This is a genomic window from Rhizobium favelukesii, from assembly GCF_000577275.2.
Lineage (GTDB): Bacteria > Pseudomonadota > Alphaproteobacteria > Rhizobiales > Rhizobiaceae > Rhizobium > Rhizobium favelukesii.
Map to the genome: position 1 here is coordinate 399,999 of NZ_HG916852.1, position 55,329 is coordinate 455,327.

54 protein-coding genes and 4 pseudogenes (2 of these 58 running past the window's edge) are annotated in these 55,329 nt (G+C 61.6%); 17 read left to right on the plus strand and 41 right to left on the minus strand.

Features of this window, described 5'->3' with window-relative positions; translation table 11 throughout:
• The 3 genes and pseudogenes from LPU83_RS40280 to LPU83_RS40290 all read right to left on the minus strand — a co-directional run.
• Positions 1–97 carry the beginning of a CynX/NimT family MFS transporter gene (locus tag LPU83_RS40280; RefSeq protein WP_024314468.1) on the minus strand. The gene continues 1,196 nt to the left of window position 1, outside the view, so 97 of the gene's 1,293 nt are visible here — the first part of the coding sequence; its start codon is at positions 95–97; its stop codon lies beyond the left edge, outside the window.
• Positions 94–772 (minus strand): annotated as a pseudogene (locus LPU83_RS40285) (FadR/GntR family transcriptional regulator). The gene LPU83_RS40280 and the pseudogene LPU83_RS40285 overlap by 4 nt, the downstream one beginning before the upstream one ends.
• A gap of 448 nt (positions 773–1,220) precedes the next feature.
• A complete protein-coding gene (locus LPU83_RS40290; protein WP_024314469.1) occupies positions 1,221–2,132 on the minus strand; it encodes a pirin family protein in 912 nt (303 codons plus the stop codon).
• 263 nt (positions 2,133–2,395) lie between these two features.
• Here LPU83_RS40290 and LPU83_RS40295 point away from each other — a divergent pair, with 263 nt between their 5' ends.
• Entirely contained in the window at positions 2,396–3,205 is an 810-nt protein-coding gene (locus LPU83_RS40295) for a class II glutamine amidotransferase (protein WP_024314470.1), read from the plus strand.
• Here the strand turns inward: LPU83_RS40295 and coaBC are convergent.
• Positions 3,195–4,403: a bifunctional phosphopantothenoylcysteine decarboxylase/phosphopantothenate--cysteine ligase CoaBC gene (gene coaBC, locus LPU83_RS40300; RefSeq protein WP_024314471.1), complete on the minus strand. Its 1,209-nt coding sequence runs from the start codon at positions 4,401–4,403 to the stop codon at positions 3,195–3,197. The two genes, LPU83_RS40295 and coaBC, sit on opposite strands and share 11 nt — an antisense overlap.
• A gap of 124 nt (positions 4,404–4,527) precedes the next feature.
• On the opposite strand from coaBC, the gene LPU83_RS40305 reads away from it, so the two are divergent.
• Together LPU83_RS40305 and LPU83_RS40310 are read left to right on the plus strand one after the other, a co-directional pair.
• Entirely contained in the window at positions 4,528–4,935 is a 408-nt protein-coding gene (locus LPU83_RS40305) for a DUF2946 family protein (protein ID WP_024314472.1), read from the plus strand.
• 63 nt (positions 4,936–4,998) lie between these two features.
• Positions 4,999–6,372: a PepSY-associated TM helix domain-containing protein gene (locus LPU83_RS40310; protein WP_024314473.1), complete on the plus strand. Its 1,374-nt coding sequence runs from the start codon at positions 4,999–5,001 to the stop codon at positions 6,370–6,372.
• 33 nt (positions 6,373–6,405) lie between these two features.
• Here LPU83_RS40310 and LPU83_RS40315 read toward each other — a convergent pair whose 3' ends face one another.
• The gene (locus LPU83_RS40315; RefSeq protein ID WP_024314474.1) at positions 6,406–7,302 is read right to left on the minus strand and encodes a LysR family transcriptional regulator; all 897 of its coding nucleotides are present in this window, start codon (positions 7,300–7,302) and stop codon (positions 6,406–6,408) included.
• A gap of 130 nt (positions 7,303–7,432) precedes the next feature.
• Here LPU83_RS40315 and LPU83_RS40320 point away from each other — a divergent pair, with 130 nt between their 5' ends.
• Positions 7,433–8,290, plus strand: a complete 858-nt coding sequence (locus tag LPU83_RS40320; RefSeq protein WP_024314475.1) for an NmrA family NAD(P)-binding protein — start codon at positions 7,433–7,435, stop codon at positions 8,288–8,290.
• A 68-nt stretch (positions 8,291–8,358) separates the two neighbouring features.
• Here the strand turns inward: LPU83_RS40320 and LPU83_RS40325 are convergent, their stop codons facing one another.
• Together LPU83_RS40325 and LPU83_RS40330 are read right to left on the minus strand one after the other, a co-directional pair.
• On the minus strand, positions 8,359–9,108 hold the full coding sequence (locus LPU83_RS40325; RefSeq protein ID WP_024314476.1) for an SDR family oxidoreductase: 750 nt from the start codon (positions 9,106–9,108) through the stop codon (positions 8,359–8,361).
• A 133-nt stretch (positions 9,109–9,241) separates the two neighbouring features.
• Positions 9,242–10,006 carry an SDR family oxidoreductase gene (locus LPU83_RS40330; protein ID WP_024314477.1) on the minus strand — a complete coding sequence of 255 codons (765 nt, stop codon included), beginning with the start codon at positions 10,004–10,006 and terminating at the stop codon, positions 9,242–9,244.
• A gap of 124 nt (positions 10,007–10,130) precedes the next feature.
• Here LPU83_RS40330 and LPU83_RS40335 point away from each other — a divergent pair, with 124 nt between their 5' ends.
• On the plus strand, positions 10,131–11,036 hold the full coding sequence (locus LPU83_RS40335) for a LysR family transcriptional regulator (protein WP_024314478.1): 906 nt from the start codon (positions 10,131–10,133) through the stop codon (positions 11,034–11,036).
• On the opposite strand, the pseudogene LPU83_RS40340 reads toward LPU83_RS40335, so the two are convergent.
• Positions 11,037–11,687: pseudogene (locus tag LPU83_RS40340) on the minus strand (LysR substrate-binding domain-containing protein); the annotation flags it as partial.
• On the opposite strand from LPU83_RS40340, the gene LPU83_RS40345 reads away from it, so the two are divergent.
• Positions 11,654–12,898: an MFS transporter gene (locus LPU83_RS40345; RefSeq protein ID WP_037068957.1), complete on the plus strand. Its 1,245-nt coding sequence runs from the start codon at positions 11,654–11,656 to the stop codon at positions 12,896–12,898. The pseudogene LPU83_RS40340 and the gene LPU83_RS40345 sit on opposite strands and share 34 nt — an antisense overlap.
• A gap of 8 nt (positions 12,899–12,906) precedes the next feature.
• A complete protein-coding gene (locus LPU83_RS40350; RefSeq protein ID WP_037068959.1) occupies positions 12,907–13,299 on the plus strand; it encodes a VOC family protein in 393 nt (130 codons plus the stop codon).
• Positions 13,300–13,312: 13 nt separating this feature from the next.
• On the opposite strand, the gene LPU83_RS74000 is transcribed toward LPU83_RS40350, so the two are convergent.
• The 10 genes and pseudogenes from LPU83_RS74000 to ubiE all read right to left on the minus strand — a co-directional run bounded on the left by LPU83_RS74000 (position 13,313) and on the right by ubiE (position 24,232).
• Positions 13,313–13,612, minus strand: coding sequence for an EamA family transporter (locus LPU83_RS74000; protein ID WP_445081732.1), 300 nt, complete (start codon positions 13,610–13,612; stop codon positions 13,313–13,315).
• A gap of 229 nt (positions 13,613–13,841) precedes the next feature.
• A pseudogene (locus tag LPU83_RS74005) lies at positions 13,842–14,189 on the minus strand (EamA family transporter); the annotation flags it as partial.
• A gap of 137 nt (positions 14,190–14,326) precedes the next feature.
• Entirely contained in the window at positions 14,327–15,988 is a 1,662-nt protein-coding gene (locus LPU83_RS40360; protein ID WP_024314482.1) for a thiourocanate hydratase, read from the minus strand.
• A gap of 55 nt (positions 15,989–16,043) precedes the next feature.
• Positions 16,044–16,373 (minus strand): TfoX/Sxy family protein, encoded by a 330-nt coding sequence (locus LPU83_RS40365; protein ID WP_024314483.1) that lies wholly within the window; start codon positions 16,371–16,373, stop codon positions 16,044–16,046.
• Positions 16,374–16,377: 4 nt separating this feature from the next.
• Positions 16,378–17,475 carry a thiohydantoin desulfurase gene (locus LPU83_RS40370; protein ID WP_024314484.1) on the minus strand — a complete coding sequence of 366 codons (1,098 nt, stop codon included), beginning with the start codon at positions 17,473–17,475 and terminating at the stop codon, positions 16,378–16,380.
• The gene (locus LPU83_RS40375; protein WP_024314485.1) at positions 17,475–18,737 is read right to left on the minus strand and encodes a Zn-dependent hydrolase; all 1,263 of its coding nucleotides are present in this window, start codon (positions 18,735–18,737) and stop codon (positions 17,475–17,477) included. The genes LPU83_RS40370 and LPU83_RS40375 overlap by 1 nt, the downstream gene beginning before the upstream one ends.
• A complete protein-coding gene (locus LPU83_RS40380) occupies positions 18,734–20,116 on the minus strand; it encodes a dihydroorotase (protein ID WP_024314486.1) in 1,383 nt (460 codons plus the stop codon). The genes LPU83_RS40375 and LPU83_RS40380 overlap by 4 nt, the downstream gene beginning before the upstream one ends.
• 31 nt (positions 20,117–20,147) lie before the next feature.
• On the minus strand, positions 20,148–21,731 hold the full coding sequence (locus tag LPU83_RS40385) for an aromatic amino acid lyase (protein ID WP_024314487.1): 1,584 nt from the start codon (positions 21,729–21,731) through the stop codon (positions 20,148–20,150).
• Positions 21,732–21,824: 93 nt separating this feature from the next.
• Positions 21,825–23,399 carry a 2-polyprenylphenol 6-hydroxylase gene (ubiB, locus tag LPU83_RS40390; protein ID WP_024314488.1) on the minus strand — a complete coding sequence of 525 codons (1,575 nt, stop codon included), beginning with the start codon at positions 23,397–23,399 and terminating at the stop codon, positions 21,825–21,827.
• A gap of 56 nt (positions 23,400–23,455) precedes the next feature.
• Complete coding sequence (ubiE, locus tag LPU83_RS40395) at positions 23,456–24,232, minus strand: bifunctional demethylmenaquinone methyltransferase/2-methoxy-6-polyprenyl-1,4-benzoquinol methylase UbiE (protein WP_024314489.1); 777 nt, start codon at positions 24,230–24,232, stop codon at positions 23,456–23,458.
• A gap of 152 nt (positions 24,233–24,384) precedes the next feature.
• Here ubiE and mutM point away from each other — a divergent pair, with 152 nt between their 5' ends.
• The 5 genes from mutM to LPU83_RS40420 all read left to right on the plus strand — a co-directional run bounded on the left by mutM (position 24,385) and on the right by LPU83_RS40420 (position 30,098).
• A complete protein-coding gene (gene mutM, locus LPU83_RS40400; protein ID WP_024314490.1) occupies positions 24,385–25,275 on the plus strand; it encodes a bifunctional DNA-formamidopyrimidine glycosylase/DNA-(apurinic or apyrimidinic site) lyase in 891 nt (296 codons plus the stop codon).
• Positions 25,276–25,289: 14 nt separating this feature from the next.
• Complete coding sequence (locus LPU83_RS40405; protein WP_024314491.1) at positions 25,290–26,063, plus strand: enoyl-CoA hydratase; 774 nt, start codon at positions 25,290–25,292, stop codon at positions 26,061–26,063.
• A gap of 185 nt (positions 26,064–26,248) precedes the next feature.
• The gene (gene rpsT, locus LPU83_RS40410) at positions 26,249–26,527 is read left to right on the plus strand and encodes a 30S ribosomal protein S20 (protein ID WP_024314492.1); all 279 of its coding nucleotides are present in this window, start codon (positions 26,249–26,251) and stop codon (positions 26,525–26,527) included.
• A gap of 835 nt (positions 26,528–27,362) precedes the next feature.
• Complete coding sequence (dnaA, locus tag LPU83_RS40415) at positions 27,363–28,910, plus strand: chromosomal replication initiator protein DnaA (protein ID WP_024314493.1); 1,548 nt, start codon at positions 27,363–27,365, stop codon at positions 28,908–28,910.
• A gap of 108 nt (positions 28,911–29,018) precedes the next feature.
• Entirely contained in the window at positions 29,019–30,098 is a 1,080-nt protein-coding gene (locus LPU83_RS40420) for a saccharopine dehydrogenase family protein (protein WP_024314494.1), read from the plus strand.
• Here the strand turns inward: LPU83_RS40420 and LPU83_RS40425 are convergent.
• From LPU83_RS40425 to gcvA, 4 genes and pseudogenes are all read right to left on the minus strand, one after another.
• Positions 30,095–31,222 carry an ABC transporter substrate-binding protein gene (locus LPU83_RS40425; protein ID WP_024314495.1) on the minus strand — a complete coding sequence of 376 codons (1,128 nt, stop codon included), beginning with the start codon at positions 31,220–31,222 and terminating at the stop codon, positions 30,095–30,097. The genes LPU83_RS40420 and LPU83_RS40425 overlap by 4 nt on opposite strands.
• The gene (fhuF, locus tag LPU83_RS40430) at positions 31,219–31,968 is read right to left on the minus strand and encodes a siderophore-iron reductase FhuF (RefSeq protein WP_024314496.1); all 750 of its coding nucleotides are present in this window, start codon (positions 31,966–31,968) and stop codon (positions 31,219–31,221) included. Before fhuF ends, LPU83_RS40425 begins: the two co-directional genes overlap by 4 nt.
• 4 nt (positions 31,969–31,972) lie before the next feature.
• Positions 31,973–34,153 carry a TonB-dependent siderophore receptor gene (locus LPU83_RS40435; RefSeq protein ID WP_024314497.1) on the minus strand — a complete coding sequence of 727 codons (2,181 nt, stop codon included), beginning with the start codon at positions 34,151–34,153 and terminating at the stop codon, positions 31,973–31,975.
• A gap of 136 nt (positions 34,154–34,289) precedes the next feature.
• Positions 34,290–35,173, minus strand: a pseudogene (gene gcvA, locus LPU83_RS40440) (transcriptional regulator GcvA).
• A gap of 215 nt (positions 35,174–35,388) precedes the next feature.
• Between gcvA and LPU83_RS40445 the strand changes: the two are divergent.
• Positions 35,389–36,306 (plus strand): DMT family transporter, encoded by a 918-nt coding sequence (locus LPU83_RS40445; protein ID WP_024314498.1) that lies wholly within the window; start codon positions 35,389–35,391, stop codon positions 36,304–36,306.
• Here the strand turns inward: LPU83_RS40445 and hemW are convergent.
• Genes hemW through rph form a run of 4 tightly spaced genes read right to left on the minus strand, consistent with a single transcriptional unit; the run spans position 36,303 to position 39,298 of the window.
• Complete coding sequence (gene hemW, locus LPU83_RS40450; protein ID WP_112334064.1) at positions 36,303–37,478, minus strand: radical SAM family heme chaperone HemW; 1,176 nt, start codon at positions 37,476–37,478, stop codon at positions 36,303–36,305. The two genes, LPU83_RS40445 and hemW, sit on opposite strands and share 4 nt — an antisense overlap.
• Positions 37,479–37,513: 35 nt before the next feature.
• A complete protein-coding gene (gene rdgB, locus LPU83_RS40455; RefSeq protein ID WP_024314500.1) occupies positions 37,514–38,158 on the minus strand; it encodes an RdgB/HAM1 family non-canonical purine NTP pyrophosphatase in 645 nt (214 codons plus the stop codon).
• Between the two features lie 7 nt (positions 38,159–38,165).
• Complete coding sequence (locus LPU83_RS40460; RefSeq protein WP_024314501.1) at positions 38,166–38,582, minus strand: VOC family protein; 417 nt, start codon at positions 38,580–38,582, stop codon at positions 38,166–38,168.
• On the minus strand, positions 38,579–39,298 hold the full coding sequence (gene rph, locus LPU83_RS40465) for a ribonuclease PH (protein WP_024314502.1): 720 nt from the start codon (positions 39,296–39,298) through the stop codon (positions 38,579–38,581). The genes LPU83_RS40460 and rph overlap by 4 nt, the downstream gene beginning before the upstream one ends.
• Positions 39,299–39,475: 177 nt before the next feature.
• Here rph and hrcA point away from each other — a divergent pair, with 177 nt between their 5' ends.
• Positions 39,476–40,564, plus strand: a complete 1,089-nt coding sequence (gene hrcA / locus LPU83_RS40470) for a heat-inducible transcriptional repressor HrcA (RefSeq protein WP_024314503.1) — start codon at positions 39,476–39,478, stop codon at positions 40,562–40,564.
• Positions 40,565–40,569: 5 nt separating this feature from the next.
• Here hrcA and LPU83_RS40475 read toward each other — a convergent pair whose 3' ends face one another.
• Positions 40,570–41,004 carry a GFA family protein gene (locus tag LPU83_RS40475; RefSeq protein ID WP_024314504.1) on the minus strand — a complete coding sequence of 145 codons (435 nt, stop codon included), beginning with the start codon at positions 41,002–41,004 and terminating at the stop codon, positions 40,570–40,572.
• A 217-nt stretch (positions 41,005–41,221) separates the two neighbouring features.
• Between LPU83_RS40475 and grpE the strand changes: the two genes are divergently transcribed.
• Entirely contained in the window at positions 41,222–41,854 is a 633-nt protein-coding gene (gene grpE, locus LPU83_RS40480) for a nucleotide exchange factor GrpE (RefSeq protein WP_024314505.1), read from the plus strand.
• A 31-nt stretch (positions 41,855–41,885) separates the two neighbouring features.
• Here the strand turns inward: grpE and LPU83_RS40485 are convergent, their stop codons facing one another.
• Positions 41,886–42,830 carry a nucleoside hydrolase gene (locus LPU83_RS40485; RefSeq protein ID WP_024314506.1) on the minus strand — a complete coding sequence of 315 codons (945 nt, stop codon included), beginning with the start codon at positions 42,828–42,830 and terminating at the stop codon, positions 41,886–41,888.
• 262 nt (positions 42,831–43,092) lie between these two features.
• Between LPU83_RS40485 and LPU83_RS40490 the strand changes: the two genes are divergently transcribed.
• Positions 43,093–43,524 (plus strand): Hsp20 family protein, encoded by a 432-nt coding sequence (locus LPU83_RS40490; RefSeq protein WP_024314507.1) that lies wholly within the window; start codon positions 43,093–43,095, stop codon positions 43,522–43,524.
• 49 nt (positions 43,525–43,573) lie between these two features.
• On the plus strand, positions 43,574–43,831 hold the full coding sequence (locus LPU83_RS40495) for a BQ00720 family protein (RefSeq protein ID WP_024314508.1): 258 nt from the start codon (positions 43,574–43,576) through the stop codon (positions 43,829–43,831).
• Between the two features lie 7 nt (positions 43,832–43,838).
• Here the strand turns inward: LPU83_RS40495 and trmB are convergent, their stop codons facing one another.
• From trmB to LPU83_RS40560, 13 genes are all read right to left on the minus strand, one after another.
• Positions 43,839–44,540 (minus strand): tRNA (guanine(46)-N(7))-methyltransferase TrmB, encoded by a 702-nt coding sequence (gene trmB / locus LPU83_RS40500; RefSeq protein WP_024314509.1) that lies wholly within the window; start codon positions 44,538–44,540, stop codon positions 43,839–43,841.
• The gene (metK, locus tag LPU83_RS40505) at positions 44,537–45,790 is read right to left on the minus strand and encodes a methionine adenosyltransferase (RefSeq protein WP_024314510.1); all 1,254 of its coding nucleotides are present in this window, start codon (positions 45,788–45,790) and stop codon (positions 44,537–44,539) included. Before metK ends, trmB begins: the two co-directional genes overlap by 4 nt.
• 183 nt (positions 45,791–45,973) lie before the next feature.
• The gene (locus LPU83_RS40510; RefSeq protein WP_007789368.1) at positions 45,974–46,393 is read right to left on the minus strand and encodes a helix-turn-helix domain-containing protein; all 420 of its coding nucleotides are present in this window, start codon (positions 46,391–46,393) and stop codon (positions 45,974–45,976) included.
• A gap of 152 nt (positions 46,394–46,545) precedes the next feature.
• Positions 46,546–48,147 carry an apolipoprotein N-acyltransferase gene (gene lnt, locus LPU83_RS40515; protein WP_024314511.1) on the minus strand — a complete coding sequence of 534 codons (1,602 nt, stop codon included), beginning with the start codon at positions 48,145–48,147 and terminating at the stop codon, positions 46,546–46,548.
• Positions 48,148–48,224: 77 nt separating this feature from the next.
• Positions 48,225–49,403: a hemolysin family protein gene (locus LPU83_RS40520; RefSeq protein WP_024314512.1), complete on the minus strand. Its 1,179-nt coding sequence runs from the start codon at positions 49,401–49,403 to the stop codon at positions 48,225–48,227.
• Positions 49,400–49,915, minus strand: a complete 516-nt coding sequence (ybeY, locus tag LPU83_RS40525; RefSeq protein WP_024314513.1) for an rRNA maturation RNase YbeY — start codon at positions 49,913–49,915, stop codon at positions 49,400–49,402. The genes LPU83_RS40520 and ybeY overlap by 4 nt, the downstream gene beginning before the upstream one ends.
• Positions 49,915–50,967 carry a PhoH family protein gene (locus tag LPU83_RS40530; protein WP_024314514.1) on the minus strand — a complete coding sequence of 351 codons (1,053 nt, stop codon included), beginning with the start codon at positions 50,965–50,967 and terminating at the stop codon, positions 49,915–49,917. The genes ybeY and LPU83_RS40530 overlap by 1 nt, the downstream gene beginning before the upstream one ends.
• An 18-nt stretch (positions 50,968–50,985) precedes the next feature.
• Entirely contained in the window at positions 50,986–52,395 is a 1,410-nt protein-coding gene (miaB, locus tag LPU83_RS40535) for a tRNA (N6-isopentenyl adenosine(37)-C2)-methylthiotransferase MiaB (RefSeq protein WP_024314515.1), read from the minus strand.
• A 48-nt stretch (positions 52,396–52,443) separates the two neighbouring features.
• Positions 52,444–53,241, minus strand: a complete 798-nt coding sequence (gene olsA, locus LPU83_RS40540; protein WP_024314516.1) for a lyso-ornithine lipid O-acyltransferase — start codon at positions 53,239–53,241, stop codon at positions 52,444–52,446.
• 30 nt (positions 53,242–53,271) lie between these two features.
• Positions 53,272–53,700 (minus strand): Fur family transcriptional regulator, encoded by a 429-nt coding sequence (locus LPU83_RS40545; protein WP_024314517.1) that lies wholly within the window; start codon positions 53,698–53,700, stop codon positions 53,272–53,274.
• Positions 53,701–53,736: 36 nt separating this feature from the next.
• Positions 53,737–54,237 (minus strand): GNAT family N-acetyltransferase, encoded by a 501-nt coding sequence (locus LPU83_RS40550; RefSeq protein WP_176703582.1) that lies wholly within the window; start codon positions 54,235–54,237, stop codon positions 53,737–53,739.
• Positions 54,234–54,893 (minus strand): tRNA (adenosine(37)-N6)-threonylcarbamoyltransferase complex dimerization subunit type 1 TsaB, encoded by a 660-nt coding sequence (tsaB, locus tag LPU83_RS40555; protein WP_024314519.1) that lies wholly within the window; start codon positions 54,891–54,893, stop codon positions 54,234–54,236. Before tsaB ends, LPU83_RS40550 begins: the two co-directional genes overlap by 4 nt.
• 102 nt (positions 54,894–54,995) lie before the next feature.
• Positions 54,996–55,329, minus strand: the 3' portion of a protein-coding gene (locus tag LPU83_RS40560; protein WP_007789348.1) for a NifU family protein. The gene runs 233 nt beyond the window's last position; only the last 334 of its 567 coding nucleotides appear in the window; the start codon falls outside the window, past its right edge; the stop codon is at positions 54,996–54,998.

Here is a 55,329-nt window from a genome sequence, read left to right on the forward strand (position 1 = left end):
GTGGCTGCGGCTGCGGTACACTGTCCGCTTCGGCATCGATGAGCTGTTCGTCCGCGAGGTCGTAGACGTGTGCGGAATCCTGAAGGGGCGTGGTCATGAAAGGAGCATCCGGTCGAGGGCGCTGATGATCGGGGCCATGAAGCGGCGGACTGCCGCATCGGCCTGTTGCGGATCGCCGGTCGCGATCGCGTCGATGATGTCGGCATGCGCCCGCATGTCCGGCTCGGGAATCTCGTCGTCCAATGTCGCCGCGATCGTCTCTGCAATGGAGGCGGAAAAGAACTGATAGATTTCGATCATCGCGCGGTTGGCGGAAGCGGCAATGATCGCCATGTGGAAGGCAAGATCGCGTTCGACGAAGATGCTTCTGTCGCCGCCTTCAAAATTGCCCCCGCTTGGCGAGAAGCGCCCGCAACTCCGCAATGATCTCAGGGGTTTGCCGTAGCGAGGCAAGCCGCGCCGCTTCGACATCGAGCGCGCACCGAGCTTCGAAGAGATCGCGCAGACCGGCGCGACGCGCCATGGTGAGCGGCAGCCGTGTGTCGGTGGTCGAGAGCACGTAGGTTCCCGAGCCCTGCCGAGTTTCGAGGAGGCCTTGCGACACCAACACCCGGACGGCTTCCCGTATGGTGCCTCGGCTGACGCAGAGCATTGATGACAGCGTTGTCTCGTTTGGCAATTTCTCGCCAACGGCCCATCGCTTTCCCAGTATCTCGGTGCGGATCGCCTCAATGGCCGTGTCCGCAAGTTTCGTTTTTGCAAGTGGTTGCATCGCCAATATTCATAAAGTCATCAGATGACTTTATGGATATTCCGAGATCGTCGCCGTCGTCAATCCTGTGATGAAAAATGAAAAGGGCCGCTTGAGGCGACCCTTTCCATGAGTTTTGGCCTGCAATTGGCCGGACCGTCAAAGCGATCCTAGGAAGGTGGGCTTAGAGCGAGGGCTGCCTCGCTTTCATCACCACTTCCATGCCTTTTACGAGGTCCGAAATCTCATTAGACATTGGATCACCTTCCTTTCGTTCTGTTGAAGATGGGTAAAAGGTAGGATGATTCGCCGGAGATGCAAGAAAAAACGAGAGCCCAGGTGCTGCGTATCTTCCTTGGAAGCGGTGTTTAACTTCACGGCCACCGGCAAGACGCCAATGTTTACAACGATGCCCTATGCACTGCCGCAGTGCGCAAACATTGCGGCAGGGAGCTGTGGATTAAGCGGCTCAGTGTGCGGCCTTGATGAAGGTGCCGTTCTGCAGCTCTCGCATCGCCTGCATGATCTCCTCTCGGGAGTTCATGACGATCGGCCCATGCCAGGCGACAGGCTCCTCGATCGGCTTGCCCGAAACGAGCAGGAAGCGGATGCCTTCGTCGCCGGCCTGTACGCTGACTTCATCACCGCTGTCGAAGACGACGAGCGTCCGGTTACCGGACATGTCGCGAATGTTGACCTCCTCGCCATTGACTTCCTTCTCGACACGGACGCCGAACGGCTTGGAGGCGTCGCGGAACGTGCCGGAGCCTGCGAAGATATAGGCAAAGGCGTTGCGATAGGTGTTAACGGGCAGGCGCTTCTTCTTCCCGGGCGGCACCGAAACATCGAGATAGATCGGTTCGGCCGCCACGCCGTCGACCGGGCCCGCTTTGCCCCAGAAATCGCCGCAGATCACGCGAACGGCCGTACCGTCGTCATCGACCACGACGGGAATGTCGGCGGATTTGACGTCCTGATAGCGTGGCGCCGTCATCTTCAGCGACGAGGGCAGGTTGGCCCAGAGCTGGAAGCCGTGCATGCGTCCGGCAAAATCGCCCTTCGGCATTTCCTGGTGCATGATGCCACTGCCGGCCGTCATCCACTGGATGTCGCCGGCGCCGAGCAGACCTTGATTGCCGAGGCTGTCGCCGTGCTCGACCGTGCCGGCGAGGACGTAGGTGATCGTCTCGATGCCGCGGTGCGGATGCCAGGGAAAGCCGCGGATATACTCGGCCGGATTGTCGTTGCGGAAATCGTCCATCATCAGGAACGGATCGGTCATAGACGGATCCCCGAAACCGAAGACACGATGCAGCTTGACGCCGGCGCCTTCCATGGTCGGAGTTGCGGTGCTCATATGCTTTACGGGACGGATCGACATGGCATCCTCTCGAGGGGTTCGACTTGCCCGGGACTATAACCGGCGAGCCCGCATCCGCGAAATCAGCCGCCGCGGGAACGCACTGTTCACAAAAGAAGATGTCGCATTGCGCAATTTGATCGCCGTGACCGTCAGAAATTTGTCATCTTCCGCTTGCAAGCCAGAAAACCGTTCAGGTCTTATTAACCATCGGATTCGACAATCAACGTCGCGTTTCAGCATTCTCCCGCCTCCAACAACGCGGGTTCCGGAGTGGAAAGAGCATGTGTCGCTGGGCAGCCTATCGCGGAGACCCCCTCTATCTGGAGGAGCTGGTGTCCTCGCCCGCACACTCACTGATCGAGCAGTCACATTGTGCCACCCGCGCCAAGACGCCGACCAACGGTGACGGCTTCGGCATCGCCTGGTATGGCGACCGTCCGGAGCCGGGGCGCTATCGCGACACCTTGCCGGCTTGGTCGGACTGCAATCTCAAGAGTTTGGCGCGGCAGATCCGCTCGCCGTTGTTTCTCGCGCATGTGCGGGCGGCCACGGGCGGCGGCACCCGGCGCGACAACTGTCATCCCTTCACCTTCGGCAACTGGTCCTTCATGCACAACGGTCAGATCTCAGGCTTCGAACGCCTGCGCCGCCCCATGGAAGCCATGCTTGATGACGAACTCTTCAACGCCCGGGGAGGGACGACCGATTCCGAACTGATGTTCCTGCTTGCCCTGCGGTTCGGCCTGCAGCAGACGCCAATGGCTGCGATGGCGGAGATGATCCGCTTTGTCGAAAGCCTTGCCGAAAAGCTTCTCGGATCGGTGCTGCTGCGCTACACGGCGGCCTTCTCGGATGGGAAGGCGCTCTACGCGATCCGTTATGCGACCGACCGCAAGGCGCCGACGCTCTATGCATCACCCCTTGGCAAGGGCTACTGCCTGGTGTCCGAGCCGCTCAACGACGACGTCGATGCCTGGGCTGAGATCCCAGACGGGAGCGCCATCACGCTCGGCGAAAATGGCCTCGATATCGCGCCGTTTCGTCCGGTGCAGGCAGCCGCAAAAACCGTCCCGGTTGCAATCACTGCTTGAGCCGTTCGGCGACCATCGCCGCGAGCCTCGTCGCAACCTCTTCCTTCGCTAGATCCGGCCACTGCTCGATGCCGCTGTGGGAGACGATCCTCACCCGGTTGCGAACGCCGCCCATGATGCCGGTTGCCGGCGAAACATCGTTGGCGACGATGATATCGGCACCCTTGCGGTCAAGCTTCGCCTTGGCGTTGCTTTCCACATCCTGCGTCTCTGCCGCGAAGCCGATCACCAGCTTCGGCCGCATCGTATGATGGCCGACCGTCTTCAGAATATCGGGGTTCTCCGTCAGTGCGAGCGTCGGAATGGATTCGCCGGGATGTTTCTTGATTTTCTGGTCGGCAGCGGATGCCACGCGCCAGTCGGCGACGGCCGCAACCATCACGGCGACATCGGCGGGAAGCGCGGCAAGAACGGCGTCCCGCATCTGGTCCGCCCGCTCGACATGAATGACCCTGACGCCAAAAGGATCCGGAATGGAGACCGGCCCGGAAACGAGTGTCACGTCCGCCCCAAGCGCGGCAAGCGCCGCGGCAATCGCGTGTCCCTGGCGGCCGGAGGAGCGATTGGCGATGTAGCGCACCGGGTCGATCGGCTCATGCGTCGGCCCGGAGGTGACGATCGCCTTGCGGCCGGTAAGCGGCTTCGGCCGATCATGGAGCAAGGCTTCCGCGGCCGCGACGATCTCCAGCGGTTCGGCCATCCGCCCGATGCCCGCTTCGCGGCTCTCGGCCATCTCGCCGGACATCGGTCCGATGAAACGGATGCGGTCGCCGCGCAGCGTCTCGATGTTGCGCCTCGTTGCCGGATGCGCCCACATATGCGGGTTCATGGCAGGGGCTGCGAGCACCTGCCGATCGGTCGCAAGCAGCACGGTCAAGGCAAGGTCGTCGGCAAGTCCGTTCGCCATCTTGGCAAGCAGGTCTGCGGTCGCCGGCGCGATCAGGACGAGGTCGCAATCGCGCGCCAGCCGGATATGGCCGACATCCTGCTCGTCCTGACGCGAGAAAAGATCGGTGAACACATGGTCGGCGGCGACCGCCCCGACGGCAAGCGGCGTTACGAATTCCTGCGCACCCTTGGTCATCAGCGGGCGCACCGATGCGCCTCGCTCCCTGAGCCGTCGGATCAGATCCAGGCTTTTATAGGCAGCGATCCCGCCTGAAATGATGAGGAGGATGCGTTTGCCGCTGAGAACCATGGCGTTCGTCCATCGAATATCTGATTGCAAGAAACCCTAAGCCTTTGGGGAATAATAAGCAATCGGCAGCGCCGGCCGATCGGTCGCAGTGACAACGCCGTGCTGCTGTGGCATGGAGCGAAGCATGGGGACCATGCGTATCATCTTGCGGGATCAGGTGTCGGCCAGCGCTGTCGCGCTGCTGGTTGCCTGTCTGCTGCTGATGCAAGGGCTGCTGACTGGCACTGCGCAGGGCGCCATGGCGGCATCCGCCGTCGATCCCTTCGAGATCATTTGCTCTTCGAGCGGACACGGTTCCGTCGATGACGCCGGACATGGCAATTTGCCGGCCAAGAAAGCGCCGGAGTGCCCGTGCGGCGCGCTCTGCCGTTTGGCATCGGCTTCCACGCCGGCAATTCTTCTTGGGCAGGCGGGACCGCTTTACGTCGCAGTCGAGACTGCGATCGACACAACGATCCGAACCGATGCTGTCTTTTTGCCTGCCTTACGCGGGCGGATCGCCGAACCCCGTGCACCTCCCGTCACTGCCTGACGTCCTCGTTCCGCCTTCGCGCGTATTGCGCAGAGGCCCGATTTCTTACGTTGGGAGACATTCATGTCCGATCTTACCATCGGTCGCGAGAGCGTCGGCGCTTCGGTGCGCTCCGCCTCCGACCTCTACCGCGCCGTCTGGCGCTGGCATTTCTACGCAGGCCTTCTCGTCCTGCCTTTCATGATCACGCTGGCAATCACTGGTGGCCTCTACCTCTTCAAGGATGAGATCGATGCGGTGATCCATTCCGATCTCAAGCGCGTCGAGGTGCAGCAAGGCGCAAGCCGGGCTGCGCCTTCGGCAATCGTGGCCGCCGCCCTTGCCGCCCACCCGGGAACGCCGATCAAGTTCACCGACCCGGCCACGCCGGATGCCACTGCTGAAATCACGGTCGGCACGGAGAAGGAAGGCAAACTTGTGGTCTACGTCAATCCTTACACGGCGCAGGTGCTGGGCGCGCTGCCGGATCGGGGCACGGTCACGTGGACTATCCGCTACCTTCACAGCCTCAAATACTTCGGCAACTACGCGCGCATGCTGATCGAGGTCGCCGCCGGCTGGTCCATCCTCATCGTCGCCACCGGCATCTATCTCTGGTGGCCGCGCCGGCAGACCGGCGGCGTTCTTTCCGTTCGCGGTACGCCAAAGCGGCGGGTGTTCTGGCGGGACCTGCATGCTGTAACCGGGATCTCTGTCGGCTTCTTCATCATCTTCCTGGCCATCACCGGAATGCCCTGGTCCGGTGTCTGGGGTGGCAAGGTCAACGAATGGGCGAACGGCAACAACTTCGGCTATCCCGCAGGTGTGCGGGTTGCCGTGCCGATGTCCGGCGAACATCTCGATCATGTCGCCAAGACCTCCTGGTCGCTGGAACAGGCGCAGGTGCCACAGTCTGCCGCTGGGAACGCGCATCGTTCACAGACGATTGGTCTCGATGATGCCGTCGCCACCTTCGACCGTCTTGGCCTGCATCGAGGCTATGCCGTCAACACACCAACCACGGCGGATGGTGTGTTCTCCGGCTCGGTCTATCCCGACGATCTCTCGCAGCAGCGGGTCGTGCATCTCGACCAATACTCCGGGAAGCCGCTGATCGATATGAGTTATGCCGACTACGGTCCGCTGGGGAAATCGCTTGAGTGGGGCATTAACACCCATCTCGGCCAGCAATTCGGGCTCGCGAACCAGCTGGTGCTGCTCGCCGCCTGCTTGGCGGTCATCCTGCTTGCGGTTTCGGCCGCCGTCATGTGGTGGAAGCGACGCCCGGCGGGATCGCTCGGCGTTCCGCCGATGCCTGTAGACAAGCGCGTGTTCGCCGGCCTGATCGCGATCCTTGCCGTCGGCGGGATCGTTTTCCCGCTGGTCGGCCTGTCGTTGATCGTCATGCTGGCGGTGGATTGGGTCTATCTCAGAACCAGGAAGCAGCGTTCGGTATGAGCCGGCAGAGGCGCTCGCCCGGGCGTCTCTGCTCTATCCGATGATCTCGATGCAGAAGTCGATGAAGGCTCTGACCTTGGCAGGCACATGCCGGCGCGAGGGATAGAAGACATAGAGCGGGAATGTCTCGTCTAACCAGTCGGGAAAGAGGTTCACGAGCTGTCCATTGTTCAGATAGCCCGTCATCCCGAGCGAAAAGACCTGGGCGATGCCGATCCCGGCAAGGCAGGTCGCCAAGGTCGTGCCGGCATCGTTCACCAGAATGCGGCTGCGGGTCTCGATCGAGACGGTTTCGTCACCACGCCGAAGCTCCCATCCGAAAGGCCTACCGGTTGACGGGTCCTGGAACTGGATACAGGTATGCTCGCTCAAATCCTGAGGGCGCTGCGGCCGACCGTAACGCTCGATATAGGCGGGAGCGGCGATCGTGATCACGCGCGTCTGCATCAAAAGGCGCGAGATCAGCGACCTCTGTGCGGGCTCACCGAAGCGCACCGCGACGTCAACGCCGTCAGCGACAAGATCTCCGATTTCATTGCGGGTGATGATCTCGATCTGGATATCCGGGTAACGATCGAGGAAGGCGCCTAGCCGCGGACCAAGTACGAGACGTGAGAAATATGGGTCGACATTGACGCGCAGTCGGCCGCGCACCGCCTGTCGGGCACCAGCAGCCGTCTGCGCGGCCTCTTCGATACCGCTTAAAAGCGGAGCCACCTGTTCGTAGAAGCGCGCGCCGTCGTCCGTCAGCCGCATCGTGCGTGTCGTTCGGTCGAGCAGCCGCAAGCCGATCCGTCCCTCAAGCCGGGCAACGGCGCGGCTGACGCCCGATGGGGACAGGCCCATGGCCTCGGCCGCCCGTGCGAAGCTGCCACTCTCGATTACGGCGGCGAGTACGCTCACGCCGTTCAATAGTCGTCCGTCAAACATCGCCCGTCCGTGATTTTGAGTCACCAATCATGTGACAGAAACGCGCTTCAGTCAAAGACCGTCAAAGGACATGATCAGCGCAAACAGACCACCGGCCAACTGGCGGTGAAGACATCAAAGGAGTTTAGCCATGTTTGTGATCACCGGAGTAACAGGGCAGGTCGGAGGCGTCGTAGCCGCGCATGTCCTGGCGGCCGGGTTGCCGGTACGCGCCGTCGCGCGTAACGCGGAGAAAGCCGCGGAATGGAAGGATAAAGGCGCGGGATTGGCACTGGCCGAGATGACCGACGCCGATACGCTCGCCAAGGCTTTTGCCGGCGCCGACGGCGTCTTCCTGCTCATCCCGCCGACCTTCGATCCGACGCCCGGCTTTGCGGAGGTGCGCGCTGTCATTGCGGCCCTGAAGGCCGCGCTTCTCAGCTCTCGTCCTGCCAAGGTCGTCTGCCTCTCCACCATCGGCGCGCAAGCCACCGAGCCCAACCTCTTGAGCCAGGTCGGTCTCGTCGAACAAGAACTATCCGCTCTGCCAATGCCGATCGCCTTTCTGCGTGCCGGGTGGTTCATGGAGAATGCGGCCTCGGATATCGCGACAGCGCGGGAGACCGGCGTCGTCCCGAGTTTCCTTCAGCCGCTTGATCATCCATATCCGATGGTTTCGGTCTGCGATGTCGGCGCCAAGGCGGCGGAACTGCTGCTGCAGGAGTGGGCGGGCAAGCAGGTCATCGAGCTGATGGGGCCAAAGCGCGTCACCCCGAACGATATCGCCGCCGTCTTCTCGTCCGTCCTCGGCAAACCCGTCCGCATGGAGCCGGTCGCCCGCGACACCTGGCAGCAGCTCTTCATCGGACAGGGCATGAAGAACCCCATCCCGCGCATGCGCATGATCGATGGCTTCAACGAAGGCTGGATCCGGTTCGAGGGCGAGCCGGCGAAGGGCACGACGACGCTGGAGATGGCCATCCGCCGCCTCGTTGACGCTGGCCGATGAACAAGCGAAAGGCCGCGGAGGAGAGGATCCGCGGCCTTTCTCATGCATCGTCCGGTGGGTCTCGGTCCTCAGAGGTTGCTCATTCCGCCATCGATGACGAGCTCGCTGCCGACGATATAGGCAGCCTCATCGGAGGCGAGGAAGATGATGGTCTTGGCAACTTCGCCGGCATCGCCGAACCGGCCGACCGGGATCTGCGACTGGATCTGTGCGGCCATCGCCTTGGAATCGGCTTCCGACATGCCAAGCTTGTCGTAAAGCGGGGTTGCGATCGGGCCGGGGCTAACGGCGTTGACGCGAATGCCGCGGCCGATGAGTTCTCCCGAAAGCGTCTTTGCCAGCGTCAGCAGCGCACCCTTGGTAAGGGCGTAGACACTCGAATTCGGCATGCCGATACGGGCGTTGATCGAAGTGTTGAGCACGATCGAAGCCTGCTTCGAAAAGACCGGGAGCAGCGCTTGAATGAGGAAGAACGGACCCTTGACGTTGATCGCGATCGACTTGTCGAAGGCTTCCTCGCTCCACTGCTCGAGCGGGCCGAATTCGGCCACGCCGGCATTGACGAAAAGAATGTCGAGATGGCCGAAGGCGTCCTTGATTGCGTTCGCGACAGCCTTCTGGCCGACGGCATTGCCGGCATCCGCCTGGATGACCAGCACCTTGTCGCCGAACTCGGCGCGGGCTGCCTCGACGCTCTTGGCGCTGCTGCCGGTGATGGCCACACGAGCGCCTTCGGCGATGAATTGACGGGCGGTCTCGAGGCCGATGCCGCTGGTGCCGCCAGTGATGAGGGCTGTCTTGTTCTGTAGGCGTGCCATTGTCGTGGTGTCCTTGTGATCGCGGGTTGGGCCAGCGCCCTTTGATGTCTTGGAGAGTGCGATGAAAAGTCGGCTGCGATAAGCGGCTCTTTTCCGGAAAGCTACTTTGGTCAGAGCCGAATGATCTTCGACGTCAGGTGCGGGTGATCGAAGCACCGCCATCGACGAGCGAGGCGGTGCCGGTGACGAAGCTTGAGTCGTCGGATGCGAGGTAGAGCACCGAGCGGGCAAGCTCATTCGGGGCTGCAACGCGCTTCAGCGCATGCAGGTTGGTGATGAAGCTCTGCTTGTCCGAGGTATCGTTCATCTCACGATACATGTCGGTATCGACGGCGCCCGGCAGGACCGCGTTGACGCGGACGTTCTGCTGGCCGAATTCGGCGGCGAGCGCCTGGGTCAGGCCGATGAGGCCGGACTTGCTGGCGGCATAGGCGGCAACACCCGGGAAGGCGAAGCTGTAGCCGACGAAGGTCGAGGTGAAGATCACCGAGCCGCCGCCATTCTTTTCCATCTGGCCGATCTGGTGCTTGGCGGCAAGGAACGAGGCCGTCAGGTTGATCGTCAGTGCTTCGGCAAAACCGGCTTCGGAAACACCGGTGCTCGGGCCAGCCTCGCCAAGCGTGCCGGCATTGTTGAAGGCAACGTCGAGCTTGCCGTAGCGATCGACGGCGGTTGCGACCAGCGCCTTGTGGTAGTCTTCCGAGCGGACATCGCCGGCAACGGCAGTGGCCTGCCCGCCAGCTGCCTTGATCTCTTCGACCAGGCTTTCGAGTTCGGCCTGGCGGCGGGCGCCGACCACCACCTTTGCGCCTTCGGCAGCGAAGAGCTTTGCCGTTGCGCGGCCGATGCCTGAGCTTGCGCCGGTGACGATGGCGACTTTTCCATTCAAGCGGTTCATTGTTCCATCCCCAGTGTTGGTTGGGGTGGCGTTTGCCGCCCCGTTCGATGAGTGGAAGATGGCATTTTCCTTTCGTTCGGATTAGTCTCCAGATAACGGAACTCGAATTCGGAATTGCCGAACGATGATCAGGGTTGAGGGGATAACGGCCTTCGTGGCCGTCGTGGAATCGGGCTCCGTCAGCGAGGCCGCCCGGCGCTTGCGGCTCTCAAAGTCGGTTGTCAGCGAACGGCTGGCGGAACTCGAAAGGTCGCTCGGGGGCGTGCTCCTGCATCGCACCACGCGGAAGCTCGCGCTGACCCAAGACGGCGCGGCCTTCCTGCTGCGGGCGACGCGGATCGTTCAGGAGATCGAGGAAGCCACCGCCGAGATGGCCGTGCGCCGCGGCACGCTGTCCGGCCCACTGCGCATCGCCGCCCCGGTCACCTTCGGGCGGATGCATCTTGGTCCGGCCCTATACCCCTTTCTGGCCGAGCATCCGGAGATCCAGCTGGTGCTCGACATTGACGACCGCCGCGTCGATGTCTCCTCGGAAGGCTATGACGCGGTGGTCCGTCATGGGCCGATTGTCGATTCGCGCCTGGTGGTGTGGAAGCTCAGCCGCAGCCGCCGGATTCTGGTCGCTTCTCCAGCCTATCTCGACCGCCATGGCACGCCGAAGACCCTCGCCGATCTCGACGGGCACAAGGGTATCTTCTACACTAATCGCGGCGTCGCCGACTGGCGCTTCCAAACGCCCGATGGTGCGATCGTCGTGCGCGCCAGCCAGGCTGTCGGCATGAACAATGGCGACATGATCCGCGATGCGGCGATTGCGGGCCTTGGCATCGCGCTCCTGCCGGCCTTCATCGCCGGCCCGGCAATTGGCGAGGGAAAGCTTGTAGCGATCGATGTCGGCTACAGGCCGGAGGCGGAGTTCATCTACATGGCCCATCCCGAGGGCCGCAATCCTTCGGCCAAGCTGCGCGCCGTGGCGCAGCATCTGCGCACGACCTTCGGCGATCCTCCTTACTGGGACCCGGCAGACTGATCAGATCATGCTCATCAGGTTGGCCGCGACGAGGGAGCGCTGTGCCTTGAGCATCGCTAGCCCCAGGCGCGCCACCAGCGGTGGCCCCTCAATTGGCCGGTAGGCGACCCCGTCGAGCGCCAGATGGGCAATCGAGGCAGGCACGATCGACACGCCGAGATCGGCGGCAACAAGATTGACGACCGACGGAATCTGCGGCGCCTCCTGCGTCACCACGAGCTCGAAGCCGGCATCCCGGCAACCACGCACGATATCGTCGTAGAGGCTGAGGCCGACCGTGCGTGGAAAAAGGATGAAGGGCTCGCCTGCAAGCGCGCAGAGCGGCACCTTTTCGTATCTCGCAAGCGGATGGTGCGCGGGAAGCGCGATCAGCATCGGCTCGTCCGCCAGCCGTTTCAGCCTGACGTCCTTGGGATCCTCCAGCCCTGGCCTGATGAAGGCGACGTCGATCTCCTGCCGCATCAGCTTCTCCATCAGCCAGTTGCTGTTCATCTCCGTCAGCGACAGGCTGACATCGGGCCATTGCCTGCGAAAGCGGCGGATCGTGCCGCTGACCGCTGTGTTGAAGGCCGAAGATGCCGTGAAACCGAGCGCGAGCCGGCCGGTCTCGCCCCGGGTTGCTCGCTGGGCGGCGAGCTTCGCCTTCTCGGCGAACGACGGCAGAAGCGCAGGACAAGCAGTTCCTGCCGCGTGGCACGTCCTCCTATCGGCGCGCTAGCCTCGCACTTTTCCTCTCGGGCTTTGCAACGTTCTCGCTGCTTTATTGCGTGCAGCCACTGATGCCGATCTTTGCAGAGGATTTCGGCATCAGCCCGGCCGCAAGCTCGCTGTCACTTTCCCTATCGACCGGCTTCCTTGCCTTCGCGATCTTCTGTGCCGCGGCCGTCTCCGAAAGCTTTGGCCGCCGCAGCCTGATGTTCGCCTCGCTGCTCGGTGCGGCCATTTGCACCATCGCTTGCGCGCTCGTGCCGAGCTGGCACGCCCTGCTTGTGATCCGTGCTCTGGAAGGTCTGCTGCTTGGCGGCGTGCCCGCCGTCGCCATGGCCTACCTCTCGGAAGAAATCGATCCGCGCGGCCTTGGTGCGTCGATGGGTCTTTACATCGCTGGCAATGCGTTCGGCGGCATGGCCGGACGCGTCGTCACCGGCACGCTTGCCGAGTTCTTCTCCTGGCGCGTCGCGCTGGGCGCGCTTGGCACACTGGGTCTCGCCGCCGCAATCGGCTTCTTCCTACTGTTGCCCGCATCGCGCAATTTCACGCCGCGCAAGGGTTTCGACGCCCGCTTTCACTTGAAGGCCTGGGTCGGCCACATCAGCAATCCGGCCTTGCCATTGCTCTTCGCCATCGGCTTTCTCGCCATGGGCACATTCGTGACGGTTTACAATTACATCGGCTTCCGCCTCGTTCAGGCACCCTACAATCTCAACCAGACCGAACTCGGCCTGATCTTCACCGTCTATCTGTTCGGTATTGCCGCATCCTGGATCGCCGGCTTGCTGGGAGATCGGATTGGGCATTTCGTCGTCCTGCCTGCCGGCATTGCGGTCGCGGCCGCCGGCGTCGCCGTCACTTTGTCATCCTCTTTGCCCTTGATTGTCCTCGGCATCGTGCTGTTGACATCGGGCTTCTTCGTTGCGCACTCCGTGGCGAGCGCCCTTGTCGGTCGTCTTGCCCGTGGCACCAAGGGTCACGCCTCCTCGCTCTATCTGCTATCCTACTACTTCGGCTCCAGCGTTGCCGGTTCCGTAGGCGGCTACTACTGGGGCGCTGATGGCTGGAATGCTGTCGTGCTCTTCGCACTGGCGCTGCTCGCTTTGGGTATGATCGCAGCCCTCGTTGCCGCACGGCTGGCAAAACAGTAGGATTAGCCATGATCGGTATTGATCACCTCGATCACCTGGTTCTGACGGTCGCCGATATCGACGCGACCTGCGGTTTTTACGCGCAGGCGCTCGGCATGACCGTCGAAACCTTCGGCGACGGGCGCAAGGCGTTGACGTTCGGCGGCCAGAAGATCAACCTTCACATGCATGGCCACGAATTCGAGCCCAAGGCGAAGCAGCCGACCCCGGGCTCGGCTGACCTTTGCTTCATCGCCAGCACACCACTGGCCGATGTCATCGCGCATCTTCAATCACAGCGTGTGACAATCGTCGAAGGACCTGTCGATCGCACCGGTGCAGCCGGGCCGATCCGCTCCATCTATATCAGGGATCCGGATGGCAATCTTATCGAAGTATCGAATCCGAAATCTGAGGCCTGAAAATATAAGCCGGCTATACGTTTTTCAGCGTGCGCCGCGGCTGATCCCCTCTCATGCCGCTCCACAAATACCAGAAAACGGAGATCAGGATGATCACGCCCCCGATGATCGTCGAGATATCAGGCGTCTCGGAGAAGGCGAGCCAGACCCAGAGCGGGCCGAGCACGACGTCCAACAGCCCGATCAACCCGGCCTCGCTGGATGGAATATAGCGGCCGCCGGTCATGAAGAGCAGATAGGCGATCCCCGATGTCGTCGACCCGAAAACGGCAAGCACAAGGATTTCCTGCAGGCTCGGCATCGCATGAGACATCAAGGGCAGGCAGAGCAGCACGCAGAAGCCGGATCCGAGCGCATTGACCGGCGCCAGCCGCAGCGCTGGGTAGCGTCTTTGCCGCAACAAGCAGGATGCTGAAGGTCACCGTCATCAGAAACGCCAGGGCGTTGCCGGCGATGTCCTGCGGTCTCGCGCCGAAGCCCGCGACGATCAGGACGCCGACGAAGGCGATGAGGCTGGCGATGAGTACACGCCTGCTGATCGTCTCCTTCAGCCAGACATAGGCGATGCCCGCCGCGACGAACGGAACGGTTGCGTAAATCGCCAGCACGTTGGCAACGGTCGTCAGCTTCAGTGCGCTGACGTAGCCGTACATCGACGTGGCGGCCATGAGCCCGAAGAGCGGATAGAAATAGAACGGCACTTTGCCCGGCTCAGCGCTGATCCGCTTCTTTGCAAAAATGATGACCGTCAGCGCCAGCCCGCCAAACAGAGAGCGCCAGCCGAGCACGGTCCAGATATCGAGATCGAGCGCCCGGACGAAGAGCCCCGCGGTGCTCCACATGATCGTAGCGATGCCGACGAGGAGCATACCATAGGTGCGTGGCTGCATGGCGAGGTCCGTTCGTTGGATGGGCAGCGTCGAATCGACATCCGATGTCTATCAGACACGCACGACCCGCGATCGATCCGTTGCGCCACGCCATAGCGTAATCCGGCAGGAATACGTCCGACGCCGGCGCCGCAAGCCTATCCCAGCCGAATGTATGGAACGTCCTTCGTCGCCACTTCGTCCAGCGCCTCCTCGTAGCCCGCATCCGCATATCGCATGACGCCGAGCGCCGTGTCGTTGGTGAGCGCATGATCCAGCCGTTCGTCGGCGGCATCAGTGCCGTCGGCAACGACGGTGACGCCGCAGCTCGTCATGTAGCCGGCATAGCCGCCGCCGCCGGAATGAACCGCCACGAGATCCGCCATCGAGGAGCAGAGCATCATCGCATCGATCAGCGGCCAGTCGGCAATCGCGTCGGAGCCATCCTTCATCCGCTCGGTCATGATGTTTGGATGCGCCATTGCCCCCGCGTCGAGATGGTCGCGCGAGAAGGCGACCGGCCCCTTCAGCTCACCGCTTGCAACCAGTTCGTTGACGCGGCGAGCAAGCGTCGTGCGTTCGCCGTGCCCGAGCCAGGCAATGCGCGCCGGCAGTCCCTCGAAGGGCACATGCTCGCGCGCCAGCCGGATCCAGTTGGTGATGATCTTGTTCTCGGGGAACATTTCGAGCAGCAGATCGTCGATGCGGGCGATGTCGCTCTCTTCGCCCGACAGCGCCATCCAGCGGAAGGGGCCGATGGCGCGCGCAAAGAGCGGCCGCAGATAGGCCTCGGTGAAGATCGGAATTTCGAAGGCGTTGGCGACACCACCCTCCTTCGCCTGCGTACGGATCAGGTTGCCGTTGTCGAAGACCTCGGAGCCCTTCTTCTGGAAATCCAGCATCGCCGTCACGTGCTGCACGATCGAGGCGCGGCTTGCCGCCATCAACTGGCCTTGGCCGTCGTCGCGCAGTTCGCGAACCTGCGTAAGGCTCATGCCTTTCGGCACGTAGCCATAGACGAGATCGTGCGCGGAGGTTTGGTCGGTGACGATATCGGGCACGATGCCGCGCCGCGCGATCTCGGGATAGATCTCGGCGGCATTGCCGACGAGGCCGACCGACAGCGCACGTTTCTCCTTCACGGCGGCATCGATCATCGCAAGGGCAGTGTCGAGATCCGGCGCGATCTCCTGCAGGTAGCCGATCTCCTGTCGCTTCTTCGCGCGCTCGGGGTCGATGTCGACGCAGAGGATCGCCGCGCCCGCCATGCGGCCGGCAAGCGGCTGTGCGCCGCCCATACCGCCGAGCCCCGCCGTCAGCACGAAGCGCCCCTGGAGATCGCCGCCGAACCGGCGCTCGGCAATGCGCATGAAGATCTCATAGGTTCCCTGGATGACGCCCTGACTGCCGATGTACTGCCAGGCGCCGGCCGTCAACCCGCCCCAGCAGATCAGTCCCTTGCGCTGTAGCTCGTAAAAGACCTCGGCCTTCGCCCATTGCCCGACGATGTTGCAGTTCGCCATGATGACCAGCGGCGCCTTTGCATGCGTCTTGACGAGGCCGATCGGCTTGCCGGACTGGATGAGCAGGGTCTGGTCCTCGTCCATTTCGGTCAGTGCCTTGACGATGCCCTTGTGCGCCGCCCAGTTGCGGGCCGCCTTGCCGAGTGCTGCATAGACGACGAGATTGTCGGGATCCTCACCGACAGAGAGAACATTCTCCAGAAGCCGCAGCAGCGCCTCCTGCCGCCAGCCCTTGGCGCGCAGCTCCGGGCCGCCCGGGATCGGAAATTTCGGATGGCGTGGATTGGACTTCGGCATCTGCTCGTTCCTCTATCTCAGTCTTCTTCGGGCTTGTGGGCCATCTGTGTCGCGTTCACTTGGCGGGGAGTGAGCGCACAAACGTCATAGCGGCCTCCAGGAGACGGTGCCGCATATCGTCATCGCCATAGACGTCGGCTCCGACCCTGACCCAACCCTGCATGGTGCGGCCGCCGGAGAGCATCTGCGCTGCGCCGGGCAAGCTGAGCGCCCAGCCGTCTTTGCCTTTACCGAGACGGACCAGCATGCCGTCCTTGCGGGCGCCGCAGAGCAGGTTGCCGTCGAGCAGGAAGGCTCGGCCGCCGAACATCGACTTCTCGCTGAGGCCGGAAATAGCGCCCAGTTCCTCCCTCAGCAATTCCTCCAGCCCGAGGTCCCGCGCCATGGCGTCACGCCTTTGCCGCGAGCGCGTAGCGAGCAAGCTCGATGCCCATCGCTTTTTCCACCGGCGGATAGACGGTCGGATCGAGAACGCTGGCCGACAGCGGAATGATGCTCATCGGCACATGCAGGATGAAGACATGCATGCCGTCCTTCAACTGGCCGACGCTCAACGGCTCGCCCTCGGGCGAGAGCGTTGTGATGACCGAGGGGAACGTCGCGATACGCTTGCCTTCGATGTCGTCGACGGCCATGTACTCGTTCATCACATGCATGGTCACCGCCTTGTCGGCGGAGCCGACGACGATCGTGCCGATGTCGAAGGCCTCCTTGGTGTAGACGACGTCCTTCTTGGTGATGATGCCTCCGGCGAGGATATGGCCGCCGGTCGTCTTGCAGATGGCGTCGATCACAGCCGAGCCACCGATCTTCTCGGCTGCGATGATCGCTTCACCCAGCGCCAGCGCCATCGAAATACCGCCGAGCGCTGCATGGGTGCGGACGTAGGAGGCACGCAGCGGATTGCGGCAGCTGGCGATGAAGCCGCCCGACTGGTCGGAAGCCGCCCGCAGGATCGGTGAAATCTTCGCCGTTGCGCCCTTCACGACAAGCTCGATGTAACGGTTCTCGGCGCGGTTCCCGCCGACCGCCGTCTGGATCACCCGTTCCGGCGAGCCTGCCATGCCGATCGAGCCCATATCGCCGGTCGGATGTGCGCGGATATCGCCCACGGCATCCACGACCTTGGTTCCGAGAATGGCGCAGGGCAGCCAGCCGTTCAGCGTCGACGACCTGCCGTTTTGGCCGATGATCAGGCCGGACAGTTTCTCGCCTAGCTCTTCCTGCAGCAACTGCACGGCCTTCACATAATCGATGCCCTGCATTTCCCAAGGGGTCGTGGAGGCCGGTGCACCGATCGCGGCGGCCGTGGCGATCCAGTCGTCGTCCTGCAGTTCGTCGATCGACACGAGTTCCGGCTTGCCGACATTGACGGCGGCATAGCCTAGCATTCGGCCATGGTCGGCCCAGCCGCCGCCGCCGGCGGCATAGACGGAACCGCCCTTGACGGCCGCCTCGACGTCCTTCTCAACGAGTATGCGTCCCATCAGGCATTCTCCTGCTTCAAGCTCTTGTCCATGTCTATGACGGCTTCGAAAAGCACTGCCGCGCCAAGCGCGATGTCGTCGTTTTCCGCCCATTCGTCAGCCGAGTGGCTGCGCCCTTCCTTGCACGGCACGAAGATCATGGCGGCAGGCGCCACCTTTGCAATCCAGGCCGTGTCGTGACCCGCGCCGGATGCCATGCGTCGGTGCTTTGCGCCGACGCTCTCGCAGGCCCTTTCGAGCGTTTTCAACAATCCGGCGTCGCTCGGCGTCGGATAATTATCCGAGACCCGCATTGGGCTCCTGATCGAAACTCCGTAAGTAATGGCTAACTTTATGACGTGCGCATCCAGCCATTCGCAGAAGGCTTCCATGTCGTTGCGCACCTCCGCGCGTCCATCGATCAAGAGCACGACCTTCGACGGAACGACATTGGCCGCATTCGGCTCGATCCGGAATTCGCCGACAGTCGCCGCAAAATGACCTAGCGTCTTTGCCCGCGCGGCGGCCGCATTGCGGATATCGAGAACCAATTGCGCGGCAGCGACCAACGCATCCGAACGGCTGTCCATCGGCGTCGTGCCAGCGTGGTCCGCGCGTCCCTCCACGACAATTTCGATCCGGGTGATACCGGCGATCGCGGTCACGATGCCGATATCCTTCTTCTCGTTCTCGAGCACCGGCCCTTGCTCGATATGCAGTTCGAGGAAGCCCTTGAGATCGGGTCGCTCCTGCGACGGCAGTGTCGAGGCGTCGCCACCAACCTGTGCGATTGCCGACGCCAGATCACGCCCTTCCGACACGCGGGAAAGCCAAGCTTCCGGCAACTGTCCCGTCATGCCCCGGCTGCCGATGCAGGAGACGCCGAAGATGCTGACCTCCTCCGCAAGGAAATCGACGATCTCCAGGTCGTGATCGAGCTCGATGCCCTGATCGCCCAGCGCACGGGCGACTTCCAGCGCTGTCACCACCCCTGCAATGCCGTCGAAGCGGCCACCATCCGGTACGGTATCCGAATGCGAACCCACCATGATCGTGCCGAGTCCGCTGTGGGCACCCTGTCGTTTGCCGATCAGGTTGCCGGCGGCATCGATCCGGGTCTCAAGGCCAGCGGCGCGCATGCGCGCTTCGATGTAGGATCGCCCCTCGAGAAAAAGCGGCGAGAAGGCGCGGCGTGTCCAAGGCCGGCCAGGCTTGGTGATCTCGGCCAGAGCGTCGATATCCTCCGCGATACGACCGGCATTGACAGGCAGGTTTCGGCTCATTGTGCCGCTCCGGCGATCACCTGCCTTGAGAGCGGACGTACAAATTGGCCGGTGCCCGGCTCAGCCAGCACGGTTGCACCATCGGTGATCTTCCTGCCGCGCAGATAGGAAGCGGAGACCGTCCAGGGAAGGCGGATGCCGTTGTAAGGGCTCCAGCCGACCACGTTGTTGCCGCTCGCGGCTGCGTCATAAATTGCTTCACGCGGCTCAAGCACCACGATATCGGCATCCTTGCCGGGTGTCAGTGCGCCCTTGACGTGATCGAGGCGGAAGTGCTTTGCCGGGTTTTGCGCCATCAACTTTGCCGCCCAGGTCAGTGGGATACCGCGCTCGCTCGCGCCCTTGATGAAGAGCGGCACCATCACTTCGAGCCCCGGCACGCCGGAGGCGTTTGCCAGCATATCGGGATTGGTCTTGCGGTTTTCGGACCAGCTGACGTGATCCGTCGAGACGAGCCAGACATTGCCCTCAACGACCTTGCGCCATAGCGCCTCGACTTCGGCACGCGGACGGATTGGCGGGTTGATCTTGGCCTTGCCGCCGAGGCGTTTGACGTCGTTTTCCTCGTCCAGCGTGAGATAGTGGATGCAGCACTCGACGGTCGCTTCGTAGCCGTCGCGGCGATAGGCCCGGGCAATGTCGTAGCCGCGCCCGAGCGAGCAATGCACCACGTGCGAGGGGCATCCCGTATTGGCGCCCGTCTCGAAAATCGTGTGCATGGCAAGCAGTTCGGTGATCGGCGGCCGGGAGAGCCCGTGCGCCCGCCAATCCGTGATCCCGCTCGCCTTCACGCGATCGACATAGGTGCGGACAGCCTCGTCATCCTCGTTGTGCACGCCGGCCGTCAGCCCCGTCGGCGTGATCGCGGCAAAGCACTCGTCCAGCAGGGCAGGGGGAATGCGCGGGAAGCGCTTCGGATCCGTGCCGAACGTCGAAAACTTGAAGGCGGCAACGCCAGCCTCCACCATCTCGGCGATGCGCTTGGCACCGTCCTCAGGATCGACCGTGCCGTAAAGTGCAAAGTCGACGCGCGCCTGCGGGCCAGCATGCGCGATCTTCTTCTTCACGGCTTCCGCCGAGCAGACGAGATTGCCTTCGTCGTAAGGCATGTCGACGATCGTCGTCACGCCGCCGGCGGCGGCCGACCGCGTCGACCAGATGAAGTCTTCCTGACCCTTCTGCGACAGTGAGTGCACCTGCGCGTCGATTGCTCCGGGCAGGATTAATGCCTTGCCGAGGAGATGGCGCTCGCGCGCAGCTGGCGGTACACCGAGGCCGACTTCGGCAATCTTGCCATCGTGGACGGCAACGTAGCCGGCTTCCAGAATGCGTTCCGGCAAAACGACCGTGCCTTGCAGAACGAGATCGAAATCAGCCATGCCGCTTTCTCCGTGGCGAATATTGAAGGGATCAGATGGCGACCTGTTCCTGGGTCAGACGCTGCTCGATGCGCTCCAGCGAGCCGAGTGCAAAGAAATCGTCGAATGATGCGATCGGTACCTCTTCGATGAGCTTGGACATGAAGGCGCCGGAGCCAAGCTCTTCCTCGATCGCTTCCACCTCAGCAGAGAGTGGCCGGTCGACCGTGTAGAACTCCGCATGTTTGCGAACGACATCGTAGAGCATCCCACCGACACCCTTCGGCTTGTCGCCGAGGATGTCCACGGCCTGCGCCGAAAGCAGCGCCTCGAGGGCGGCAAGTCGCATCAGAGCGCGCATCTGGCGCTCAAAACGCTCGATCACCAGCGGTAGGAACGCTGCCTCGTCCTCAAGGCCGGCCGCGACCACCAGCGACTGCGCAGACACCGGGTTCGACATCGATAGCACGCGCGAGAAGATCTCGCCGGCCAGTTTGATGATCGGGCCGAAACCTGTTGCGATGCGGCCGGGCGGCACCAGATTGACGGGTAGATCGCGCCGCTGGCCGTTGCCGAGCAGGACACAGCGGTTGAAGGCATTGCGGGCCGCGTGCGCCATGCACAGAGCCGCCGATTCCAGCAGGATCGTCACATCGAGCGGCAGCGACCCGCCCGAGGTCATGACGCGGCCCTCGACGACGACAGGGTTGTCGTCGGAACGTCCCGTGGCGGCAAGGATCTTGTGTCCGGTCGTCAGCAGGTTCTCGATGACCGCACCGAATACCTGCGCGACCATGCGCAGGCTCAAAGGGTCCTGCACGTGGGTCTTGATCGGCCACTGCCAGGCGTCCGAAGCATTGCAGAGCCAGGAGCCGATCAAAGCTTCCCGGGAGGTGCCGACATGGCGAACGGAAAGCCAGGGATCTCGGGAGGCCCCAAGGGCCCCTGACGCCATCATTCCGGAGGCCAGCAGCACGCGAATGGAGGCGGCGGCATTGCGTGTCGCATCCGCTGCAGCTGCGAAGCTCACGGCGTTGACGCTGAGCGAGGCAAGACTGTCGCGCGGGGCCATGGTGAAGGGCTTCATACCAGCTGCCGCGAAGGCGTCGGCAGCCTGCATGCGCTTGCCGCGATAGACGGCTTCCCCGACGCCGGTCAAGACGGCGCCGATCTGTCCCATGAGGCCAATATCGGCGCAACCAATGGACCCGGTGCGGCGGACGACCGGAATGATGTCCACCTCGAGCATGCGCATGTATGCAGTGACGAGTTCAGGTGTACAGCCGACCTGCCCCGTCAGAGCGGTGTTGATGCGGATGGCCATTGCGTTGCGCACGACGGAGCATGAAAACGGCGTCCCGGTGCCGAAGTGATGCGCGCGCACGAGCCCGAGACTGAAGGCGTCCAGGTCCTCCGGGGACCACTCGACGTCTTTCATGGCACCGACGCCGGTGGTTGCCCCGTAGACGGGCATCCCAGCCTTGATCGCGTCCTCGACAATTCCACGGGCGATCTCGACGCGGGCCATACCCGTTGCCGAAGCGGAAAGCGCCACCTTGCCCGATCCGATCCTCACCATCTCAGCAAAGCTCAGCGGCTGTCCGGAAAGTTCGATGCGCGGGCGTTCATGCTTCATCTGCCATATCTCCTTGATAAGTGAGACTATGCGACGGCGCTATTCGATGGGATATCCCAAATATTGAACACAACATGCATTTGCATGCGATGATCAGGTGACCACCCAGGCTATATAGAGAAGGGCGAGCGCGATAATCCAGAGGGCGAACCGACCGGAGCGATTGTGACGCGCTTCGGATTTGCCGATCGCTTCGGCCGTTTCCGCATCGAAACGCAGTCCATGCTCACTCATGTGCAGCAGTTGATGGTGAAACTTCTCGGTCTTGGCCGCAATCTCCGGCGCGGCTTCTGCAAGCTTGACCGCTGCCTTCAACCCGTCCTTGAGGTCGGTGACGATACGCTTCGGGCCGAGATTGTTGCGGATCCAGTCGCCGACGACTGGTTCGGATGCCTTCCACATGTTGAAGCGTGGATTGAGCATGCGCGACACGCCTTCGACGACGACCATGGTCTTCTGCAGCATGACCAGTTCCGGTCGCGTGGCCATGTCGAACAGTTCGGTCACCTCGAACAGCAGCGTCAGCAGCTTGCCCATCGAAATGGTTTCGGCCGGCTGTCCGTGGATCGGCTCGCCGATTGCGCGGATCGCCTGCGCGAAGCTCTCCACATTGTGATGGGCGGGGACATAGCCGGCCTCGAAATGGACTTCCGCGACCCTGACATAATCGCGGGTGATGAACCCGAAGAGAATTTCGGCAAGGAAGCGGCGCTCTTTTTTGCCCAATCGTCCCACGATTCCCATGTCGACGGCGACGATGTCTCCATGCGCATCGACAAAGAGATTCCCCGGATGCATGTCGGCATGGAAGAAGCCATCGCGCAGCGTGTGGCGCAGGAAGGACTGGATCAGTGTATCCGCAAGGCGATTGAGATCGTGGCCGGCGGCGCGCAAGCCGTCGACGTCGGACATCTTCACACCATCGATCCACTCCATGGTGATCACGTCGCGGCCAGTGCGCTCCCAATCCACCTTCGGCACGCGGAATCCTGGGTCCTTTTCGGTGTTCTCGGCGATTTCGGAAAGGGCCGCAGCCTCGAGCCGCAGGTCCATTTCGACCTTGGTGGTCTGCTCCAGGGTCTTCGTCACTTCCACCGGCCTGAGGCGGCGGCTTGAAGGCATGAAGCGCTCTTGCATGTGGGCGACGAGATACATCGCCTCGATGTCGTGCGAGAAGCGCTGACGCACGCCGGGGCGGACCACCTTTACGGCAACCTTCTTGCGACCGGACAGTGTATCGACCTCCGCCGGATGCACCTGGGCAATCGACGCTGCGGCAATCGGCTCGCCGAAGCTTGCGTAAAGGTCTTCGATCGGGCGGCCGAGCGAACTGGCGATGCTCGCCTTGGCCGCCGCCGGCGGGAAGAATGCCATGCGGTCCTGGAGTTGCGATAGGTCGTCTGCAAATTCGACGCCGACGACATCCGGGCGCGTCGCCAGGAACTGGCCGATCTTCACGTAGGAGGGGCCCAACCGTTCGACGGCTTGCGCCAGCCTGTCGCTGCGCTTCTTCGATTTCGAGCGGTTGCGTGCGAATAGGCCAACAAAGGACTTGGCAAGGCCGATCGAGGGCGGAAGATCTTCTGACGGCAAGGCCGAAATGACGCCTTCGCGCACGAGAATCCAGCCGACGCGCCAGAGCCGGAAATATGCTCCGAGAGCACTCATGCCGGATTGCCTGCCTGCCAAAGCGCGCAGGTGAACGGTGTACCTCGAACCATCCGTCAGAGCTTCCAGCCGGAGTGGAGGGCTGCAATGCCGCCGGTATAGTTTGTGAAGCTGACGCGCGAGAAACCGGCGTTGCGGATCATCTCGGCGAAGTTCTCCTGGTTGGGGAATTTGCGGATGGATTCGACGAGATATTGGTAGGGCTCGGCTTCGCCGGTGATCGCCTTACCGAACTTCGGAATGGCGTTGAAGGACCAGCTGTCATAGACGCGGTCGAGCAACGGCATGTCCACTTCCGAGAATTCGAGTACCAGCAATCGGCCGCCGCGCTTCAGCACGCGATGGGCTTCGCTCAGCGCGACATCGATGCGCGGCACGTTGCGGATGCCGAAGGCAATCGTGTAGGCGTCGAAGCTGTTCGGCTCGAACGGCAGATCCTCCGCGTTGGCTTCGACGAAAGTCAGATTGTCGGAGAGCTTCTTTTTGGCGGCGCGCTCGGCGCCGACGGCCAGCATCGAGCCGTTGATGTCGAGTACGGTCGCATGTGCCTGCCGGTTCGAGGCTTCGACGATGCGGAAGGCGATGTCGCCGGTACCGCCGGCAACGTCCAGAACCCGGTAGCCTGGCTCCCTGCGTGGATTGAGCGCCGCAATCATCGCGTCCTTCCAGACGCGGTGCATGCCGACCGACATAACGTCGTTCATGATGTCGTAGCGCTTGGCGACTTTGTGAAAGACGTCGTTGACGAGGCCCTGCTTCTCACCACCCGCCACGTCGCGGAAGCCGTAGGATGTTTCCATGCCGCCTTCGGCGGAGGTACGGCTTTCTGACATCGAAAATACTCCATCTATCTGAAATCGGCGCGGCGACCATAGCGAACTGACGCGCGCGACGCTATCTGTGGACCACGGTCAAAGCCGCGGCACCTTGGCGCTATAGCGTACAACGCCCGTGGTGGAAACATGTTAGATATAGATGGGTTAAGATGCCGGAATTGCCAGAAGTCGAAACAGTCAGACGCGGGCTTGCCCCCACCATGGAGGGCGCGCGTATCGCCCGCCTGGAGCTGCGACGCAAAGACCTGCGTTTCCCTTTTCCGGATGGTCTCGAGGCACGGGTGACGGGCCGCAGCATCGTCGCGCTCGGTCGCCGCGCCAAATATCTGCTGATCGATCTCGATAACGGCACGACGATCATTTCGCATCTCGGCATGTCGGGCTCCTTCCGCATCGAGGTGGAACAGCTTTCTGATAGGCCGGGCGAATTCCATCACCCCCGCTCGAAGGATGAAAAGCACGATCACGCCATCTTCCACCTGGAGGGACCGAAAGGCGCCAGCCGCGTCATCTATAATGACCCGCGCCGTTTCGGCTTCATGGATGTGGCACAGCGTTGCGAACTTGATCTCAATCCCTTCCTCTTCGGCTTGGGACCGGAACCGACAGGCAACGAACTCAGTGCCGCCTATCTGGCGGAACGCTTCGCTGGCAAGGCGCAGCCTCTGAAAAGCGCGCTGCTCGATCAGAAGAATATTGCCGGGCTCGGCAATATCTATGTCTGCGAGGCGCTGTGGCGCGCGCACCTGCGGCCGACGCGTGCCGCGGCGTCCATCGTCACGACATCGGGTAAGCCCAACAAGCAGATGGAGTTGCTTGTCGCCTCGATCCGCGACGTCATCGCCGACGCCATCAAGGCCGGTGGCTCGTCGCTGCGCGACCATATCAAGACGGATGGCTCGCTCGGCTATTTCCAGCATTCCTTCGCTGTCTATGACCGCGAAAGTCTACCTTGCGGCAACCCGGGCTGCGGCGGTACCGTCGCCCGCATTGTCCAGGCAGGGCGCTCGACCTTTTATTGCCCTGCCTGTCAAAAGTAACGGGAGGATTGTCCATGGCCTACGAAACGCTGATCGTCGAAACCCGAGGCGCGGTCGGGCTGATCACATTGAATCGCCCGCAGGCGCTGAACGCGCTGAACTCGACGGTGCTGAAGGAACTTCTTCAGGCCTACGAAGTCTTCCAGGCCGATGACGCCGTCGGCGCTATGGTGCTGACTGGTTCCGAGCGCGCATTCGCCGCCGGTGCCGATATCAAGGAAATGCAGCCGCTGGATTATGTCGATGTCTACGGCCGCGATCTGATGAGCGGATGGGACGACGTTGCCAAGGTGCGCAAGCCTGTGATCGCCGCTGTCAGCGGCTTTGCGCTCGGCGGCGGCTGCGAGCTTGCAATGATGTGCGATATCATCATCGCGTCGGAGACTGCCAAGTTCGGCCAACCCGAAATCACACTCGGCGTCATTCCTGGTATGGGCGGCTCGCAGCGGCTGACGCGCGCTGTCGGCAGATACAAGGCCATGGATCTGATCCTCACCGGCCGCATGATGGACGCTGCCGAAGCCGAACGCGCAGGACTCGTTTCGCGCGTGGTGGCGCCCGAACGGCTGCTGGACGAGGCTCTGGAGGCTGCCGCCAAGATCGCCTCGCTGTCGCGTCCTTCCGTGCTGATGGCGAAGGAGGCCGTAAACCGCGCACTGGAGACCACCTTGGAGGAAGGTCTGCGCTTCGAGCGTCGCCTTTTCCATAGCCTCTTTTCCACCGAAGACCAGAAAGAAGGGATGACGGCCTTCATCGAAAAGCGTAAGCCTGCCTTCAAGAATCGCTGAGCCTTGGAGAAAGGCGGCGTTTCCTTGAAAATGCGCGTTGACGTGGGTCGGCTTTAGGGTTATATGCCCGCCCACGGTTCGGGAAGCCACTCCGGTTTTCCGATTATGCTCCCGCATTGCTGGATTGAGTGGCCGCAGGGCCCGCGGTGATGACGGAGTTTGTTCGAATTCTTAGAGAGGCATCCATGGCCAATACAACTTCGGCGAAAAAAGCGACCCGCAAGATCGCCCGCCGTACCGACGTCAATAAGGCTCGTCGCTCGCGCGTTCGTACGTTCGTTCGCAAGGTCGAAGAGGCAATCGCATCTGGTGATGCTGCCAAGGCAAAGGAAGCATTCCTCGCCGCGCAGCCGGAACTGGCTCGCGCCGCAGGCAAGGGCGTCCTGCACGCCAACACGGCTTCCCGAAAGGTTTCGCGCCTGGCAGCGCGTGTGAAGGCTCTGTCGGTTTCTGTGACCGCATAATCTTTCGTTAACGGACGCACCATTATGATTAGCCCGGCAACTTTGTCGGGCTTTTTCGATTCCGCCGACTGGCTTCCGTATGGTTAATTCGGCGACGATTTCATGTCGAGCGTGTGACACGAAAAAGGCAATGAAAACAAATACTTGTTGTAGGATACTTCAGGTACGCTCGACTCGGGGCCTACAATCTGCGGTCTGAGCAGAGTCAAGAAGCTTTTTTATTTTTTCTTTTTATGCGTGTCAAAAATGCCCGCGGGACGAATCTCCTTGATTCAAAAGCGATTCTTTTTTGACGCGGATGTGACGCCCAAAGACTGCCCCCCGAGTCAACGGCCCGCTCTTAATTTTGCGTAAAATTCATCGTTGATTCCCGCATTCGATCCTGCCTAAATGCCGATCAACAAGGGGTCCAGACATCACCTGTGAAGGCTTGGTCTGAAACTGCCACGTCGGCAGGACGATGAACCTGTGCCACTTGTTACGGAGAGCCTAAGCTTCCGGTTTTTCACGCACTTGAGCATTTTTGACCGCGACGTGGCTGTCGCGGAACGGTGATTTTTTGTGTGTTGGTTGCACGCGTTGCGTGAAACCGGAATGGGGAAGAGAAGTCGTGGCAAGACGACTGGACGCCAGCTGACGAGGAGCGGCATCCAGTCCGACAGAAGGCAGTCGACGCCGCATGAGGCGGGCTCGCGCTTTCTCGGAAAGTCTTGTGAGTGGGGCAGTATTTGAGTGAACCGGCAGGCGAGTGGCTCATGAGGGTGCCACTTTCTGGTCATAGCGGGGAAATAATCGGGCGACGAACAAAGTCGGCCGACGAATGGAAGGCGGCATGATGCAGATGAATACAATGACGGCGGATGCCCTGGATAGCGGGGACAACGAACCGCAGGCGTTTGGCTCTATTTGCGCTGGAGCGGCAGGGGAAAAGGGAGACATGAAGCATGGTGTACTTTTCGAGCGTGTCAGCGCCCGCCTGAAGGCGCAAGTCGGTCCGGATGTCTATGCAAGCTGGTTTGCGCGGCTGAAGCTGCATTCGGTTTCCAAGAGCGTCGTGCGCCTGACGGTGCCGACAACTTTTCTGAAGTCCTGGATCAACAACCGGTATCTTGAGTTGATCACCAGCCTGTTTCAGGCCGAAGACTCCGAAATCCTGAAAGTCGAAATTCTCGTGCGCACGGCAACGCGTGGCGTTGGTAAACCGGCTGAAGCGCCGGTTTCCCCAGAGCCTGTTGCCGCCGCGCAGACGCGCCGCCCAGCGGCGCAGCATGCCGGCCAGATTGCGCAGCAGGCGGTATCGTCCGCAGCCGCTGCCCGTCCGGCGACTGCCGGCCAGCCGCTCTTCGGCTCGCCGCTGGACTCCCGCTTCACCTTCGACACCTTTGTTGAGGGTAGCTCCAACCGCGTAGCACTTGCTGCTGCCAGGACGATTGCGGAAGCCGGGCAGGGCGCTGTCCGCTTCAATCCGCTCTTCGTCCATTCCAGCGTCGGTCTCGGCAAATCGCACCTTCTACAGGCGATCGCCAATGCCGCGGTTCAGAACCCGCGCGCCCTGCGCGTCGTCTATCTGACGGCAGAGTATTTCATGTGGCGTTTCGCAACAGCGATCCGTGACAATGATGCTTTGACCTTGAAGGACTCGTTGCGCAACATCGACCTTTTGATCATCGACGACATGCAGTTCCTGCAGGGCAAGATGATCCAGCACGAGTTCTGCCACCTGCTGAACATGCTGCTCGACAGCGCCAAGCAGGTCGTGGTCGCTGCCGACCGCGCTCCCTGGGAGCTGGAATCGCTTGATCCACGCGTCCGCTCGCGGTTGCAGGGCGGTGTGGCCATTGAGCTCGACGCGCCGGACTACGAGATGCGTCTCGAGATCCTGAAGCGTCGCCTTACCGCTGCTCGCGTCGAGGACCCGTCTCTGGAAATCCCGGCCGAACTGCTGAACCATGTTGCGCGCAACATCACTGCAAGCGGCCGCGAGCTGGAAGGTGCTTTCAACCAGCTGCTTTTCCGCCGCTCCTTCGAGCCGAACCTGACGGTCGAGCGCGTCGACGAGCTTCTTGCTCATCTCGTTGGCTCGGGCGAGCCGCGCCGTGTCCGCATCGAGGACATCCAGCGCATCGTCGCACGGCACTATAACGTGTCGCGCCAGGAACTGGTCTCGAACCGCCGCACCCGCGTCATCGTCAAACCGCGCCAGATCGCCATGTATCTGTCGAAGACGCTGACGCCGCGGTCGTTCCCGGAAATCGGCCGTCGCTTCGGCGGTCGCGATCATACGACCGTGCTGCACGCCGTGCGAAAGATCGAGGAGCTGATCGCCGGCGACACCAAGCTTTCGCATGAGATTGAGTTGCTGAAGCGCCTGATCAACGAATAGTCGGGCAATCTTCTGTGCACGTTTGACGGCCGGGCATTGCTCCGGCCGTTTTCTTTTGCGCACAATCTTCTGTACGCTGGAGTGGCCACGTGGCCACAGGGGGAGCCGATGAGTTTCGACAGGATCGCTGTTCTCGGACTGGGCAAGATCGGGCGGTTGGCTGCAACGCTTCTGCATGAGGGAGGGTTCGACGTTCTAGGCGTCGACCTGCAGGCGCCGACGGAAAGCCAGCCATTCGAATGCAGGAGTGGCGACATCTCCGACCCCGCCGTCATCGGTGAACTGTTGTCCAGCGTTGAGGCCGTGCTTTCCTGCCTGCCCTATCACCTCAACATCGGCCTTGCGCGCGCCGCCCACGTCGCAGGGATCCACTACTTCGATCTGACCGAAGACGTGCCGACGACAAACTTCATCATCGAACTGTCCAAGACGGCACGCGGCCTGATGGCGCCGCAATGTGGCCTGGCCCCCGGCTTCGTCGGCATTGTCGGATCGAGCCTTGCGGACGGCTTCGACAAGTGCCGTTCCATTCGAATGCGGGTCGGCGCTCTGCCGCAGCACCCGACCGGTCTCCTCGGCTACGCGTTTAACTGGTCGCCCGAAGGGGTGGTCAACGAGTATCTGAACGACTGTGAAGTGATCGAGGGCGGCGTTCGCAAGCTCGTCTCGCCGATGGAATGGCACGAGACGATCTATGTCGAGGGCGTGAAGCTCGAAGCTTTCACGACATCAGGAGGCCTCGGAACCATGTGCGATACGCTGCTCGGCAAGGTCGAGAACCTCGACTACAAGACGATGCGCTATCCCGGCCACATGGATCTGATGAACTTCTTCTTCCATGAGCTTTTGATGCGCGACAGGCGCAACCTTGCCGGCGAAATCCTCACCAACGCCAAGCCTCCGGTCGAGGACGATGTTGTCTACGTCCACGTCGCAGCGGAGGGCATGGAGAACGGCAACCTCCGCCGCAAGGAATTTGTGCGCGCCTATTATCCGATCGAGATAGCCGGCGCCCGCCGCACGGCGATCGCCTGGACGACGTCGGCCTCGGTGGTTGCCGTCATCGAGATGGTGCGCGACGACCTTTTGCCGTCCACGGGCTTCCTGCATCAGGAATACATTCCGCTGGAGATGTTCCTGAAAACTCCGACAGGCGGCCTCTTCGAGACGAGCGCGCCAGCTCGCTAAGTGGTTAGGCTGGTCCAGTAGGCGCCCTCGAAGGGGACAGCCGCGAAGCGCTCGTTGATCTCGGCGAGGCTGTCGGCCGGATCGACATCGCCAAAGAGGTCGGGCCTTACCCAGGATGCCACGGCTTCGGCGGCGAGCACGTTCAGCGGCACGGCATTGAAGAAGTTCCACATGCCGTGCACATTTCCCTCGCGCACCGCTTTCAGCGGGGCCAGGCTTGGTGCCTTAACGGTCTCCTGGAGCGACTGCCGCGCTTCTGCGGGATCGACCCCGGGACCGATCGAAAAGACGGTGTAGGTGCCGCCCGGCGAGCCGGTGGCGATATAGACGTCCGGTTCCGCGGCGATGATATATTCTGCCGTCACGGGTCCGCCCTGTGGCGGCAGGTTCTTGTCGGCGATGTTGCGCCCGCCGGCAAGCGTGATCAATTCACCAAGGCCGGTGCGACCGACCGCCCAGCTGCCACGCGTTGTGCTTGGAAAGGCATCCATCAGCACGAGCGGCCCATCTTCGCCTTTCCCGACCGCCCTCGCTTTGATGCGGTCCACCCGCTTTTCGAAGAACTGAGCATAGTTTTCCGCTTGCTGGTCGCATTCCAGAACGCGACCGAGGAGCCGAATGTCCCGCGGCGTGCTCTTCAGCGGATCGAGATTGAAATCGACAACGATCACGGGCACGCCGATCGATTGCAGATACTCGATGGCACGTTTGCCCTGCTCGCCTTCTGCCTGCCACATGCCCATGACGGCAAGGTCGGCCTCCAAGGAAAGTGCGGCTTCGAAGGACATGCCATCCGCCTGCCCATTGCTGACAAGCGCCACCTTGTCGAGGGCCGGAAATTTCTTGCGAAAAGCATCGTAGATGAACGGGTTGTCCGTCTTCATGTCGGTCGCCCAGCCTGCCAGCAGACTCACCGGATCCGGGTGGATCAGCGACAGCGCGAAAAGATTGAAACCCGTTCCGAGGATGATTGACTTCGGCTTCTTCGCAATCGTCACCATTCGACCGACGGCATCGGTCACGGTCAGTGGCCAGCGCGTCTGTGCCTTCAACAGAGCCGGCGCGCAAAGCGCAGCAGACGCCGCAGCGAGAAAGCCGCGTCGCGTGATCGTGGACGGGATCATTGCACGTTCCTCTGGCTGGGAAGAGCACAAAGCTTGCCACAGCTCTGGACGCCGGGCAGCATGTAGCGCAGGCAGCATATCTTCCGCCGGGCGACGCGCTCGCCGTCGTCCTCGACATATCGGACGCTGCCGCAGAGAGGGTTGACGCCGCCGTCCGGCAGGCAGCCGCGGACGAACACCGCCAGATCGGGGCCTTCGGGTGGCCGTGTCATCCGCAGCGCGTAGTCGAGATACACAGCGGCATTGTTCCAGCACAGCTTGGCCGAAATGCCGGAGGCGTTCAGCTTCGTCACGGCCTCTGGAAGATGCTGTTCCAACAAGGGACCGATGGCTTCGAAACCGTCCTCCTCGCCACCCTCAGCATTCCGGCCCCGGTGCGGCACGCCGAATGCACGCGGCAGGCCATTCTCCTGCACTGCGATGGCCATCCCGTCGAAGGCGACCGGAAGCTCCTGCGCGGCGAGGCGACGGGCCAGCACATAGGGAATGGAAAGGGCGGAGAAGTAATACAACGACCACATCGACACGACGGCGCGCCTGTCGCTGTTGCCGCAGGCCTCGGCGTAGCGATCGATCGCCTGCTTGAACCCGCCGTCGCCGAAGAAGAGCGGCAGCGGTACCGCGTCCGGCAGGTCGGTGGAGAGCGCCATCTTCTCGTTGCACCACGCATGCTCACCGGCAAAGGCCGGCGAGAGGACCGAGGCGCTGTCGACCGGATCAACCACATGGTCCTGCGCGCTCGCCATCAGCTCACCATGTGTAGCGCAGGCTGCCGATCATGGCGCGGCCCTGGTCGCGGTAGCAGAAGCCGGCCGAGCAGATGGGCTCGCGGCGGTCGAACAGGTTGGTGGCGTTCACCTGCAGGCTCAGGCCCTCGTATTTCTTGTCGAGCGCGGCGAAGTCATAGCTCAGGGCAGCGTCGAAGAGGACGCGGGAGCCGTTCTGCGCCGTGTTTTCGTCGCTGGTGTAGCTCTTGCCGAGGTACCGGGCACCGAGGCCGACGCCGAGACCGTAGATCGGACTACCCTCCTGAAACCTGTAGTTTGCCCAGAGCGAAGCCATGTGCCTCGGCACCGACGAGACGTAGTTACCGACTGTACCGATCGTGCCTTCCAGAATCTCGGCGTCGGTGAAGGTGTAGGACGCAACCAGTGACAGGCCGTTGTCGAGACTCGTGTTCGCTTCGATCTCGAAGCCCCGGGAGCGAATCTTGCCGCGCTGCACCTGTATGTTTTCCGGCCCGGTCGGCAGGTTCACAACCTCGTAGTAGAGGCTGTTTTTCTGGTCGATATTGAAAAGCGCCGCCGTGATCAGCGTATTGCTATCAGGCAGCAGGTATTTGACGCCGATCTCCTCCTGCTCGCTTTCCGTCGCCTGGAAGGGTTGGCCGGTCTCCTTGTTTATGCCAGCATTTGGTGCGAAAGCGGTCGAGTAGCTGGCATAGGGTACAACGCCGAAATCCGTTTGGTAGGCTAGGCCGATGCGGCCGGAGAATGCCCTGTCCTTTTGCGTGATCGTGGTCAGCGCATTCGTGTTGAGGTCGGTATTGTCGGTGTCCGTGGAGACCCAGTCGTAGCGACCACCGACGGTCAGTATCCACGCGTCATAGCGGATCTGGTCCTGCAGATAGGTGCCGGCCTGCCACTGGTCCTGGACGGAGCGCGTATCGAAGTCGATAGGAGCAACTTGAGCGCCTGCCGTCGGATTGGTGGTGTCGAGCGGTGGCGACACGCCACGGCCATCGAGGGAGCGCCAGCGCAGCCTGGTCAGGTCTAGACCTGCAAGCACTGTATGGTCGACCGCGCCCGTTTCGAACTGAGCTTCCAACTGATTGTCGATGACGAAGGCCATCAGCTGCTCGTCAAACGTGCCGGCGCTGCGGTCAAGCAGGTTCGGATTGACGGCGTTCGGCGCGTAGGCGAAGGCCCAGTCGGCGTCGATGCTGAGCGTCGAAATGCGGGCGTTCTGACGGAAGACGAAGACGTCGTTCAGTCGATGCTCGAATTCGTAGCCGATACGAGCCTGGTTCTGGATCGAATCGTTGAAGGCCGGATTGCCCGCGAAATAGTCCGTTACCTTGCCGGTTGGATCGTTGTAATAGGCCGCCGTGCCGCCGGTCTTGGTTCGGGAATATTCGCCGAGGATGGTAAGTTTCGTGTCCTCGTCCGGCTTCCACATGAAGGCTGGCGCAATATAGACGCGGTCGTCGGGAACGCTGATCTGCTCCGTATTGGCGTCGCGATAGAGGCCCGTCAGGCGATAGTAGAAGGGGTCCTCATTGTTGACGGGGCCGGAGAGGTCGAACCGGCTCTGATAGCGCTGGTCGGTACCATACTGCAGCTGAACTTCGTGAAAAGGCTCTTCCGTCGGCCGCTTGGTGATGAGGTTGTAGAGACCGCCGGCACCCGTTGCCCCATACAGTGCCGAAGATGGGCCACGCAGGATCGAGACTCCTTCGAGACCGTACGGCTCGGTCTTGAAGAGTGACGAGCCTGCGCCCGGCTGACGAAGGTTGTCGCGGAAGATCCCGGTATAGGTCACGTCGAAGCCGCGCACCGAGAACGAATCGAAACGCGGGTCGAAGCCATAGGCGCCGACGCGTGTGCCCGGCGTGTACGCGACCGTATCCAAAAGAGATTGCGGGTCGCGATCCTTCAGCTGCTGTTCGGTCACTGAGGAAATCGACTGGGGCACCTCGATGAAGGGCGTGTCGGTTTTCGTGCCCGTCGCGCTGCTCTTGCCGACATAGCCATCCGCCTGGATGACGCCGCCGCTGCCGCCATTGACGATAATATCTTCAAGAACCGTCGCGCCATCCTGCTGCTGTCCAGCCGCATCCTGCGCTGCGGCCGGTGTGAGAAAATGGGCGATTGCCAAGCCAGTCAACGCCGACGTGGACAGGATTCGCGAGGAAAATCGGAGACTATTCATTGGCTTATCATACCGGTCATACGCATTTCAGGATTTATGTTGAGTTTAATAGTCAAGAAAAATCCCAAAGGAAACCCGCTTTCATGATTAAAATACTCCACTTTTTGACCGGCATGGCAAATCAGCCACAGTCAGGTCAGGCTTGCGCCTCTGACAGCAGCCACCGGCGGAAGGCGGCCGCCGCCGGCTGTTCGAGCGCAAGCCCGGGATAGACGAGGTGGAAGGCAAGCCGGCTTGCAATGCCAAGCGGGAAGGGCGTGACCACCGCGTCTTCCTTCAGGTCCCGCTCCAGAAACGAGCGCCGCATCAAGGCAAAGCCCAGTCCGGCTTTCATCGCGTCATAGGCTCCGTTGCCATGCATGAAGACCGGTCCACGCGACGGGTCGAGTCCTGTCGCGCCGGCTGCTTCCAGCCAGAGCTGCCAGTCATGGCGATAGACGTCATGGATCAGTTGGAAGCCGGCGAGCGCGTCCGGCGAGGGATTGTCGCCGAGCTCCGCGGCAAGTCTTGGTGTGCAAACCGGCACCAGCTCGTCATCCACGAGGCGTTCGCTGATCAGGCCGTCATAGCCGCCGAGTCCGTGGCGGATTGCAAGGTCGATCCCGTCGCGCTGAAATCGAGCACGCGGTGCGACGCGCTGATGCGGACGTCGATTTCGGGATGCATCGCCTCGAAGCGTCTGAGACGCGGCACGAGCCAGTAGGTTGCAAATCCCGCCGTGCAGGTGACGTTGAGGACGGCGCCGCGTCCGCGCGCCGTGATCGCCGCCGTCGCTTCCCTGACGAGGCGGAATGCTGCCCTGAGCGTCGAAAAATAGTCTGCACCCTCCACGGTCAGAGCTAGTGCGCGCGTCTTCCGCTCGAAGAGCTTGACGCCAAGCGAGGATTCCAGATCGCGGATCTGCAGACTGACGGCTCCCGGCGTCACGTTGAGCTCCTTCGCCGCCAACGTCATGCTGAGGTGTCGGGCGGCCGCTTCAAAGGCTCGAAGGGCCGAAAGGGAGGGAAGATAATCGCTCATGGTTTAGCTCAACTATATTATGGATCGAGAAAGACTCGTTTGTCGCACGACTGGCATAGCAATAATATCAGCATGAAAGCCGCCGTAAAAGCTTCGTCGAGCTGAGCGATGAGCGAGAAAAAATCAGGAAAAATGCGTGAGGACCGCCCAACAATCGGGTGGCGGCAGCCTGTACTGACATGTAGACCGGTCGCAGGCTGACCAGGGAGAAGACGATGCAGCAGAAACAGATGGGCTTTGCCGAGTGGGGAATGTTGCTGGTGCTCTCCCTGCTGTGGGGCGGATCCTTCCTCTTCAACGGCATTCTGGTGAAGAGCCTGCCGCCCTTTACGATCGTCACGGGTCGGGTCCTGATCGCAGCGCTGGCACTGAACCTTATTGTGCGTGCGACCGGCCATGCCATGCCGCGTGACGGCAGGTCCTGGGCGGCCTTCTTCGGCATGGGCATCCTCAACAATATGATCCCGTTCTGTCTCATCGTCTGGGGCCAGACGCATATCGCAAGTGGCCTCGCCTCGATCCTGAATGCCACAACGCCGCTCTTTGGCGTCGTCGTCGCGCATTTCCTGACCGCGGATGAAAAAATGACCGGCAATCGCCTGCTTGGCGTTCTCGTCGGCTTTGCGGGCGTCGCCTATATGATCGGCTTCGACGTGCTGCGCGATCTCGGGTCGAACGTGCTGGCGCAGCTCGCGGTGCTCGGTGCTGCGCTCTCCTATTCCTTTGCCGGCATCTTCGGCCGGCGCTTCCGCCAGATGGGCATGGCGCCGCTCATTCCCGCTGCAGGACAGGTCAGCGCCTCCACCGTCCTGATGTTGCCGATCGCGCTCATCGTCGACCAGCCCTGGACATTGGCCGCTCCTTCATTGGAAACCTGGATGGCGCTGTTCGGCCTGGCCTTGCTTTCGACGGCGATCGCCTATGTGCTGTTTTTCCGCATCCTGGCGGCTGCCGGTGCAACGAACCTGATGCTCGTGACCTTCCTGATTCCGGTCAGCGCCATCCTGCTCGGCGCAGCCATTCTCGGCGAGCAATTGCAGGTCAAGCATCTGATCGGCATGGCGATGATCGCGATCGGCCTTGCGGCGATAGACGGGCGATTGTTCGCTCTGCGGAGAAAGCGACCTGCCTAGCAGGCGAGATCGGCGACCACGGAATCGAGGATCAGCATGCCTGACGGCGTGCAGCGCAGGCGAGAATTGCCGATCCGCTCGATAAAGCCATGCTCCAAAAGAAACTCTTCCCGCTTCGGGTCCAGGTCGCGGCCCGAAAGCTGCTGCCAGCGGGAAAGGTCCACGCCTTCCTTGAGACGCAACCCCATCAGCAGCAGTTCGTCGGCCTGTTCCTCATAACCGAGTTGCTCCGTGTCCAGCATGCCGTGTCCATTGCGCTCGACCAGATCCAGCCAGCTCTCTGGCTTCCGCTCTGTCGCAGTGGCAATCTTCATGGAGCCACGTGTCAGTCGCCCATGGGCACCGGGGCCGATGCCAGCGTAATCGCCGTAACGCCAGTAGGTGAGGTTGTGCCGGCTCTCCGCGCCCGGACGCGCATGGTTGGAAACCTCGTAGGCGGGCAGTCCTTCGCCGGTGGTGATTTCCTGCGTCGCTTCATAGAGCAGCGCCGATTGGTCGCCGTCCGGAACCACAAGCTTGCCGGCCTTGTGAAGCCCGAAGAACGGAGTGCCTTCCTCGATCGTCAGTTGATAGAGCGAAAGATGATCGACGGCGTAGGAGAACGCCTCCTTCAACTCGCGTTCCCATTCGTCGACGGTCTGGTTCGGGCGCGCATAGATCAGGTCGAAGGACATGCGCGGGAAGATGTCGCGCGCCAGCTTGATCGCCTTCAGCGCATCGGCAACGTCGTGCAGCCGTCCGAGAAACGTCAGGTCGCGGTCGTTGAGCGCCTGGACGCCGAGCGACACGCGATTGACGCCGGCGGCACGATAGCCGCGGAAGCGTTCCGCCTCGACGCTGGAGGGGTTTGCCTCCATGGTGATCTCGATTCCATCGGGCACATGCCAGTGCTTGGCGATACCGTCGAGAATGGCCGACACCGTGGATGGTTTCATCAACGATGGCGTGCCGCCGCCGAGGAAGATGCTGGTCACCGTCTTTGGCCCGCTCATCTGGCGCACCGTCGCCATCTCCTTCAGGAAGCTCGCGGTAAAGCGTTCCTGATCCACCGGCTGGTGGCGGACATGGCTGTTGAAATCACAGTAAGGGCACTTGGCGGCACAGAACGGCCAATGCACGTAGACGCCGAAGCCGGGTTCGCCGGTATCGGGCAGAAGAGCGGCATAGCGCATCAGATCAGGCTGTTCCAAAGTGTCCACGTTTGCCCTTAGGCTTCCAGGCAGGTTTCGACGAAGATCTTGAAGGCGCGGGCGCGGTGCGACAGTGCTTCTGCGTCGCCGGGCTTCCAGCCGTGCTTTTCTTCCGCGCTCATCTCGCCAAAGGTAGTCTCATAGCCCTCGGGTTGAAAGACCGGATCGTAGCCGAAGCCCTGGCTGCCGCGCGCAGGCCAGACGACGGTGCCTTCGACTTCGCCGCGAAAAAGCTCCGTGTGGCCGTCCGGCCAGGCAAGGCAGAGTACGCTGACGAAACGCGCAGCGCGCTGAGCCGGCTTCGAAGCGCCGGCCGTTTCCAAAGCCGCCTCGACCTTCTCCATCGCCATCGCGAAGTCGCGCGTGCCGTCGGGTTTCTCCGCCCAGTTGGCGGTGTAGACGCCGGGATCGCCGCCGAGTGCATCGATGACGAGGCCGGAATCATCCGACAGCGCCGGCAATCCAGAGGCTTCGGCGGAGGCGAGCGCCTTGATCGTCGCGTTTTCCTCGAAAGTCGTGCCGGTCTCGTCAGGCTCCACGAAATTCAACTCGGCGGCCGATTTCGCCGTGAAGCCGAACGGACCGATGAGGTCCTGGATTTCCCGGATCTTGCCGGCATTATGGCTGGCAACGACGATGGTCTTCGTTTCGAGCTTGCGCATGACTGTCCTATTCGATGCCCCAGATGCGGGCGTCGGCGCATTCGAGGCTGTTGCCCGCCGGGTCGCGGAAATAGATCGATCGGCCGCCCTGCGGCCAGGTGACTTCGGATTCGATGGCGACACCCCCGGACGTCAGCCGGGCTGCAATCGCATCGAGATTTTCCCCGCAAACGCGGAAACAGGCGTGTCCTGCACCGGTCGTGCCGTGCGGCGGAACCTGCAAGGAGGTGGGCGAGGGAGGCTTGATCGTTTCCTGCGGGTTGAAGATCAGCAACACCCCGGCACCGCAGCGAAAGAAGACATGTCGGTTGCCGCCCCGCGAGATCTTCGAAAGGCCGAGAATGCCTTCATAAAAGGCTTCGGCCTTGTCGAGATCGTCCGCATAGAGCGCCGTCTCCAGCATGCCTTCCAGCATGTCGTTCATCCGGCGACGGCCTGCTTCTGCATCGCGACGAGTTCGGCGATACCGACCTTGGCGAGGGCCATCAGCGAGGCGAATTCCTCATCGGTGAACGGCGTGCCTTCAGCGGTGCCCTGGATTTCAACGATGCCGCCGTTGCCGGTCATCACGAAGTTCGCGTCGGTCTCAGCCGAGGAGTCCTCGAGATAGTCGAGGTCAATCACCGACTGGTTGGCGAAGATGCCGCAGGAAATGGCCGCGACGTGGTCCTTGAGGACGCGTTCGACCTTGAGCATGTTGCGGCTTTCCATCCACTTCAGGCAGTCGTAAAGCGCGATCCAGGCGCCGGTAATGGACGCCGTACGCGTTCCGCCATCCGCCTGGATGACGTCGCAGTCGAGCGTGATCTGGCGCTCGCCGAGTTCCTTGAGGTCGACGACAGCGCGCAGCGAACGACCGATCAGGCGCTGGATCTCCTGCGTACGGCCGCCCTGCTTGCCGGATGCGGCTTCGCGCTTCATACGCTCGCCGGTGGCGCGCGGCAGCATGCCGTATTCGGCCGTGACCCAACCCTTGCCGGTGTTGCGCAGCCATGCCGGAGGCTTCTCCTCGATGCTCGCCGTGCATAGCACATGCGTATCGCCGAACTTCACCAGACAGGAGCCTTCCGCGTGCTTGGAGAAATTGCGCTCGAACGAGACCTTGCGCATCTGGTCGGTTTTTCTGCCTGAGGGCCGCATACTATTCTCCTGAATCATGATTTCGAAGACCGCGAGCGGTTTTCGGAAGATCACGCGTGCTTATGTTGTTGAGAGCTTCTACGATCGGCAGCGTCCATTTGCAATTTCCCTTTTGCCGCTGCGGGGAGATTGGCTATATTTTGTCGCATCATCGTCAGCACGGGTACGCAAGGGTTCATGGAGTTCAGATCGACGTCGGTTTCAGATGCAGTGGCTGCGCTGGATGAACGCTCCAAGGAAATCTTTCGCCGCATCGTAGAGGGCTATCTGGAGACGGGTGAACCGCTCGGTTCGCGCAACCTGTCGCGTATCCTACCGATGTCGCTGTCACCGGCCTCCGTGCGCAACGTGATGAGCGATCTGGAAGAACTTGGCCTCATCTATTCGCCGCATGTCAGTGCCGGCCGTCTGCCGACACAAGTCGGCCTGCGCTTCTTCGTCGACGCCTTCATGCAGGTCGGGGATCTCTCGGCCGAGGATCGCGCCAACATCGATCGCCAGGTGCGCGCCGAAAGCCGCGACAATCCGATGGAATTGATGATGAACGAGGCAAGCCGCATGCTCTCGGGCATTTCGCGCGGCGCCGGGCTCGTCATCACCTCGAAGAGCGATCCTGTTCTCAAGCACGTCGAGTTCATCCGCCTTGAGCCGACCAAGGCGCTTGCGGTTCTCGTCGGCGATCACGATCAGGTCGAAAACCGCATTATCGAGCTTCCGGCAGGCGTGACGTCATCGCAATTGACCGAGGCCGCCAACTTCCTCAACGCACACATGACCGGCCAGACGCTGCCGGAACTGCGCAATCAATTAAGTCGACTGAAGGACGATGTCCGCCTCGAACTCGATGCGCTATCGCAGGATCTCGTCGAGCGCGGCATCGCCGTCTGGTCGGGCAGCGCCGACGAGGGCAAACCGGCCCAACTGATCATTCGCGGCCGCGCCAATCTGCTCGCCGATCTCGCTGGCGCCGACGATCTCGACCGCCTGCGCATGCTGTTCGACGACCTCGAGAAGAAGGACAGTCTGCTGGAACTTCTCAACCTCGCCGAAAGCGGGCCGGGCGTGCGCATTTTCATCGGCTCGGAGAACAAGCTCTTTTCACTTTCCGGTTCGTCGCTGATCGTCGCGCCCTATCGTGACGATGACGACCGCATTGTCGGCGCTGTCGGCGTCATCGGGCCGACGCGGCTCAACTACTCGCGCATCGTGCCGATGGTCGACTATACCGCCCAGCTGATGACGCGGTTGTCACGCGGCTCGACGTAGGAGAACTACTCCGGGAGCAGGTCGCCCGAGCCGCCCATCTCCGCAGGCATGTCTTTGTATTTTGGCAGGCCGTCACGGATATGCAGCACGCTTTCCTGATAGTTCACGTGCAGCGCTGGAGCGTAGTCAAGATCGGGCAGAAGTGCCGCGTAAACGTCGGTGACGCCCCAGGTCGGGTGCTCGGTGTAGAGATGCCCACCGCAAAGCTCGCAGAACTTCCGCACGCTGGTATCGGACCTCTGGTAGCCTTCCACGTGCTCTCCGCCTTTGGTGACATGGACGGTTTGCGGCTGCCAGAGCGTGAAGGCGTTGACGGGTCCCGCCGACCAATGCCGACAGGAGGCGCAGTGGCAGTAACCCATAGCCACCGGGTCTCCGGTGACGACGATCTCCACGGCACCGCAGAAGCAGCGCCCCGAATACGTTTTCTGATCGCCCATGGTGGTCGCTCCCTGACCTGGATGAGGTCGAAGCACTATTGATTCAGTTGCGCCTAAAATGAAAGAACTTTAGCACGGCCAAGTCAAGCTAGACCCTGTGGGGTAGACCGGCACGGTTGCCTACAAGTCATGCTTTTCGGTCACGCAGACTTGATTTTTGCCTGTCAAAGCTCGATATCGGGCACATCCTAAAAGACATCAATCACCGGAGAACGTCATGACTGACGAAACGACGAAGAACGGACCCGACGCCGCCGCGGCCGAAGCCGCAGCGGACGCCGCCGCAAACGTCGAGAACGAAGCCGCCGCCGAAGCCAGCGCAAAGCCCGATCCGCTGGAACTGCTAAAGTCCGAGAATACAGAGCTGCGCGACCGCTATCTTCGCCTTGCCGCCGAGATGGATAACCTGCGCCGGCGCACAGAGCGCGAAGTCAAGGATGCGAGGACTTATTCCGCCGCGGGCTTTGCGCGCGACATGCTGGCCGTTTCGGACAACCTGCGCCGCGCCATCGATGCGATCCCTGAGGAAGCCAGGGCTGCCGCCGATGCCGGCCTGACGACGCTGATCGAAGGTGTGGAGATGACGGAGCGCTCGATGTTGTCGGCGCTTGAGCGACACGGCGTCCGCAAACTGGAGCCGGTCGGCCAGAAGTTTGATCCGAACTTTCACCAGGCCATGTTCGAAGTGCCGAACCCCGATGTGCCGAACAACACCGTGGTTCAGGTCGTCCAGGCCGGTTACACCATTGGTGAGCGCGTTCTTCGCCCCGCCATGGTCGGCGTCGCCAAGGGCGGGCCGAAGCTCGTCGAACCCGAAACGAATTCCGTTTTCGACCAGAAGGACGCCTGATCTCTCAGGCGCCTGAAAGCCAATCTGAACATCAGATGCGGGCGAAACGTTCGATCAGCAGATCGAAGAAGCCGTCCGCATCGACATCGCGCATGACCTGCGCATTGCGCTTGCGGTCGGTCACGTGCCACCAGTCGACGACGGTCATGCCGGCCGTCAGCTCAGACGTCACCTCGATCTCGACATTGCAGGTTCGCCCCTTGAAAAGCTCAGGCTTCAAGAGATAGGCGATAACCGTCGGGTCGTGCAACGGACCGCCATCGGAGCCGTACTTCTCGACATCGAAGCGTTCGAAGAATTCCAGCATCTCGACCATGGCGATCGCCGGGCGCGTCCCCAGATCGGCCATGCGCTTGACGCGATCCTTTCGGGTCAGAAGCTTGTGCGTGACGTCGAGCGGCATCATCACGATGGGGATGCCAGAGCACAAGACGATATCGGCTGCCTCGGGATCGACGTAGATGTTGAACTCGGCGGCCGGCGTGATGTTGCCGCCTTCGAAGAAGCCGCCGCCCATCATCACCAGTTCGCGGATGCGCGGGATGATGTCGGGCGCCTTCTGGAAGGCCATGCCGATGTTGGTGAGCGGCCCAAGCGTGCAGAGGGTCACCGTGCCTTCAGGCTCGTTGCGTAGCGTTTCGATGATGAAATCCACGGAATGCTGCGGCTGTAGCTGCATATTGGGCTCATCGAGAACGGGACCATCAAGCCCGGTCTTGCCGTGCACGTGCTCAGCGGTCACCAGCTTTCGCGCGATTGGTTTGGCGGCGCCGGCAAAGACCTTGGTATCGGTCCGGCCACAGAGCTCGCAGACGATGCGCGCATTGCGGCTGGTGTAAGAGAGCGGCACATTGCCGGCGACCGTGGTGATGCCGAGCACTTCGAGCTCTTCCGGGCTGCCGAAGGCCAGCATGATGGCCGCGGCGTCGTCCTGGCCGGGGTCGGTGTCGATGATGATTTTTCTAGGGTCTGCCATTCCGATCGCTCCGTCCTCGTGGTGCGCGTTTTCGTGGCATGCACCATTTGTTTATACTCCCGTCGCAAATCGGCGCAGCCGGTACGGGCAGGGTTTGATGCGAGGCAGCGCTTGCTTTGTCAAGGTCGGACCCCTTGCGGGCTCTCTGGGAGCGGGCGCCGATATCTGCCTTGCGCCCGCGTGAGGCAGTTCCCATATTGGAAGCGTCCGGATGCTGTCTTTCAGGTCTGGCAAGGTCGCTTGAATCAAGGACTTGGAGACGATGAGCCGTATGACGCCTTTCGCGAGCCCTCTGCTTTTGGGCTTTGACGCCATGGAAAAGACGCTGGAGCGCCTTTCCAAGGCCAGCGACGGATACCCCCCCTACAATATCGAGCGCGTCGCCGCTGATCGCGCCTCCGGCGATCCGGAAAGGCTGCGCATAACTCTTGCCGTCGCCGGATTCAGCGAGGAGGAGCTCGACGTTTCTGTCGAGGAAAGCCAGCTTTCGATTCATGGTCGCCAGATCGACCAGGGGGAGCGCGACTACCTCTATCGCGGCATCGCCGCACGTCAATTCCAGCGGACTTTTGTTCTGGCCGATGGGATGCAGGTTTTGGGCGCTTGCCTCAAGAATGGGCTGCTCGCGGTGGATCTCATCCGTCCGGAGCCGAGCCGTATGGTGAAGAAAATTAACATTTCGGTCTCACAGTAGGACAACGGCGCAACTTGAGCCGTTGGTCCCTTCTCGTGGAGGTACAGGAATGTTGATGAAAGAAGCCAATTCGCACCTGACCAAAACCGAACTTGCCGGCATCGGCAACGGCGAGGTCGCCTACATCCGGAAAATGCGGTCTGAGGAAGTATCCAGGTGCTTCCCCGAGGCACCGGATATCGATCCGAGCGTTGACCTCTGGGCGCTGTTCGGCGCCGATGGCACGCCGATCCTTTTGACGGACAACCGCTCCAGCACCTTCTTCAAGGCTGCCGAGGATGAGTTGAAGACGGTGAGCCTGCACTAGGGCAGGCTCAGACCCGCTTGAACGTTAGATAGGCGGAGGATCTGCCCTCGCGCCGCGCCTTGGCCTCGTAGCGTGTGCTCGGCCAGCCCTCATAGGGCGTCAGCCAGTCTGCAGCATTCTGTGCCAGCCATTCGAAACCGCCGTGGTCTCGGCATTTCAGCAGCGTCCAGTTAACGTAAGTGTCGATGTCGGAGGCGAAGCAGAACAGCCCGTCCCGCTTCAGCACGCGGTGAAAGCGATCGAGATTGGTCTTCGACACGAAGCGGCGCTTCCAGTGCTTTCTCTTCGGCCACGGATCCGGGTAAAGCAGATCGATCTGGTCGATCGAGGCGTCAGGCAGCCAGTCCAGCAATTGCGTCGCGTCGTCGTTGTAGACACGGACGTTCTTGGCGCCTGCCTTGTCGACGCTCGTCAGCAGCTTCTGCATGGAATTGATGAAAGGCTCGACACCGATAAAGCTGGTGGAGGGCATTTCCACCGCACGATGGATCAGATGTTCGCCGCCGCCGAAACCGATTTCCAGGCGCAGCCTGCCTGTCGGCACCGGAAAGAGGGTCTTCAGCGGCTCGGGCGGAGCCGCTGAAAGATCGATGAGGAACGCCGGAAGCAGGGTGTTCAGTCGCTCTGCCTGATGCTCGCGCAGAGCCTTTCCCTTGCGGCGACCGAAGAAGGCTTCGGTCGCGCGTCCGCGGCGTTCCATGTCGGTCATGCCGCTTCCTTGACCTTGACGGCGTCCTTGAGCGCCTTGACGAGGTCCGTGCGCTCCCAGGAGAACGAGCCGTCGCGGCCCGCCTTGCGGCCGAAGTGGCCGTAAGCCGAGGTTTTGGCGTAGATCGGCTTGTTGAGGTCGAGGTGACGGCGGATGCCGGTCGGCGACAGATCCATGTTCTTGCGGATCGCGGCTTCGACCTGGTCTTCCGTCACGCCCTTGCCGGTGCCGTGCAGGTCGACATAGATCGACAGCGGCTGTGCGACGCCGATGGCGTAGGAGAGCTGGATCGTGCAGCGGTCGGAAAGGCCGGCGGCAACGACGTTCTTCGCAAGATAGCGGGCGGCGTAGGCAGCCGAACGGTCGACCTTGGTGGTGTCCTTGCCGGAGAACGCGCCGCCGCCGTGCGGAGCAGCACCGCCGTAGGTGTCGACGATGATCTTGCGCCCGGTCAGACCAGCGTCGCCATCAGGGCCGCCGATCACGAACTTGCCGGTCGGGTTGATGTACCACATACAATCGTCGGCAATCGGCAGCTCGCCGAGAGCCTCGCGGATATAGGGCTCGACGACCGCGCGAACCTTCTTCGAATCCCAGCTTTCGTCGAGATGCTGGGTGGAGAGAACGATCGACGTGACTTCCGCAGGCTTGCCGTTGACGTAACGCACGGTCACCTGGCTCTTGGCATCGGGGCCGAGCTTTGCGACGTCGCCGTCGCCCTTCTTTCGGGCAGTGGCCAGCAGTTGCAGGATCTTGTGGGAGTAGTAGATCGGTGCCGGCATGAGATCCGGCGTTTCCTTGCAGGCGTAGCCGAACATGATGCCCTGGTCGCCGGCGCCTTCGTCGCCCTGCTGGTCGGCAGCGTTGTCGACACCCTGGGCAATGTCGGCGGACTGCGAGTGCAGGAGCACGTCGATCTTGGCCGTCTTCCAGTGGAAGCCGTCCTGCTCGTAGCCGATGTCCTTGATGGCGCGGCGGGCGGCGGCCTTGAACTTCGAAGGGTTGATGACGTCTTTGCCGTCTTTGTCCTTCTTCATCAGGCTCGGCGGCAGGCGCACTTCACCGGCGATCACGACGCGGTTGGTGGTTGCCAGCGTCTCGCAGGCGATACGCACGCCCCAGGGGTTGACGCCGGTCTTGGCGGCTTCGCGGTAGACCAGATCCACGATCTCGTCGGAGATCCGGTCACACACCTTGTCCGGGTGACCTTCGGCAACTGACTCGCTGGTGAAAAGGTAATTCGCGCGCATTCCGGGATTCCCCTCAAAGAACAAAAGCTGCGTAGTAGGTACTCAGTTCGCGCGGGAAAAACAAGCGTAGAAGGACATAAATATATCTTTATATCTACGGCGAAGTGGCAAATTATGCCCATAAAACGCCAAAAAGCGGCCGTTGCGACCGCTTTCGTTTTTCTCCAAATTTTGAAGTGGCTATTATTCGCTGTCAGCCTCGGCAGCGAGTGCCTTCACCAGTTCGACGACTTTACGGCGAACCTTGGGGTCGGTGATCTTCACGAAGGCACGGTTGAGTTGGAGCCCTTCGGACGACGAAAGAAAGTCGACAACGTAGTTGGAGCTCGAGGCTTCCGCCATGCCGGACAGGCCGGAGGATTGGTCGCCGGGTGCGTCTTCAAAGAAGAAGGAAACCGGAACGTTCAAAATGCTGGAGATGTTCTGGAGGCGGCTGGCACCGACGCGGTTGGTGCCTTTTTCGTATTTCTGGATCTGCTGAAAGGTGATGCCAAGGCTCTCGCCGAGCTTTTCCTGGCTCATTCCGAGCATCGTTCGGCGAAGGCGAATGCGACTACCAACATGGATGTCGATGGGGTTCGGCCTCTTCTTGTTCTCAATCATGGTCCTGCCCTAACAATAATTTTCAACCTTGTTCAAACCGGCATGCCCAAACCCATCCCCAAAACGCCACGTTGCAAAGTCTCTATCAACCACCTTGAAACATACGCTAAGAACGCCGATCCCAACCACTATGCAATTTTAGGGGTTTTCGGTCAATTCTGCTTGAAAACAAAACCTAAACGCGAAACCAGCGCAATTGCAAACAGAAGTATTTCCAGCAACCAGAAGTAAGTTTGGCGTGGGTAGCCTGGATCGCGTTGCGCGCCGAAGCTCTCAATGGTTGCGTCGACGAAGCCCGTTTCGTTGAGGCCGAGACCGGCAATGACCTCGCCGCGGGCGTTCACAATGGCAGAAATACCACTGTTGCCGTTGCGAATCAGCGGCAGGCCGGTCTCCACAGCGCGCAACCTGGCCTGCTGAAAGTGCTGGTAGGGCCCGGGTGTCGCACCAAACCACGCATCGTTGGTGACATTGAGGATGGCATTGGCCACGCCGAGGTCGCCGGTCATCTCATCCGGGAAAATGATCTCGTAGCAGACGAGCGGATAGAACTTGATCCCGGTCGGCAACGTCAGCAACTGCCGCGTGGCGGCCGGCGAAAAGCCACCCGGCATCTCCACGACGTTCTGGATACCGAAATCGTCTAGTATGCTTTCGAACGGCACATACTCGCCAAACGGCACGAGATGCACCTTGTCCGCGGCGCCGGCGATCTGCCCACGGCCATCGATGACGTAGATCGAATTGTAGTAACGTGGCGGATTGCCGGGCCCCATGTCCTCGACCCGGACGGCGCCGGCAATCAGGATCTGGTTGTCGTCGAGCGTGTCCGCGATCCGGCTGAGCGCATCCTGGTTGTCGGTCAGGATGAAGGGAATGGACGTCTCCGGCCAGACGATGATGTCGGGCTTGCGACCGCCATCCTTCGGCGGCTCGACGGAGAGTTTCAGGTGCTTCTCGAAGATCGCGGCGCGGTCGGCGTCATTATCCATCTTCGCCGTCTGTTCGATCATCGGCTGAACGAGGCGGATGACCGGGCTCTTGGAGTCCGGCGCCGGCGCAGGCTGTGGGCCAAAGAGGATATAGGCGCCGTAACCGATATGTACTGCGAAAAGCAGGGCTGCCAGTGAGAGGCCGAGCTTCGCGCCCTGGCGGGTGCCGAGGAGCGCGGGAGCCGCGAAGATGAAGACCGAGAGCGAAGTAATGCCCATGATGCCGATGACATGCGCCGATTGCATCATGAGCGGCACGGGCGTCATTCCGTAGCCGACGGCGTTCCAGGGAAAACCGGTGAAAAGTACGCTCCGCAGCCACTCGAGCAATCCGAAGCTCGCGGCAAGCGCCGCAATCCGCCCCATGCCATCGGACCACATGGTGCGCGCCAGGGCGGCAGCAACGCCATAGAAGATGGCGAGCACGGCAGGCAGGCCGAGGATCGCCAGCGGCAGCGCCCAGGCGAAAGCCTCGGCATCGATCATCAAGGCATGGCCAAGCCACCAGAGACCGGCGACGAAATAGCCGAAGCCGAAGAGCCAGCCGACGGCGAAGGAAGGCCACAGCCGGCCGATCAAGCCGCTCTCAGGAGCGGCAGCCGAGCCGTCAATCAGCCAGACGAGCAGCGTGAACGACACGAACATGGCAGCAAAGAAGCCGAATGGAGGCAGGGCCAGAACGCCGAAAGCGCCTGCAAGGGCGGCCAGTGCAACCCTCTTGACCCCCCAGGCCAGGATAACCCTGTCTGCAAGCCGCTCCATGCGCACTCCCATCAAGCTGCGAATCAACCCCAACGCAGTCTTTCAAAAAAGCCGCCGTTTGTCGTGCTTTGCGGCGATCAGTTTGTCGTGGGAGCGTCGGTTTGCCGCTCTTCGCCGTGATCCGCGCCAGAGGTGCCGTCGCCGTCGATCTTGATGCGGCGGCGGATGGCCTGACGCTTGCGGGTGATCCTTACGCGCTTGATACGGCGCGGATCGGCATCGAGAATATGGAACTCGAAACCGGGCAGGGCCTGCACGACCTCGCCACGCACCGGAATGCGCCCGAGCTCGGAGAAGATCAGGCCTCCCAGCGTGTCGACTTCGTCGACCTGCTCAGTGATGTCGAAGTCCGGTCCGATCGCTTCCGCGATCTCCTCCAATTCGACGCGAGCATCCGCGACGAAGATGTCTTCGGATACGCGCTTGAACATGACTTCTTCGTCGTCGTGCTCGTCGTCGATGTCGCCGACGACCATTTCGACGATGTCCTCATGCGACGCCAGCCCATCGGTGCCGCCGTATTCGTCGATGACGAGCGCCATCTGCGTGCGATTGACCTGCATGCGGCGAAGGAGGTCCGAAGCAAGCATCGACGGCGGAACGAACAGGATCTTGCGAATGATGCCGGCCTCTGAAAGCGTCTTCTGCAGGTCAACGCGGCTGAGGTCGAAATTCGGCTTCGCGGAGCGCGTCGGCTTCTGCAGGTGCTCGGGGGAAACCTCGACCAGAGGCTCTGCCGGCTTGAGGGTCTTGGTGCTGCCGCGGCGCTTGTTGCGCGCCTGCTTGGCAACGTAGGACAGAAGATCGCGGATATGCACCATCCCGCGCGGGTCGTCGAGCGTATCCGCATAGACCGGCATGCGCGAACGGCCGGATTCCTCGAACAGGATCATCAGTTCGCCGATGGTGATGTTCTGATCGACGGCCTCGATATCGGCGCGTGGCACCATAACGTCGGCGACACGCACCTCGCGGAAGCGGAGGATATTGTGCAGCATCGCCCGTTCGTCAGGCGAAAAGACGTCGCCGTCGGCCGCGTCGGTCATCAGCGCATCGGCGATGTCCTCGCGAAGCCGCGAGCCCTGCTGTGGTCTCAGGATGCGCGCTGCGCGCGACCAGAAGGATTGGGATCGTCCGGACTGCCTACTACTACTACTACTACTACTACTACTACTACTACTGCCACCCTCGTCGGAAGAGGAGGATTGGTCGGCGTCCTTGGCCTCAGGGGCCGGTCTCGTCGTAAAGTCGCTCATGGTTCCATTTTAAGGTCTTGACCCTCGTATGGGTCAGATAGGCCGAGTACCGCCAAAATGCGAGTCTCGAGCCCCTCCATTATCTCGGCTTCAGTGTTATTATTATGATCGTAGCCGAAGAGATGCAAGAAACCATGCACCATCAGATGCGTTAGATGGTCGTCAAAGCTCTTCTCAAGTTCAGCTGCCTCTCGCTCGACGGTCTCTCTTGCGATGATGATGTCGCCTAGCATCGGCCCCGGCACTTTGCCCGGCTTCACCGGGAAGGCGGGAAACGAAAGCACGTTGGTCGGCTTGTCCTTGCCGCGCCATTCCGCGTTGATGTCCTGGATCGAGGCGTCGTCGGTGAAAACCAGCGAGACTTCTGGGACCATCTTGGGAAACGGCTGCTTCTGGCTCGCGCGAAGGTAGGTCGCGGCCGCTTCCAGTACGCGATCGGCCAATGCATGCAATGCATCTTCGGAGGGCCAATTGCCCTCCTCGATGCTGATCTGGATATCGAGTTCCGCCATCAACCCTGCCGGCTATCCTCTTCGGTATCCGTTGCATAGGTGGAATCGTAGGCCCTGACAATGCGCCCGACGAGCGGATGACGCACAACGTCCGTATCCTTGAAGCGTACGATCGAGATACCCTCGACGCCGTTCAGCAGTTGGAGCGCTTCCACGAGGCCGGATTTGACGCCCCGCGGCAAGTCGATCTGGCTCGGATCGCCGGTGACGATCATCCGCGAATTCTCGCCGAGACGTGTCAGGAACATCTTCATCTGCATCGACGTGGTATTCTGCGCCTCGTCGAGGATGACGGCGGCATTTGCGAGCGTACGGCCACGCATGAAGGCGAGCGGCGCAATTTCGATGACGCCGGCGGTAATGGCGCGATCGACCTTGTCGGCCGGCATCATGTCGTAGAGTGCGTCATAGAGCGGACGAAGATAAGGATCGACCTTTTCCTTCATGTCGCCTGGCAGGAAGCCGAGACGTTCGCCGGCTTCGACCGCGGGGCGCGAAAGAATGATCTTCTCAACGACGCCGCGTTCCAGGAGTTGAGCGGCGTGGGCGACGGCGAGATAGGTCTTGCCGGTACCGGCCGGACCGCAGCCGAATACGAGTTCAGCGCGCTCCAGTGCCCGGAGATAGGCATCCTGGGTCGGCGTGCGGGCGATGATGGTCTTCTTGCGCGTGGAAACCTGGGCCATCGTCAGCTTGGCCTTCTTCTCCATCGTCGGCAGGCTCAGCTGATCGTCGGCGGCCACCGCCATACGGATCGCGCCTTCTACGTCGGAACGTTCGACGCTGCCGCCTTTCTGGAGTTTCTCGTAAAGATAATCGAGCGTGCGCCGCGCCTGGTTGGTGGCGACGATGTCTCCGGAAATAACGACGGAATTGCCCCGCGCTCGGGCGTCGATGTGCAGACGCTCTTCAAGGAGCTTGAGGTTCTGGTCGAACTGACCGAACAGTTCACTGGCGAACCGATTGTTCTCGAACGTCAGAATAAAGTGATTGGCGTCGCTCGCAATGCGTGGGTGGCGCGGTGAAGAAGAAACCAATTCTTGTCCGTTCAAGCGGTCAGGCTCCTTGGGTTAGACCTCAGCCTCTGCAATCTCGGCAAACAGGCTGTTGGTTCCGGTTCCGGTGATTCGCACATTAATAATGTCACCGATTTGCAATTCTTTTGCATCAACATTCACGGACTGAAGCCAGGGAGAACGGCCGATAAGCTGTCCTGGCATGCGACCGGGCTTTTCGAGCAACAGTTCGATCGTTTTTCCGACACAGGAACCGGCAAATTCCTGCTGCTGCTTCAGAAGAAGCGCCTGCAGGCGTTCCAGCCGTTTTGCCTTGATTTCTTCCGGCACCTGGTCCTTCAGTTCCGCGCCGGGCGTGCCCGGCCGTGTCGAGTACTTGAAGGAGAAAGCCTGCGCATAGCGCACCTCCTCCACCAGACGCAGTGTATCTTCAAAATCCTGGTCTGTCTCCCCCGGAAAGCCGACGATAAAGTCGCCGGAGAGAGCGATATCAGGGCGGGCAGTGCGGATGCGCTCGACCAGCATCAGATACTCGGCCGCCGTATGGCGTCGGTTCATCGCCTTCAGGATGCGGTCGGAGCCGGCCTGCACCGGCAGATGCAGGTACGGCATCAGCGCGCGCAGATCCCGGTGCGCCTCGATCAGCCGATCGTCCATGTCTCGCGGATGGCTGGTCGTGTAGCGCAGCCGCGCAAGCCCGGGGATCTCAGCCAACCGATAGAGCAGATCACCGAGGGTCCATTCCTGACCATTGGCGCCGACACCATGCCAGGCGTTGACGTTCTGGCCGAGCAGCGTGATCTCGCGCACGCCCCCTTCGACGAGCTTCTGCGCTTCCTCGACGATCTGGCTGACCGGCCGAGACACTTCCGAACCGCGCGTATAGGGTACGACACAGAAAGTGCAGAACTTGTCGCAACCTTCCTGAACGGTGAGGAAGGACGTTACGCCGCGCGAGCGGATTTTCTTGCTCTCGGCGATCGGCAGATGCTCGAACTTGTCTTCGAGCGCATATTCGGTATCGACGATGCGCTGCCCTTCCTTCGCCTTGCGCAGCGCTTCCGGCAGGCGATGATAGGTCTGCGGCCCGATCACGACATCGACGGCGGGCACACGGCGCAGGATTTCCTCGCCCTCGGCCTGCGCCACGCAGCCGGCAACGCCGATCATGAACTCCCGGCCTTCCCTGTTGCGTTCCTTCTTCATATCGCGCAGACGCCCGAGCGCCGAGTAGACCTTTTCAGCAGCCTTCTCACGGATATGACAGGTATTCAGTAGAACGAGATCGGCCTCTTCCATGTTTTCCGTCGGCTCGTATCCGTCGCGGGCGAGGGCGTCGCTCATGCGCGTCGAGTCATAGACGTTCATCTGACAGCCGTAGGTCTTGATGAATACCTTGCGGTTGTTGCTGCCATCACGGAGATCGGTCTCCGGGGCCTGAAGAAGGGCGCTGTCCTGGGTCATGGGCGGCTATTTAGTGGTTTTTGCTGCACTAGAAAAGGAAATCTTGTCTTACGCGGCGTCGCGGCCGCGCAGTGCCGCGCCAAGCATGGCGCGGATGCGTCGTGCAATCGTCGCGCTGACTTCCTTGCGGTTGCTGTCGCCGCGATATTCGACCGCGTCGCCGAAACAGACGTCCACCTCAAAGGCGCCGCATCGCAGCATATCCTTCAGGTGCGGAAGCATTTCCACGTCGCCGGGCCAGGAGGCGAGCGGGCGATGATAACGCCCCATCGGCAACCCGTGGACGCCGGTATAGGCAACCGCGACCGGTTGGATTACGACAGCGCCTGTTGGCGAAGCTGGAACCGCCATCGCGGCTGCGCCGAACAACGAGGATTTGACCTCCAGGAGCCGGTTCCCGTCCGAGGTCGTGCCCTCCGGAAACAGAACAACGATCTCGCCATTTGCCATGCGGGTCGCAATCTCATTCGCCTGGTGGCCGGTCTTGCGCTTTTCCTCACGCACAACGAAGACGCTCTTCTGCAGCTTCGCCAGCGTGCCGAAAATCGGCCAGTCGCGCACTTCGATCTTGGCGATAAACGCAACGTCGGCGACAGCAGACAGCACCATGATGTCCATCCACGACGAATGGTTGGCGCAAAGCATCAACGGTCTATGCGTTTCCATCTTGCCATGGACGCGAACGCGGATGCCAAGGCAGAAACAGATAATGCGATGCCAGATGCGGGGCAGCCAGCGTCGCAGCTTCCAGTCGAAGCGCAGCGCCAAGAGCTGCCAGGGCATGAGCAGGATGCTGGCAAGGAGAATGACGATGCCGGCGAGGCCGACGCGCAGCCAGGCGATCAAAGCGAAGACTCCCCAGCTGCGATCATGGCCTCAGCGCTCGTCCTTCTTGAGCGGAATGCCATAAAGTTCCAGCCGATGGTCGACCAGCTTGAAGCCGTGTTCGCGGGCGATGCGTTCCTGCAGTGCCTCGATCTCGGGCGAGTGAAACTCGATGACGACACCCGACTTGAGGTCGATGAGGTGGTCGTGATGCTCTTCCGGCACCGTCTCGTAGCGCGAGCGGCCGTCTCGGAAGTCGTGGCGTTCGATAATGCCGGCGTCCTCGAACAGTTTCACGGTGCGATAGACCGTGGAGATCGAGATCTTGGCGTCGACCTTCACCGAGCGCCGATAGAGTTCTTCGACGTCAGGGTGGTCGGCGGATTCCTCGAGAATGCGCGCGATCACCCGGCGCTGCTCGGTCATGCGCATGCCGCGTTCAGCGCAAAGCTCCTCGAGGGTCTTGGCGACGTCAGTCATGGGCTGCCTTCCGATAGTCAACGTTCAAGCAACGGACTAGCGAAGAACGCGCTTCATGACAAGCGCTGTGGAAACCGCGCCCTTGGCATCCTTGTAGTATCCCCTGCGTTCGCCGACTTTCTCGAAGCCGAGCTTGCGGTAAAGGCCGAGCGCCGCCGCATTGCCGTCATCGACCTCCAGAAAGATGCTCTCGCCGCCGCGCGCGTGTGCTTCGCGCATCGCGGCCTGCATCAGGCGCCAGCCGAGGCCGGCGCGTGCGACCTTCGTCTGCACGGCGATCGCCAGGATTTCCGCCTCGCCGGCGACCTGGCGAGCCAGCACGAAGCCGGGCAACGGCTTCTTGAGGAATGCATTGGTCTGGCGTGCCACGAAGCCGAAAACGGTGTTCTGGCTGAGCAGGCTGTAGAACTCGCCATCGCCCCACGGGCGGGCGAAACGTTCACCGTGCAGAGCCGCGACAGCGCGGCAATCATCGGCATCCATCGCGACGATTTCGAATTCCGGCTTCAGCGTCAAATAGGATTCCAACATGGTCATACTCGCGCAATTGCAAACCCGGCCTGGGGCTTGGCGTCGGGTCCGCGCAGATAAAGAGGCTTCGGCTTTCCGGCAGAAGGATCAGAGGCGGCGCCGAGGCGCGCCACGATGGAAATCGGGAAATGGTTGGCGTGATCGCCGGTCGTGTCCGGCTTCAGGAGAGGCGTGGCCGAACCGATGATTTCGCCTTCGAATGTCGCGGCGAATGCCTGCGCTTCCTCGACGGTGACGGCACGCGCTTCATCAAGCGGCTCGCCGTCGGCATCGAAGGCCTGCAGGTAGATTTCGTTTCGCTTGGCATCCATGGCGGCGAGCACCGGGTGCATCGGCGTCTTCAGCCGCTGCGCTTCGGCCATCACCGCAAGCGTGGTGACGCCGACGGCCGAAACGCCGAGCGACAGCGCAAAGCCGCGCGCGGCGGCAACGCCGACACGAATGCCAGTGAAGGAGCCTGGACCGATGGTGACGGCAATGCGATCGACGGCCGAAAGCGCCGCGCCCGCCTGGTTCAGCGCGCGATCGATGATCCCCATCAGATGCTCTGCGTGCCCCTTGCCGATCATGTCCGATGCCTCCCCCAGCATCGTATCCCTGCCGCTGTCATAAAGACCGGCAGCGCAATCCACACCTGCGGTGTCGAGCGCCAGTATGATCATGGCATCAATTTCCGAATAAAGCGTTCCCGAGCGTCCATACATTCACCCTGCCGCGCTTGCAAATGCTGCGCCAGAATGAATGCCGGAACGGGCGTGTCGTCGTCAGGCGGCGACCACTTCCTCGACTTCCGGAACGAAATGGCGAAGCAGGTTCTGCACGCCATGCTTCAGCGTCGCCGTCGACGACGGGCAGCCGGAGCAGGAGCCCTTCATGTTGAGATAGACCTTGCCGTCCTTGAAACCACGGAAGGTGATGTCGCCACCATCCTGCGCAACGGCCGGACGCACGCGCGTGTCCAGCAGCTCCTTGATCGTGAGGACAATCGACTCGTCGGCTTCGTCGAAGAACTCGCCGCCGGCATCGAGGTCCTCGGAAAGAACCGAGGCGTCGCCCATGACAGGCTTGCCCGACATGAAATGTTCCATGATCGAACCG

Coding starts and splice junctions, on each gene's coding strand:
- LPU83_RS40460 (WP_024314501.1), bottom strand. CDS start 38,582: ATGAACGACATGCTGGAAGGCATGCTGGAGACGGCGCTCTATGCGGAC.
- ubiB (WP_024314488.1), bottom strand. CDS start 23,399: ATGAGTGCTCTCGGAGCATATTTCCGGCTCTGGCGCGTCGGCTGGATT.
- LPU83_RS40370 (WP_024314484.1), bottom strand. CDS start 17,475: ATGGGACGCATACTCGTTGAGAAGGACGTCGAGGCGGCCGTCAAGGGC.
- rpsT (WP_024314492.1), top strand. CDS start 26,249: ATGGCCAATACAACTTCGGCGAAAAAAGCGACCCGCAAGATCGCCCGC.
- LPU83_RS40365 (WP_024314483.1), bottom strand. CDS start 16,373: ATGGCGCGGGACCTCGGGCTGGAGGAATTGCTGAGGGAGGAACTGGGC.
- LPU83_RS40495 (WP_024314508.1), top strand. CDS start 43,574: ATGTTGATGAAAGAAGCCAATTCGCACCTGACCAAAACCGAACTTGCC.
- LPU83_RS40550 (WP_176703582.1), bottom strand. CDS start 54,237: ATGACCATGTTGGAATCCTATTTGACGCTGAAGCCGGAATTCGAAATC.
- ybeY (WP_024314513.1), bottom strand. CDS start 49,915: ATGGCGGAACTCGATATCCAGATCAGCATCGAGGAGGGCAATTGGCCC.
- rdgB (WP_024314500.1), bottom strand. CDS start 38,158: ATGCGCAAGCTCGAAACGAAGACCATCGTCGTTGCCAGCCATAATGCC.
- LPU83_RS40485 (WP_024314506.1), bottom strand. CDS start 42,830: ATGGCAGACCCTAGAAAAATCATCATCGACACCGACCCCGGCCAGGAC.
- miaB (WP_024314515.1), bottom strand. CDS start 52,395: ATGACCCAGGACAGCGCCCTTCTTCAGGCCCCGGAGACCGATCTCCGT.
- LPU83_RS40490 (WP_024314507.1), top strand. CDS start 43,093: ATGAGCCGTATGACGCCTTTCGCGAGCCCTCTGCTTTTGGGCTTTGAC.
- lnt (WP_024314511.1), bottom strand. CDS start 48,147: ATGGAGCGGCTTGCAGACAGGGTTATCCTGGCCTGGGGGGTCAAGAGG.
- LPU83_RS40545 (WP_024314517.1), bottom strand. CDS start 53,700: ATGACTGACGTCGCCAAGACCCTCGAGGAGCTTTGCGCTGAACGCGGC.
- LPU83_RS40335 (WP_024314478.1), top strand. CDS start 10,131: ATGATCAGGGTTGAGGGGATAACGGCCTTCGTGGCCGTCGTGGAATCG.
- rph (WP_024314502.1), bottom strand. CDS start 39,298: ATGCGGCCCTCAGGCAGAAAAACCGACCAGATGCGCAAGGTCTCGTTC.
- LPU83_RS74000 (WP_445081732.1), bottom strand. CDS start 13,612: ATGTCTCATGCGATGCCGAGCCTGCAGGAAATCCTTGTGCTTGCCGTT.
- LPU83_RS40385 (WP_024314487.1), bottom strand. CDS start 21,731: ATGAAGCATGAACGCCCGCGCATCGAACTTTCCGGACAGCCGCTGAGC.
- LPU83_RS40320 (WP_024314475.1), top strand. CDS start 7,433: ATGTTTGTGATCACCGGAGTAACAGGGCAGGTCGGAGGCGTCGTAGCC.
- ubiE (WP_024314489.1), bottom strand. CDS start 24,232: ATGTCAGAAAGCCGTACCTCCGCCGAAGGCGGCATGGAAACATCCTAC.
- LPU83_RS40375 (WP_024314485.1), bottom strand. CDS start 18,737: ATGAGCCGAAACCTGCCTGTCAATGCCGGTCGTATCGCGGAGGATATC.
- LPU83_RS40310 (WP_024314473.1), top strand. CDS start 4,999: ATGTCCGATCTTACCATCGGTCGCGAGAGCGTCGGCGCTTCGGTGCGC.
- LPU83_RS40295 (WP_024314470.1), top strand. CDS start 2,396: ATGTGTCGCTGGGCAGCCTATCGCGGAGACCCCCTCTATCTGGAGGAG.
- LPU83_RS40425 (WP_024314495.1), bottom strand. CDS start 31,222: ATGATCCCGTCCACGATCACGCGACGCGGCTTTCTCGCTGCGGCGTCT.
- hrcA (WP_024314503.1), top strand. CDS start 39,476: ATGGAGTTCAGATCGACGTCGGTTTCAGATGCAGTGGCTGCGCTGGAT.
- LPU83_RS40420 (WP_024314494.1), top strand. CDS start 29,019: ATGAGTTTCGACAGGATCGCTGTTCTCGGACTGGGCAAGATCGGGCGG.
- LPU83_RS40520 (WP_024314512.1), bottom strand. CDS start 49,403: ATGAGCGACTTTACGACGAGACCGGCCCCTGAGGCCAAGGACGCCGAC.
- tsaB (WP_024314519.1), bottom strand. CDS start 54,893: ATGATCATACTGGCGCTCGACACCGCAGGTGTGGATTGCGCTGCCGGT.
- LPU83_RS40330 (WP_024314477.1), bottom strand. CDS start 10,006: ATGAACCGCTTGAATGGAAAAGTCGCCATCGTCACCGGCGCAAGCTCA.
- LPU83_RS40435 (WP_024314497.1), bottom strand. CDS start 34,153: ATGAATAGTCTCCGATTTTCCTCGCGAATCCTGTCCACGTCGGCGTTG.
- LPU83_RS40445 (WP_024314498.1), top strand. CDS start 35,389: ATGCAGCAGAAACAGATGGGCTTTGCCGAGTGGGGAATGTTGCTGGTG.
- hemW (WP_112334064.1), bottom strand. CDS start 37,478: ATGCGCTATGCCGCTCTTCTGCCCGATACCGGCGAACCCGGCTTCGGC.
- LPU83_RS40360 (WP_024314482.1), bottom strand. CDS start 15,988: ATGCCGAAGTCCAATCCACGCCATCCGAAATTTCCGATCCCGGGCGGC.
- LPU83_RS40315 (WP_024314474.1), bottom strand. CDS start 7,302: ATGTTTGACGGACGACTATTGAACGGCGTGAGCGTACTCGCCGCCGTA.
- mutM (WP_024314490.1), top strand. CDS start 24,385: ATGCCGGAATTGCCAGAAGTCGAAACAGTCAGACGCGGGCTTGCCCCC.
- LPU83_RS40510 (WP_007789368.1), bottom strand. CDS start 46,393: ATGATTGAGAACAAGAAGAGGCCGAACCCCATCGACATCCATGTTGGT.
- LPU83_RS40350 (WP_037068959.1), top strand. CDS start 12,907: ATGATCGGTATTGATCACCTCGATCACCTGGTTCTGACGGTCGCCGAT.
- LPU83_RS40380 (WP_024314486.1), bottom strand. CDS start 20,116: ATGGCTGATTTCGATCTCGTTCTGCAAGGCACGGTCGTTTTGCCGGAA.
- LPU83_RS40290 (WP_024314469.1), bottom strand. CDS start 2,132: ATGTCGATCCGTCCCGTAAAGCATATGAGCACCGCAACTCCGACCATG.
- LPU83_RS40405 (WP_024314491.1), top strand. CDS start 25,290: ATGGCCTACGAAACGCTGATCGTCGAAACCCGAGGCGCGGTCGGGCTG.
- coaBC (WP_024314471.1), bottom strand. CDS start 4,403: ATGGTTCTCAGCGGCAAACGCATCCTCCTCATCATTTCAGGCGGGATC.
- LPU83_RS40305 (WP_024314472.1), top strand. CDS start 4,528: ATGGGGACCATGCGTATCATCTTGCGGGATCAGGTGTCGGCCAGCGCT.
- grpE (WP_024314505.1), top strand. CDS start 41,222: ATGACTGACGAAACGACGAAGAACGGACCCGACGCCGCCGCGGCCGAA.
- LPU83_RS40475 (WP_024314504.1), bottom strand. CDS start 41,004: ATGGGCGATCAGAAAACGTATTCGGGGCGCTGCTTCTGCGGTGCCGTG.
- trmB (WP_024314509.1), bottom strand. CDS start 44,540: ATGACCGACATGGAACGCCGCGGACGCGCGACCGAAGCCTTCTTCGGT.
- LPU83_RS40325 (WP_024314476.1), bottom strand. CDS start 9,108: ATGGCACGCCTACAGAACAAGACAGCCCTCATCACTGGCGGCACCAGC.
- dnaA (WP_024314493.1), top strand. CDS start 27,363: ATGCAGATGAATACAATGACGGCGGATGCCCTGGATAGCGGGGACAAC.
- fhuF (WP_024314496.1), bottom strand. CDS start 31,968: ATGGCGAGCGCGCAGGACCATGTGGTTGATCCGGTCGACAGCGCCTCG.
- metK (WP_024314510.1), bottom strand. CDS start 45,790: ATGCGCGCGAATTACCTTTTCACCAGCGAGTCAGTTGCCGAAGGTCAC.